A 57,671-nucleotide genomic window follows, 5' to 3' on the forward strand; every position below is an offset into this window, starting at 1 on the left:
TATATTGGACAATATCGTAATCGTAATGATGATTCTATATGGTGGAAAAATATACCTAATAATTTAAAAGAATCTTATTTTGTTTATGTATCTAGTTCATTTAAGGGTGATTATAAAAATCAATTAATAAATTTTGAAAAAAGAAATAGTATGGAAGGCGGACTTTTAGAAATAACTAAATTAATACTCTTAGTAGAACTTTTTAAAAATAATAAAATTGATGATAATGAATTAAAAGGATATATTTTAGATAAAAATATTAACTTTAAAAATTATTATAATAAATTAATTTATATTAAATAATTAATATATTGAATAAATAATACTATTAAAAAAATGCTGTCATATAAATTTAGCGATTTTAATTTATCACTATATTCATATGACAGCATTTTTACTTGAATTTTTTATAAGAAGAAGATATTATAAAGATACAAAGATAGTAAAAATTAAAAAGATATTTATCTTATACAAAGTGAGGACTTAATTATGAAAGATTCAACTCTTAATGATCAAATATATAATTTTATTAGTGATTCTGATATTAAAGGTACAGGTGTTAAGCTCATGGATATTGTGAATCATTTTCCAACTCATTCATCAGATTCTATTCGTGGTTGTGTTAATATGATGACCCAACGCAGCCTATTATCACGGGTATCCCGAGCTACATATTCGGTTACCAATCATAAAAATATTATGCCTAGTGATTTATTGCTAAAAGAATTAAAAAATGATTTTCATAAATATAGTATTGGTATGGATAAATGCCTTTCTTTACCCAGTAATGAACAGGAACGATACAAAAAAATAATGAATGATCTTAAAAAGTTAGTTGATAAGTATGATGAAAAAGGAGGAAATAAACTATGATTAAGTTAAATAAATTCAATTTAAATGAACATGGACTACCTAAAGAAATTCAATTATCATATGTTGTATTATATGTGATGGCCAATCATCATGTTGATGAGAAATTTAGTCGTAAAGATTTAAAGAAATTATGTCCATTTTATTTAGGTTTGCCGAACAATTTAAGGAATAAGAGAAGTAGTAATAAATCTAGACAACCCTTAATCGACACATATGCAGAATTTGAACTTAGTAGCTTATTTAGAACTGGATTAATTTCACGTAGTAAGGTCGATAAGAAATCTCCAAAATATTATATTAATCCATTGGGATGCTACTTAATTAATTTTTATAAGGATGATTTATATGGCTTTATTAAAAAAATTAAGTTATTATATAAAAATAGAAATTTAAAATCTTTTCCATTTATGGTTGATATAATTTTTAATACTGTTAATGATAAATATATTTCATTTAAACTAAATAAATAAATTATATTAAGGATGAATTAAAACTTGGCAAAATACAAAAAGGAAATACTTTTTGAAAATCATTTAAAAGAATACTTAACCCATGTTGGTGGTACTAAGCAATGGAAAAAATTAGATATTAAAACCACTGATGGTTTATGGAATAACTTCAGAAAAATCGTTTATCAACTTAATCAGGATAAATTAGATCAACCACTTAGTAATGATGAATTTAATCAAGTTAAGAAACAATTATTAGTGCAGACTAAAACTCCATATGATGCTGGAGTCTTTTTGTATGGTGTTGGTGGTAAATCACAAATTGATATTGATCGTGATGATGGTAAACATGTTTTTCTAACCATTTTTGTTCAAGATCAAATTGGTGCTGGAAATACAGTTTATCAAGTTGTTAACCAAATTCAACGTCAACATGTATTAACCGGTAAGCATGACCGTCGTTTTGATACAACCCTATTAATTAATGGCCTACCAATAATTCAGATTGAAGAAAAAGCAGATGGTCATAGTGCTAAAGAAGCCTTAAATCAAATGCATCAATATGAATATGAGGACCAATATTCGGGCATTTTTTCTACTGTTCAAATTTTAGTTGCGATGACTCCCCATGATGTCCGTTACATGGCTAATACCAATTCCGATGACTTTAATACTGACTTTGCTTTTCAATGGAAGTTAAATGGTCATAAGAATCCGATTATGGATTGGCGAGAATTTACAGATCATTTTTTATCCATCCCAATGGCCCATAAAATGGCAACTAATTTTATGATTTTGGATAATACGCCTAATCATCAATCGATTAAAGTAATGCGTTATTATCAAGTCTACGCAACTGAAAAAATTATTAATAAACTAGAGTACCATGATTTTAGCGATACTACTGATAGTAATAAAAAAGTAGGATACATATGGCATACAACTGGATCAGGAAAAACCATTAGTTCATTCAAAACGGCATTCTTAGCTTCTAGATTACCCAATGTTGATAAGGTCGTCTTTTTAGTTGATCGCGTTGCTTTAACTGATCAGACATTCGATGAATACCGTGCATATGATCCTAATACCAGTGATAATAATAAGGGTGGCATTGTTGATAGTACTAATAATACTTATGATTTAAAACGTAAATTACGCTCAAAAAAGAAAAATGATATTATTGTCACTTCAACTCAAAAAATGTATCGTTTAATTTATCATAACCGTTTTTCAATGGATCAAAAGAACATTGTCTTCATTGTTGATGAGGCTCATCGATCAACTAGTGGTGATATGCTTGCTCATATTAAAAATGCTTTTAAACATTCTGCGTGGGTTGGCTATACTGGAACACCTAACTTTAATCCTGATAAGGGATTAACAACAGAAGATGTTTTCGGGCCTTGTCTTCATCAGTATGTAATTAGCGATGCGATTGCTGATCATAATGTTTTAGGATTCAAAGTTGATTTTCAGACGACAATTCCTGATAAAGAAGATAAATTAAGTCATGACGATATGGATGATAATATCAAATCAAGTGTTTATGATATGAATCCAGCTCACGTTAAAAGTGTTGTTCATGATGTATTAAAATATTGGGATAATCGTTCGGTCAACGGTAAATATAATGCACTTTTTACTACCCATGTTGGTGGTGGAAAGGCTTCTACACCTATGGCAATGATGTATTACAATGAATTTAAACAACAGATGAAAGATATGGATCGTCCACTTCAAATTGCGGTTACATTTAGCCAAAATACAACTAATAATGATGCCCAGTTGGAAACTAACAAGGCAATTTCAGATGAAATTTTGCCTGATTATAATAAACGATTCCATACCCATTTTGATGATACGCAAATTAGTGAATACTTTAGTGATGTCGTTAGTCGTTTAAATCGGACTGCTTCTGATGGAAGATATTTAGATTTAGTCATTGTTATTAATCAGCTATTAACTGGATTTGATGCTCCATATTTAAATACGTTATATGTCGACCGTACTTTGCAGGGCGCTAATTTAATTCAAGCATATTCAAGAACCAATCGAATTCAAAATATGCAGTATAAACCTTATGGTCATATTGTAAATTATCGTTGGCCTAGTTATAGTGAAAAATTGATGAAGCATGCATTGGCAATTTATTCTAATCCGGCATCTGCTAAAATTCATGCCAAAGCTAAAAAAATTTCTAATAATGTTTTAGCTAAACCATTTAATGAAGTTAAAAATCATATGAAGTTAGTTGTTGGTGATCTATCTGAATTAACTGATAATTTTAAGGGTGAACCTAAGAGTGAAGCAAAACAAGAACAAGCATTTAAGGAATTAAACACTTATAATCATTTAATGTCCCAAATGAAGCAATACGATGAATTCAAGGATAGAGGCACTAATAAAGTAATGCATGAAATTGGTTTAAATGAAGATAATGAAGCTCGATTGACTGGTCCAATTGCTGATCATTTAAAGTCTGATGTTGCTAAACAGCATCATGTTGAACCGATTGATCTTAATTTAAAAATGGAACATGTTAAGGAAGTAACAGTTAATTATGATTATCTTCATCAATTAATTGCAGAATACTTTAATCATGTTCATGATAAAGATTTACAAGCTAAAGAATTATCTCATTTAAAGGATATTATTTATAAATACTTAGAATCGATGGAAACAAAGGATTATAAATATGCTGATCAAATTAAGAAATTATTGAATGATGATTTAACGAATGAAATTAAATATCCACTAAAACCTAATCAAGTTGATCACCTTATAAAACATCATATTCAGAGCTGGAAAATGAATCAAATTAAATCATTTATCCATCAATGGGGTGTCCAAAATAGTCAGGATAAAAACGATCTTAGTAAGTTAATTGAGCAACATCAGCTTGGTAATGATAAGGATTTAGGTAGCTCAAATAAACTAGAGGATATTGTTAAGCACGGTCAAATTGATCATCAAAATGCTAGTGATTCAGATGTTAAGAAATTAAGTCCAATTAAATATCATAATCGTTTCATTGATGCATTAAAGCATTTAGCTGATAAGATTAAGAAACACATTTAGGAGTAATTTTATGTCAGAAAATAGAGCAAAAGATATTACGACACAACTATGGGATATGGCTAATCAATTAAGAAGTAATATGAACCCAGTTGATTTTCAAAGTTATATCTTAGGGTTCATGTTTTATCGTTACCTTTCTACCCACCAAGAACATTTTTTAAAGGATCAAGGCTTCTTTGAAATTAAACCTGATCAAACGATTAATGATGCGTATACTGAAGCTGCTAAAAGGGATGGTGTGGATGATTATTTAAAAGCCATCTCAACAGATTGTGGTTATGCAATTAAGCCAGAAGATACCTGGACAACCATTGTCGACAAAGTCAATAACGGAACCATTGTTCCTGAAGATTTTCAAAATATGTTTTCACATTTTAATGAAAATGCTAATTTAAACCATGAATTTAAGAAAGATTTTCGAAATGTTTTCTCTGATATTCATTTAGGGGATAATCAACTTGGTAATAGTACTAATGAACGTGCTAAGGCCCTAAGTAAAATTGTCAGTTTAGTTGATCAATTTAATTATAATGATAAAAATGGTCATGATATCTTAGGAGATGTTTATGAATATTTAATTGCTAACTTTGCTTCTAATTCAGGAAAAAAAGCGGGCGAATTTTATACCCCGCATCAAGTTTCAGAAGTATTAGCAAAAATTGTGACGTTAAATTTAAAACAAAATGATGATACTTTTACCGTCTATGATCCCGCAATGGGTTCAGGATCGTTACTATTAACGGTCCAAAGTAATGTTCCTAATGGTGATCAAAAAGGGAAAGTCCATTTTTATGGTCAGGAATTAAATACCACTACTTATAATTTAGCTCGAATGAATTTAATGATGCATAATGTTAACTATAAGAATATGGACTTAAGAAATGGTGATACATTAAGCATTGATTGGCCTGATGGTCGTGATCAAAATGGCGTTGATCATCCTCGTTCCGTTGACGCAGTTGTCGAAAATCCGCCGTATTCTGCTCATTGGGATAATAATAGTAAACGCATTAAGGATCCTCGTTTTAGTGAATATGCAATCGCACCAAAAACGAAGGCTGATTATGCTTTTTTATTACATGGTTTATACCATTTAAATAATCAAGGAACGATGGCAATCGTGCTACCACATGGGGTACTATTCCGTGGAGCTAAAGAAGCTAAAATTCGAAAAGCATTGTTAGATAAAAATCAAATTGATGCAGTGATTGGATTGCCACCGAAGTTATTTTATTCAACAAGTATTCCAACTTTAATTATGGTATTGAAGAGGAATCGTAAGAATCGAAATGTTCTCTTTATTGATGCATCCAGGGATTATAAAAAGGGTAAAAATCAAAATCTTTTAACTGCCGATAATATTGATAAAATTGTCCAGACTTATAAGCAACGAAAAAATGTTAAACGGTATGCTCATGTTACTAGTATGGATGAAATTAAAGAAAATGATTACAATTTAAATATTCCTCGATACGTTGATACATTTGTACCTGAACCGGATATTAATATTGATGAAGTTAAAAATAATATTAAAGATATTGATCAAAAAATTACTAAAACTAAAAAAGAATTAAAGTCAATGGAAGCTGATTTGATTTGGACAGATAAAAATAAAGACCAAGGTAATTAATTTACCTTGATCTTTATCATTTCTTATTTGTGTCTTGGCGTAGTTCGCTTGTATCCAGGTTGTTTATGGGATGGGTGAACTATAACCGTTTTTGGACCTCTCTTATGAGGATTAGATGGAAAATGACGATTCTCTTTTGTCATTACTACACCTTCTTTTTAAAAGGATTATATGTTTTTAGCATACAAGAAAATTGTACTTTAATTATTAAAAATATGAAATTAAAGAGTGATTTAATGAATAATAAATTGATTCCTAGGTTAAGATTTAAAGAATTTAGTGGTGGATGGGAAGAAAATAGAATAAAAGATATTTCTAAAATAGTTCGTGGAGCATCTCCAAGACCTATAAAAGATCCTAAGTGGTTTAGTAAGAATTCAAATGTTGGTTGGTTAAGAATTAGCGATGTAACAAGCCAAAATGGAAGAATACATTATATTAAACAAAAAATTTCTAAACTAGGAGAAGAAAAAACTAGAGTAATAAAAACTCCTCATTTGATTTTAAGCATTGCCGCAACGGTTGGAGAACCGGCAATTAATTATGTAAAAACGGGAATTCATGATGGTTTTGTTATTTTTAAAGATCCTGAATTTAATATAGCTTTTATGTTCCAATGGCTAAAGATGTTTAAGCCATTTTGGACAAAGTACGGTCAGTCAGGTAGTCAAGTTAATTTAAATTCAAATATAATAAATAATCAAGAAATAAATATTCCATCATTAAATGAACAACAAAAAATTGGTTCTTTCTTTGCTAAATTAGATCAATTAATTGAGTTACAAAATAAAAAGATCGAACAATTAAAAAAATTAAAACGTGGATATTTGCAAAAAATATTTCCACAAAAAGGTGAAAATGTTCCTAGGTTAAGATTTGATTTTACTGATAATTGGAAAATAAATAAAATTTCCAATTTATATAAAATAACGATGGGGCAATCTCCACATTCCAAAAATTATACTACAGACAATAAATATGAAATATTAATTCAAGGTAATGCTGATATTTTCAATGGTAAAATTAATCCTAGAATATTCACAAAGGAAGTAACTAAAGAATCTTATTATGATGAAATAATTTTAACAGTTAGAGCACCTGTTGGAGAAGTTGCAATTAATCAATATAATAAAGTGGTGATAGGAAGAGGAGTTGCATCTATAAAACCTGGAAATTTATTTTTATATTATTTATTAAATTTATTAAGAAATAATGGCTTCTGGAATAAAATTAGTTCTGGTTCAACATTTCAATCTATTAATTCACATGATATTAATAATGTTATTATAAATATTCCAGAAATTAATGAACAAAATAAAATAGGTGAATTGTTATACAAAGTAGATCGCTTTATTAATTATGAAAATTATAAGTTATATCAATTCAAACAATTAAAAAAAGCTTATCTACAAGAAATGTTTTGTTAAGATATTAAGGAATGTAACAATCTATGCATAATAATCTTAAAGATTATAAACAAAAAGAAATCCAATATTTTATAATAGCAAATTTATTAGTTATTTTTACATTTTCTACAAGAATTGATTCAATTTTATATATAAACAATTATAGATCATTAATAAATTTAGCCCCTTTAATTGGTGGTATGGGGATAATTTATGTATACTTTATTATATTAGATAGCGTTATATCTACTAATATTAAAAATCTTTTAGTTTTTTTAGGTAATTCAAGATTACCAGGTAATACTATTTTTAATAAATTATATTCAAAAAAATATAAGGATTTTAGAATATCAATTGAAAAATTACAATTATTTTATAAAGACACATGGAATGAAATAAATGAAGATGGTAATATTACTCAGAATAATAAATTTTATTCATTTTATAAAAATGTAAAAAATGATGATTTGATTTTTTATTCTAATAAAAATTATTTATTAATGCGTGATATGAATGTTATTTCATTCTTATTTATGATATTTTATCCATTTATTTTTTTATTAATTCATTTTGTTTTTTATAATGGTTGGGTTCAAATGTTTTTTGTAATATTATGGGTAATGACTTTATACGCTTCTCATTCTACTGGATATAAATTTGCTAAAAATGTTTTAATTTCAAATTATTATAATAAGGAGATGGATGATAATTAGTATTGTTAAATTTTTTGATTCTGGTGACGGTGATATGTCTTATATTTACCATAATTCAGATAATTTTTCTATTATAGACTGTAATTTACCTGATGATTATTTTGATAGGAATAAGATATTAGATGAATTAGAAGAAAAAGAAAGCAAAAAACAAATATTTAGATTTATATCTACTCATCCTGATGAAGATCATTTTCATGGATTGAAGGATATAAATAATAAATTAGATATAATTAATTTTTATTGTGTTAAAAATGATGTTAACAAGGAAGACATTACTGATGATTTTAAAGAATATAAAAAATTAAGAAATTCTAGCAGGACTTTTTATATACATAAAAACGCTACTAGAAGATGGATGAACATGTCTACAAATAAAATAGGCAGTGCTGGTATAAACATACTATGGCCTGATGTAAATAATTATTATTTTAAAGAAAAATTTAATGAAATTAATAATAATGATTATGCTAGTCCAAATGATATTTCTCCTATTATAAAATATTCTGTAAAAGATAATGCTAATATTATGTTTATGGGAGATATTGAAACAGATTTTCTTAAAAAAATAAATGATGATGTAGATTGGCCAAGTATAGACGTATTATTAGCTCCCCATCACGGAAGGAAAAGCGGTCATATACCATATGATATTTTAAATAAATTAAATCCTAAGTTAATTATTTTAGGACACGCTCCTTCTAAAGATATGGATTATTATTCAAATTGGAATACTATATTAAAGAATAATAGTGGAGATATAACCCTGGATTGTAGTGGTGATTTTATAAACGTCTGGGTTAAAAATGACGAATATACTTCTAACATTTCATTTAATAATAATGAAAATAAAAATAATTTAAATTTAAATTATTTGGGTAGTATTAAAGTTAATTAGATTAATGATTTTTATAATACACAACAAAACCACCGTCCCACACAGCTTATCCAGCTCTGCGCAACGGTGGTTTTATTTTGTAAACTATTTAGAAATTTTGGGGAAATTTGGAATAAAAATGTGAATTAATTATTTAACGGAAAGGTGCAGGTCGTGCATGCCACTATCGAATGTGACCTTCCAATCACCTTTGGTTAAGTGAGGGGGCAGTAAGAAGGTTCCGGATGATACCATTTGACCAGCCTTCATTTGCATCCCTTGCGTATGCAGCTTCTTAACCAGCCATTGCAGTGATTTCATCGGATTGCCGAGCACTTCTGATGAAGTCCCTTGTGCCACCATTTTACCGTTGTGGTACATCTTGCAATGGACCTTGGCTAGATCATCGTATGAATATGTATTGGTATCTTGTTCGTCACCGTAGACGACATAGCCACCAACGGCCGCGTCTGACATGACTAAGTATTTAGATAAACCAGGGAACCAATCGTAGAATCTAGAGTCTGGTACTTCGACCCCGGGAGCAACGGTGGTCTTCTTCATTAAGTCGTCCAATGAATCTTCAGGGGATAAGTCTTCTTTGGCGCGGAATTCTAATTCGACTTCAGCCAGTGGACTCATTAATTGTTTCCCGGATGTTAAATGAACAGGGCTTTTGACGAAGTGAGATTTCACTTGAGCACCATATAATGGTTCGTCTGAATCGAACATGTGTTGGGTTTGTTTGCTAGTTAAACTAACTTTGTAGCCACCCAGTGGTTGATTCTTTAATTCCATTAATTTCTTTTGAACGCGATACGCAGAGTCATCATTGGTAACCAGTGGTTCATAATCACTCATTGGTAGTGGTTTCAAAGTCTTGTAAGCATTGTATAAATCTTTAGCAACTCTAGCTTCTGTTTTGGTTAAGTTTTCTACTTGTGTATTTTCTGACATTTTAATGATCTCCTTATATTTTACTAGCCGCCATTGAAATCGGCGGAATTTAATTTCCTATCTACAACTAAAATCTGAATCTGACCTTTATCATCGGAACTACTAATCACTGATTTCAATTTAACCACCTCCTTAAAATGATATTGATGAAAATATGTGATATGTGATGAAACTATGTGAAGATTATGTGAAAAAATATGTGATTAAAAATGATCCTATGTGATGAAGCTATGTCTATGTATCAAAAAAGACGTCCTAACAATCCACATGAAGTGAATATGAAAGGACGTCTAAAAAACGTGTTACCACCTTAATTTACTAAAACGAAAATCGTTTTAGCCTCTGCGTACGGCAAATGCGATACGTTGGCAAGATAACGGCTGCTACCGTGGAGACTTACTTGGTTCAGTTCCTAAAACTAAAGAATGATAACTTGTTAATTCTCATACATCGTTTCACCTAACCGATGCTCTCTAGGCTGATGAATTAATTTGTTTTTTCTTATGATTGTTTTATGTTTTTATAATTCTAATTTATTTGTAATCAATTTCTAATTGATTATTTATAGTATATCTCAAATTTTTAAAATGTCAACATATGTTTTAAAAAAATTTTAAAAATTATTTTGATAATCGTGGCCTGCTCTTGACCCGATTTCGAAATAACCTTGGTCGTTCGGGACGAATCCTTGGCCTTGGTTCAGCCATGTTCTCAACGGTAACATCTAATAATTGAACGCCACCGTGATATTTACGATTGGATAAATCTTTAACTTTCACACCTACCATTTCAACGTTCGGTGCTACTTGTTTGTCCCGGGTCTTCTTTTGAGCAGCCATGTTCGTTACTACGTTTACTAATGCTTTCATTTCCTTACTAGTCATTTTAATCGCTCCTTTGATTGGAACGCAGCCACAACTAGTTGATCACTAGGAGTGGTTTACGTAATGGGTAATTTAAATTGATGCTACTAATCTGAACTTCGCTTGAGTTGTTACTTAACACTAATTGCGTTGGAATCACTCCCTTAAAAATTTTCAAATGAGAATAAATTTAATTAAATTTAATTGATTTATAATCATTTGATTGTGTACAATATACACCGGTTAAAAATTATTGCAAGGGTTTTAAATCAATTTTTTAAGTATTAATTTCATAAATGCGATGAGGACAGTGCTTTTCAGAGATGAATTTTTTAAAAAGAATTTTTCAAGAATGGCGTAAGCAACGTTTACGGCGTGAAATTGAAAAAATGGATCGATTGGACGGCTACCAATTTGAGGATTACGTTGCTAAAATTTTGAAGAAGAACGGATTTGAAAACGTTAGACAAACTTCGAAGATCCACGACAATGGCTTGGATGTAATTGCCGAACGTGATGGTAAAGTATATGGATTTCAGTGTAAGCACTATGTGAAACGAACGGTCGGCATGAAGGCGGTCCGTCAGACATTTGTTGGTGGGAATGCTTACCAAGTCGACTCAGCAATTTTACTTGTGAATCGTGATTTTGATCAGAAGGCGATTACGTTAGCCAAGCAGCTGGAAGTGAAGTTGTGGGGCAGGGAAAAGTTGATTGAGTTGATGAAATGAAAAATATATTCTAAAAATAGGGGGGTATACCTTAAATTTGCTCCCTTATTTCATTTGAGATGATATAATTATTTTGTCGTGCTTATTTAAGCTCGATAAGGTGGTGAGCAACCATGCTTAATTTATTAAATACCTTATTTGTTAATGCTTTCAACTTAATTTTTTGTCCTTTAGTAGTTTACTACTTTGAACATAAAAATAAGCATTAAATAAATAAAGAGTCAGTGTTTTTGCGGGACACTGGCTCTTTTTTGTGGTTATCACAACCATGCAATAACATTTATTAAATACCAACTTCAATATATAACAACTGGATATAATATTCAATTGTTTTTCTTAACTTGAGTGCTATTTAGGAAATAATATAAAAATAATATAAGTAATGAAAATGAAAATTAAATTCTAATTTTAACCACAAAAAAGAGCATCCACACAATGTGAATGCTCTCCTTCAGGACTATATTATATTATTAAAGAAAATTCAATCGTTAATTTGAGAAAGTAGCTCAGTTGGTATTATTATTTCATAGAATGGGGAGATATATTGATCTAAAGGCTAGGCCTTGATTTCACCCCAATGGAGACAGTCGCTGTTGGACGGCCTCCGCGAAGAACCATTACAGCGCTTGCTACTTTACTAGCTACAGCGTTCTTGGCTCTTTCACTTGCTTCTAATAATACAGCGTTTTCTTGATTAAGTGCTACCCTTAATACTTTCAGTTTCAAAGCATTGTTCTTGTATACGTCAGTCATAGCAATCGCCCCTTTGTAAGGTGCTCCACAACTAATTAGTAATTCATTAGGAGTGGTTCACCATTTACATAAACAAAACTTGTTGCATTTTTAATCGCATAATTTGATTGCGTTGGAACCATCTCCTAATTTAATTATCAAATGATGTTTAATCAGCTGATTGATATTCATTTGATTGTGTATAATATACACCTATTTGGAATTAAAACAAGTGTTTAGGTAGATTTTTTGAAATTAAATTTTAAAATTAGTGTGAAAATGCGATATATGGGCATTTATAAGATGATAATAAAACTCCAATCATTAAATTTGATTGGAGTTTTATTTGTTATTTAAGTTTTTTAATTTCTTTAATTAATCTTTTTCTTTGATTGATTAATTTATGATGTCTTCTTTTGCTGATATGTTTTCTCTTAAGTTGTCTGTTAATTTTGTTGAAAGCTTTCCTCTTGGAATCCAATAATTTCCAATTAATTTTCTTAGTGTGTTTCTTTGATTTATCAGCCTTGCTTGTTAATTCTTTTTTCAATTTAGATATTTGATTTTGAAGATTTTGAATTTCACTATCTGAAATTTTCTTTTGATTGTCTAAACTAGTTTGTAAATTTTGGATTTTATTGTTAATATCATTAATTTGGGCAGTATTATTATTGTTAATAGGAATGTATACATAATTATTACTAGATGATTTATCTAAATTATTTTGCGATTGTGATTTTGAAGTTATATTTTTCAACGTATTTGATACATTATTTAATTCTTTATCATAGTTGTTAATCTTAATTTGCGATTGATTTAATTCCTCAATTTCTATCTTGTTGCTTGGACCGTCAAGACCATATTCAATCATTTTTGTAATATCAGAATTCTCAATAAAATCTATATCTGAATAGGCATTATTTATATCATTAATAACATTATTTGATATTTTATCGTTATTTGTTAGTTGATTTGATTTTTCATTGTAATTTTTAGATTCGTTCAAAGCTTTAATTGAATAATTTTTATATGTGTTAGTATCCATTGATGTAAAATCATAAAAATCTACTTTTCCAAATATTTCTGCCTCATCATTTTGAATTTCTTGTATAGAAGATTTTAAATTTTTACCATCATTATCTCCTGAAATATAGGAATTGATATAACTTACTGCTTGATCATAAGAATAAGTATATGATATCTCAAGCTTAGATTCCTTGGTTCTATTTAATAATTCTAATAGATTGTTTTTATTTGTTTCATTTACATTAAAATTCTTAAAATATGATAATTTATCATTATTTCTTTTTATTCTATTTTGTACTTTTGGCTGAAATGTATTATTAAAATAATCAATTGCTAAATTTAGATAATCATATAATTGTTTCTCTGAATCACTGGCTAAATTTTCTAAATCCTTATCACTATATTTAGCTATGAAATCCTTATTTTGTTGATCTTGTTGATTATTTTGAACCTGTTGAGACCAGCTAACATCGTCAGCTTTTGCAGAATATGTATTTAATGAACCTCCTAATAACAAAATTGCTAATGGGGTAATGAATAATGATGACTTTACACTAATTTTTTTCAAATGGAAAACTCCTAAAATAGATTTGTGACACAATTTACTATTTTATCATGTAATCCAGCATTTACATATTAAAATTTTGAATTAATTTGAATATTAAGGATAAGACATCCCCATTAAAACAAGAATATCTATTTTTATGTAAAACAAAAGTCCATCTACAATCGTGTTTTTAATCATCATATAATTAAAACTGTTGAAAATATATATTTAAAAAAGGGGATTAATTATATGATTAAAAATACATTGAAGTATTCAGCTGCTGCATTATTAGCATTGGGTCTACTTGGTGGGGCTTTAGCAACTCCAACTAATGCCAGTGCTAAACGCCATGTCCGTGTAAGCAGAAAGGCTCATCGTCATTCTCATAAACGTCGTGCTAGAAGACATGTCAGTCGTAAGCATAATACTCGTAGGGTAGCTCGTAGACGTCATCGTTCTCATAATCCAAAGTATAATACTGCTGAACAGGATGTAAATGCTTATAACCATATGGTATTGATTGCAGATTCAGGCGGTCCAGTAGCGAATTTAAGTGCTAATACTAATTCACGACAAGATATTAGTGATGATTTAATAGAACAAGCTAATAGCCTTGATAGTAGTGGTGGAGCTACCGTAGAAGATGGACAAATGTCAACTAATGAAGAATTATTTACAAGCTTAAACAATTTGTTTAAAGGTCGTTTTAATTCTCATACTAATTCTCAATTAAACAATGAATATAATCAAATTAAAAATAGTGATACTACAAATATTAATGCAAATGTCTCTACATACATGAGAACATTAGGAAATGCTATTAATAACAAGTGGCACTAAAAAAATAAAAAATAGATCAACATCCCCATTAATTTAGGAATGCTGATTTTTTTGTAAATTAAAAGTCCATCTACAACAGCGTTTTTAGAAAGAATATAATAATAATTGTCAAAAATATATGAAAAGGAGATTGATTTACAATGCAAAATAAATATAAGTATGCAGTTGCGACGCTATTAGCATTAGGTGTTTTAGGTGGTAGTACTATTACTGCACAAAATGCTAGTGCTAAGCGTCACGTTCGAGTTACTAGGAAAGTACATAAACATGCTAGAAGACATCGTGCAAAAAGACATTTTTATAGTAAAAGACTATCTAAAAAAGAAATTTCTAAAAAAATGATTGCTTATCTGGATGACGATGATGGTAACGGTGATTTAGATTCAAGTGGCTTAACTAATACAGTTGCAGATGATGATTATCCGGATGGCATCGATGGTGTTTATGAATATTTATTAAATCAAACTGATATGGAACGTATTTCATATACTAATCATAAAGAGGCTAATGATGATGCTTTTTGTTTATATACAGGCGGTTGGGCTAATTCATTACCTATTGCGAAAAAATATATTAGATTATTAAACAATATTTTTATTAATAACGTAAAAAGTAAGTATAAAAAGAATCTTAATAGTAAATTAAAGGACGTTGAACATAGTAATACTCATAATGCTAATAAGAATCTTTATAAGTACTACAATGAGTTAACTAAAGCTGTAAAAGATACATGGAATGCAAGAATTTATGATAATATAGCTGATTAAAAAGGAGATTAAATTGAATAAATCATATTTAAAATATTTAACATTAGTTTTATTAGCATTTGGCACATTAGGTGGTTATGTAATTACTAATCAAAACGCTAATGCTAAGCATATAGTTATAATACAAGGAAATAAAAAAGTAAGAAAACATGTTAAAAGAAGGCATCTAAACAAGAAATTAAATCAGCGCCGATTAAAGTTGCAATTATTTAAGCAATTTAATAGTTATATGACAACTGATAATAATAATATATCATATTCATGTCTTTTAGGGCCTAGTAATACTTTAATGAGTGATGATCTTGATAGTGTAACATTAGGCACTTCATCTCACGATGCTTCTAAGAAAATGAATACTATTTATAATATTTTAGAAAACATGGTTAAAGATCAGCATACTGATTATGCCGATTTTTTTAACGAAAATGCAGTTAGAGCAGATAAATCAACATTAAAACCAACAAGAAGAGCAACTAAACATTTAGCAAATATGTTTGTTAAATACTATAGTCGTAAAGATAAATATAATGTAAACAAAACATTGAAAGCGGTTCAACATAGTGGTGTTCATGGACTTAACAAGAAATGTTATTATTTCCTTCAGTCATTAGCTAAAGGATTTAAAGATACTTGGCATACTAGTGAATATTAATATTTAAGGAGAACAGAATAATGCTTAAAAATACATTAAAATATTCAACCGCTGCTTTACTAGCACTGGGCTTACTTGGTGGATCAATAATTAGTTCAACAAATGCTAGTGCTAAACGAAAAGTTCGAGTTACCAGAAAAACATATAAACACCATGCTAAAAAACGAGCAGTTCATCATGTTTCCGAGGCTGAAAAAAATATTGTTGATCAGTTTAATAAAATTATCGGGGATGATGTTCCAAACTCAACCCTTGCTAATACTGGTTTTAAGAGCAACGCTAAATCTTATCAACAATTAGGTAACAATTTAAGTCAGTATAATTCCAATGATAAATTGGATTATTCGGATCCAAGCAATGATCAAGGAACCCATAAATTATTTAATGATTTGAGTCAATTGTTCAACCATCGTTTTGGTATTAATGATAATAATTCCCTGATTAGTGATAATGACAATATTCAACGGGATGGCAATCAAGATGATGATCATTCATTGAATACTGATGCATTCCAATACCTTGAAGACTTACAGAGTGCAATGCAAAATAGCCATTTATATTACAACAAGGCTGAAGCAGAAAATGATAAGGCTTTTGATAAAGCCAACGCTGAATTCATGCATCATTCAACTAAAAAACACGTTAGTTATCGCTTAAATGGTAAAGTTTATCGTTCTAAGCATTTGAAACACCGTGTTTACATTAAACATAATGCTAAATTAAACATTTTAAAACGTTCCCATATAAAATTAAGACATCGTAAGGTAAACGTTGATTATATTAAGGCTAATGGTAAAAAAGGCTGGATTAAAGCAAGTCAAGTTAAAAAAGTTGTTTCTAAATCTAAGAAACAATCCAATCATAAAAGCGTTACTAAACCTAAAATTGATATGGAATTAGTTAACACAATGAAGTATAACAACTTACTTGATAAAGAATTAAAGAATACAATGTTTGCAGATTCAGGAATGGATGATCAAACTAGACAAAATTCTGACATTGCTGATAATCTAAATACAGTTGTTGTTAATGATGATCCTAATAATGGAACCAATTTAACCACAGATAATATTCAAAATTCTAAGCAATTTATTAATGATTTGAACAACATTTTTAAAGGCCAATTTAATACAGACAAAAATAATGAATTAAATGCTGAAAACAGCAGAGTCCAAAATGATGACATTAATTCACTTACTAAGGATGCTGTTAATTATTTCAATACTTTAAGTCATGATATTTATAGCATCAGTAATAATTAATTTATTTATCCTACATCACAAAACACCCAATTTCATTTTGGGTGTTTTTCTTTTGCCCTAATTTAAACTTTTTTGAAATTATTTTAAACCCCATCGATTGAATTTATTATTTTTATAAATCCTATCGCATCAATGTTTCATAAAAAAGTGTAAACGATAATTACAATTGAAACTATCGTTTCCTTTCCGCTATGATAGGGATTGTTAAGAAAAAATGGGAGTGATCAATGGATGAAATACTTTTTTAAAAACAATCTGGCTAAGATTCTGGATGAGCGCGACTTAAGCGTCAACAAAGCATCCAAGCTAACTGGATTAACTAGGCAGACAATCGATCATATTAAAAAAGATAAGTTAAAGCGCTTAAACAGCATTACTGAAGGTACCATCAAAAAGAATTTACATATTAGCGACCAGGAATTTGGCTACTTCATCCCCGAAGACGTCTATAATTATCATTTACTTCAAATGGACCATAAGGATGCGGTTAATAAACGAAAACATATCCAACAACGATTGCGAAAGAATTTAAACCAGCAACATCAACTTTTCGAAGTGAGCTCAAAAGCCCAGCACCGTTTAATGACCAATATTAAAACCATCCCCAGTGTGAAAAATTTCAAGGTGAGTGTTTCATTTAAATTGGTTCCAGTTGAAAAACGAATTGAATTACTCGTCAGTAATTTTGATTTACATGTGTTTAACGACCAAATGAGTGATGAACTTTGCTTAATGATTAATCGGATTCTAGATTCAATAGAAACGTATGCAAAAGAATTGAAGCTACAATCTGTGAAGTACGCTTTGTTTAATTCTAAAAATGATGCGGATGATCATTATTTAAATCCAACTAAGTTAATAAAAATTATGAATGATCATCAAAGATGTACCCACCACATTAATGAAATTTTATTGACGTTATTGATGGATCATGGATATAACAAGATTGGTCGGCTGCCGAATGACAAAGATGATGAAAGAATTAAAAATAAAGATCAATTTGTCGTGAAGAACTGGGATCCAAGTTTACACGGCGAGAACTTTTTTTTAAAGAATGATTTTGACCAAAAGTCATAACTTGAATCCAGTTTTAAAGTCGTTAAGATGGACTTTGAAAATTCGTAATTATGAAAACTGGTGATTATTATGAAAACATGTCCATTTTCTAGGAAAAGCTTACCCAGCAAATTTTTTCACGACTACATCTGGGGTGTGCCGAAGACTGATGAACGTCAGCTTTTCGAACTATTAACATTGGAGACTTTCCAAGCCGGCTTGACATGGCAGATGATTTTGAAAAAACGGCATTATTTTGAAGTTGATTTTAAACACTTTGACTGGCTCAAGATCGGTCACATGAGCAACCATCAAATCAAACAAATTTTAGGTGACGACCGAATTATTCGCAATCACCAAAAAATTATGGCAACGGTTAATAACGCTAGAGCCCTAATTCAAATGCATAAGCACCACCAATCACTGTCTAAAATTACTTGGCAACCGGTGAAATATCATCCGGTAACCCACAAGAAGCATAAAAATTATGCGTTACCAACCAAGCACTGGGTTCATTTATATTTACCAATTTTTAAAAAGTACCACTTTAAATTTGTGGGACCTAAAATTCTGTATTCATATTTGCAGGGTGCCGGAGTGATTAATGACCACGTGACTTCTTGCTATCGCTATCGAGAAATTATCAAGGAAGATAAACAATTTGCGCACGCGCATTTAAAATTTAATCATAACTAGAAATGAAAAAAGCTGACAAATCTGCCAGCTTTTTATTTTTATTAATATGGCATCGAAGAAGTAACGGAATTGATAAATGATCCATCTAAAAATAAGGTAACGACAATCATTAAGACGAAGGCACTTAGCGTTAACCAAATTTTTCTAGTCATTTGATCATGCCGCAGTAATCGCCAAAAGATGGTCAATATAATGATCCCGGTTCCTAAAATTCCAAGGATGTAGAAGCATAACCCAATTATTAATCCCAATTTTATCATCTCGAATGAATTTATCGTGCTTGAAGCAGTGCTCTTAAAACCATTATAATAGCAGTAATTATAATTTTAAACAACGATTAAGAGAGGAGTCACCCATGCGCTTTTTACATACTGCCGATTGGCACATTGGCCGGCGTCTGCACGGTTTTGACCTATCAGAAGAACAGAAGGATGCTTTCCAACAAATTGAAACCGCCGCTAAAAAATATCAAGTTGACGGGATTATCATTGCCGGTGATATTTACGACCGCAAGTTACCGGCCGAAAAATCTGTTCAAATGCTGAATCATATGCTGCGGCAACTTAATTTAAAGGACCATTTTCCCATTTACGCTATTTCGGGAAATCATGATAGTGCAACCCGGTTATCGACTGGTGCCCCGTGGTACCGTGACACTAATTTTTACATGCACACCAGTGTTGCCCAGTCGTTTCAGCCGGTTGAACTACCTGATGTCCAGTTATTTTTATTACCATATTTTGAACCGTTTGAAGTTCAACAATATTTTCAAGATAGCTCCCTTAAAAATGTGAGCCTGGCATTTGACGCCATCGTTTCTAAAATGAAAACATTATTTGATCCGCATAAAAAACATATTTTGGTCTCCCATTTCTTTGCCAGTGGGAGCTCACAGACAGATTCGGAAACGCAATTAAAAGTTGGTGGTCTAGCCGCAGTTCCCGTTGATTTATTATCAGCATTTGATTACGTTGCCCTTGGCCATCTCCACGGTAAGGATGCCATTCATGATCCTAAAATTCAATATAGCGGGTCACCAATTAAATTTTCAATGTCTGAAGCCCACCAGAAAAAAGGCTTTTTCATTGTTGATACTGATCATATTCAGGACCGCACATTTGTGCCATTGAAACCGAAACGGGACGTTCAACAGATTTCCGCTAGTTTTGAAAAATTAACCGACCCGAAATTTTATCAACAGTTAAACTGCGATAATTATTTTGGCTTTTTATTAAAAAATCAAAAACCGATTCCGAACGTGATGCAGCGTTTAAGAAAAATTTATCCACACATCGCGTCTTTGAGTCGTGCTGCTGGTTACGAAATCAACGTTGATTACGATGGCGAAAATGGTGCCAAACTGAAAAAAGCCAATCCGATGGAAGTTTTAAACCAATTCTATCAGAAAGTTGCCAACGAACCGTTGTCGGATCAACAGAAACAGTGGGCTGAAGATGCACTTCAAAATGCGCATGACGGGAGGAAAAAACCATGAGGCCAATTTGTTTAACGTTAAAAAATTTAGGACCGTATGAAGACCAGACGATTCATTTTGATCGGCTAGAACATGCGAAAACATTTTTGATTGCCGGACCGACTGGTAGCGGAAAAACGACCATTTTTGATGCAATTACTTTTGCCCTGTATGGCAGTGGTGCCAGTGATGATCGGGATGTCGAAAGCATGCGGTCAGATTTTGCCGACCCGAACGAACCGACCGAAGTTGACTTTACATTTGAACATCAGGGTCTTGTCTACCATATTATCAGAAAGCCAAAGCAGACGTTGAATAAGAAGCGTGGCAGCGGCCAAAAGGAATATGGCAGCGAAGGCGTTTTGGACATTTATAAACACGATCAAAAAATCGATGAGATTAAACGGTTGCGAGAAATTAACTTGAAGATTGAATCGGTTTTACAAATCAACCGTGAGCAGTTTGTCCAAGTTATTTTACTGCCCCAGGGTGATTTTCAACATTTTCTCCTAGCACCCAGTTCTGAAAAGGAAAGCGTTTTGCGGAAAATTTTCAAGACCCAATTATACCAACGCTGGGCGGACTTTCTGAATGATATGAAGAAGCAGCAGGGCAAGCAGTATTTAGATTGGCAAAATGATATTCAGAAGTCACTTGATAATGTGCAATGGTTATCTGATTTTAAACCGGGTGCCAAAACCATCGATGACCAACAAATTAAATTGTTAAAGCACCAGCAAAAACATGTGCAAAATCAATTAGCCCATAAGAAAAAGCAGCTGCAGACAATGCGTGACCAAGCTGCCCGGGCCAAGCAACGATTAGAACATGATCAGCAAATTAACCAACAAATCGATGATTTAAATCAATCTAAGCAAAAGTTACAGTCGTTAAATCATCAATCAAAAGATTATGATCAGTTATCAAATCAAATTCAAAATTTGAAATGGGCACAACAATTGAAGCCTAGTTATGAACGAAACGAAGATTTAAAGCGACAATTAAAACAACATCAATCTCAATTAAATCAGACTGACCAGGATTTATCAGATGCTCAAAAAAATCAAAAGGACGTTCAAACGAAGGCTGATCAGCTTGAAAAACAAAAAACTAACCAAGAAAAATTGCAAAATGAACGGGCAGTTTTAACCAAGGAGCGACCATCCTTTGAGCAGATGGACCAATTAAAACAGCAAGTTAAAAATGCTGATGAGTCGTTAGCTCAGTCACAATCTAAAGTTAAGATGTTGCGGACTAATTTAGATGATTTAACGACGGAAGATCAAAAATTAACCGATGCAATCAAACAGCAACCGCAGATTCAGACTGACTTGTACCTTGCCCAACAAAAGCAGCGTGATTTGGAACGGTCGAAAAAGGATTTAAAGCATTTATTCGATCTTCAATCTCAACTTGATGATTTAAATCAACGAATTAAAATCAATCAATCAGATTTGAAACGGGTTCAAAAGTTAGTTTCAAGCCGGAAAAAGCGTGCGGATGAATTACACCAGCAACAGTTGCAAGGCCAAATTGTGAATTTAGTTCAGCAGCTGAAGCCTGGAACGCCGTGTCCCATTTGTGGTAGTAAGCAGCATCCCTTACCGGCTCACGTTCAACAAATTGAACCGGTTGCTGATAAAGCTGTGAAAGCTGCTGATCAAAATTTATCGAATGCACATGATCAGCAATCCCAATTAACAACCCAGATTAAAGAACGCCAGGAACAGCAAAAACAATTAACCAACCAGTTATCAGATGGGTTGAATGCATTACTGACCGCAATGAAAAATCTTCAAATCAAACCTGATTCAAGAGAATTGGTTTCAATTCAATCAGATTTACGGAAAGCATCCGAAACTAACGATAAAAGTTTAAAACATGTTCAATCGAAATTAAACCAAATTAAGCAACAGCAAACCCAGCATGAAAATGATCAACATCATATAACTGAGCAAAAAGAAACGTTGGATCAAGCTCAAAAACAGTTGCAATCTGCACAAAATGAAGCCCAAAAATATCAAGTTCGATTGAGTGATGTGAAGCATAATTTGCCCAATGGATTTCCTGATATTCAAGCTTTAGATCATCGTTTAGCTGATTTGAACCAACAGATTGACGATTATCAACAAGCAGTCGATGCTAATCATCAAAAATTACATCAAATCGAGACAACGATTGCCAGTTTAGCAGCAACTAAAACGAGTTTGGAAGAACAAATTAAAAATAGTCATGATGAGCAGCAAAATGTTTCAAATCAATTAAAACAAGCGGTTCATGATCACCAATCAATTGATCAAATCGGTACTTTAATTGATTTAATTCATCAAGTAGACCAGTTGGATCGTAAAGAAAAACAGTTAGAAGAATACCAAAATCAAGTGCAAAAACTACAAGCAGAAATTAAAGCCCAAGCGAACGCGATTGGCGCTCATGATAAAATTGATTTAAAACATGATCAGAAGCAAATTGATCATTTATCTGAACAACTAAACCAATTTGAAAATGATTATGACCAGCAAAATCAACGGTTTACTTTGAACGATGCCACTTCAAAACAGATTCAAAATGATTTATCTCAGATTAACAAGCACGCTGATAAAATTCATCAACTTGATTTGTTAGTCACAACGGTAACTGGTAATAACGATGTGAAGCTTGGTTTGGAACGGTACGTTTTACGGGCAGAATTAATTCGGATCCTAGCTGCTGCTAACCACCATTTTAAATCCTTGAGTTCTGGTCGGTATGTCTTTGCCTTACATTCATCATCAGGTGCTTACCAGAAGAACACCGGTTTAGAAGTCGATGTATACGATGATGACGTTGGCAAACGACGCAGTGTCCATACTTTATCTGGTGGTGAAAAATTTATTGCCTCGTTGAGTTTAGCACTCGCATTAGGTGAAGTGATCCAAGAAGAATCTGGTGGGATTAACATCGATACTTTGTTTATCGATGAAGGATTCGGATCTTTAGACCGTGAATCGCTGGACGTTGCGATGAATACCCTTGACCGTTTGAACGGCGAACACCAAATGATTGGGATTATTAGCCATGTCGAAAGCCTGCAGAGTCGAATTCCTTATCAGATTCGGGTTCATAAGCAGATTGACGGCAAGAGTACGGCTAAGATTGTGACACCAGAAACGGCGCATTAGTTTGAGATAATTGATTTTTTTAAACGACGCTTTTAATATGAAAGAAAAAGTTGAAGGGATGATACCATGCATAATCAAAAAATTATTGCTGATAATAATAACGCTAAAATTGGCTGGAAGATGCGGACTTTAATTGCCCAAAGTCCCAAAGAGGCTAAAGATATTCAAGACATTCAAGATCATTACATGTTGATGCCGAAGCCAGATTCTAAGGATAGCGTTGATTTCTGGAAACAAGTTCTAAAACAGTATGAAAAATAATTAAAAAGTATAAATTAAAAGCGTTGGGCACTTTTGCTCAACGCTTTTCTATTTTTAACTTAACAGGATATAAAAAATAAACGTATTAATAATCACAACGGATACGCAAACAATGAAGGCAGAAAAGCCATTTCGGTTATATGATTTCATTTTCTGAAATGCGTGCCGGGTTAAGAAAGTATATGCTTGTGAGCCAATCGTAATCGTTAAAGCCATAGTTAAAATCGTGATTAGCGCATCAGTAATAAATTAGCCTCCTCTAAATATAATTAATTCACCTGATTTAATTTTATTGCGGTTGAAAATTATTTTCAAATTAAGAAAATAAGCATTTAATAATTAGATGAAATGCACAAAAGATTAGTTTAATTAAAAAAATATATCAAAAAATAAAATTATAATTAAATTCAAAAGACGTCAATTTGATATTGACGCCTTTTTTTAATGGTTTCATAAAATTAAATTAAACCACAACATATTGCATATAAAATGCATGTGAAATACAATATATAGTGCTTCAAAGAATAATTGTTTTTGATTGAAAGGGTGCTCATCATGAAACGTCGAATTAGAAAACCAAATAATCCTGCTCCAAAAGAATGGCAAGCAAAGGATGTTAGTCAACAGTATGTTGCTGATTACAAACCATTTAATTTTGTCGATGGTGAAGGCATTAGATGCAGCTTATACGTCAGTGGCTGCTTATTTAACTGTCCGGGCTGCTATAACGTTGCCGCCCAGAATTTTCACTATGGACAGCCATATACCAAGGGATTAGAAGATCAAATCATTGATGATATGAGTAAGAGTTACGTTCAAGGATTAACGCTACTGGGTGGTGAACCATTCTTAAATACTCAGGTCTGCCTTAAAATTTGTGAACGGGTCAGAAAAGAATTTGGTCACAAAAAAGATATCTGGTCATGGAGTGGCTACACTTGGGAAGAATTGATGAATGAATCCTACGATAAGTTGAAATTATTATCCATGCTGGATATTTTAATCGACGGCCGTTTCTTGGAAGATAAAAAGGATTTAACACTCCAATTCCGGGGTAGTTCGAACCAACGGATTATCGATGTTCCACAGTCTTTACAACAGAACAAAGTTGTCATTTGGGATAAATTAGTTCACTAATCAAGGAGGAATCGCGTTGAGTTTAGTCATTAACAATTTACATGTCAAAATTAAAGAAAATAACCGTGAAGTATTGAAGGGCGTTAATTTGAATATCCCGGATGGTGAAATCCATGCCATTATGGGACCGAACGGAACCGGTAAATCAACACTTGTTCAAACTTTAATGGGTTCCAATAAATATCAGATTACCGATGGTGAAATCATTTTTAATGGTACCAAGTTAAACAATTTAGCCGTTGATGAACGCGCCCGGCTAGGTTTGTTTTTAGGGATGCAGTATCCGACTGAAATTACCGGGGTTAAAAACTCCGATTTCATTAAAGCTGCGATGGAAGCCACCCATCCCAACCACCATTTAACCGTTTTACAGTTCTTACAACGCTTTGAACACTGTATGAATTTCCTAGACATTGACCATCATTATGCCGATCGTTACTTGAACGAAGGCTTTTCTGGTGGTGAAAAAAAGCGAAACGAAATCCTACAAATGATGATGTTGAAGCCCCGTTTGGCAATGCTGGACGAAATTGATTCTGGTCTGGATATTGATGCTCTAAAAGTTGTCTCTAATGGAATCAACCACATGCGGGCAAAAGATTTTAGTGCGTTGATCATTACCCACTACGATCGAATCTTGCACTACGTTACTCCGGATGTTGTTCACGTCATGATGGATGGCCGCGTCGTCACCAGTGGTGGTCCTGATTTAGCATCAAAACTAGAAAAAGAAGGTTATGCCAAATTGCGTGATCAGCTTGGTTTAAAAATTAAGTTGGTGGATGATGAATAAAATGACAATCTTAGATCAAATCGAACGGTATTCTAAAGCCAATCATGAACCACAATGGCTGTATGAGAAACGCCGGGTGGCCTGGCAAATTCAGAAGGATTTGAAGCAGCCCCGTTTGAATAATGTGAGACCGGTGGATTGGAATTTGAACCACGAACAAATTCATTGGCACCACCAAGTTGATTTTAAAAATTATGCTTCGGATGAAGAACAAAAGCAGGGAATCGTCAAAATGGATTTACTGGCGGCAGCTAGTCAGTATTCCAATTTGATGCAGGAAAATTTGATGGAAAAAGGCGTCATGTGGAATCAATATCGATTTGCCGCCCAGCATCTAGCATGTTTACAATCTGGCGTGTTCCTGTTTATTCCTTCTAATACGGTGTGTTCAAAACCAATTGACCTGTCGGATATTCTATCCCACGGCGATTTAGAAAAACACATCCTAGTGATTGTCGGTGCAAATTCTGAAGCCACTTTAGAATTTAAAGACCGAGCAACTGCCAAGGAACACGGTCATCTAATGGTAGAAATATTGCTGGGTGATAATGCCCACGTCAAATATTATGATGCTGCTAAATCACAGAATCGTAAGAGCCACCGCATGTTGTATGCCTATTTAGCTCAGAATGCATCTTTAAAGACTTACGTTGCACTTTTGAATTACCATGATGCTCTCTATAATAGCCAGATTAATTTAGATGGCGATGGATCGGAAGCAGAAATTCACATTATAAATTTAGGTACCAACGTTCAGCATCAATCAATCTGTACCCACATTATTAACCGTGGCTCCAATACCCGCGGCTTAATTAAGGAACGGGGCGTCGTTGATGGCCATGCTAGGACCCATTGTTATACGAATGGCGAGATTGTGAAGGGTGCCAAGGATACTTCTTCTGATCAAATTAGCCGGCTACTTACTTTATCAAAACAGAGCCGTGGTGAAATCGATCCAATTTTACTGATCAAAGATAACGACATCGTTGCGAGTCATGCCGCTAGTATTGGGAAATTGGATCCTAATCAACTTTACTATTTAAAGAGCCGTGGCTTGGATGATCAAACTGCCGATTCCATTTTAATTCGTGGCTTTTTAGAACCACTTTTGACTCATTTTCCCGACCGTAAAATGCGTCAATCAATGGTTGATTTATTAGAGGAGCGATTGGATGAACGTTGAACGAATTAGAAAAGATTTTCCAATCTTACAAAACCGGTGGATGGCATATTTAGATAACGCTGCCACGTCACAGAAACCACGGTTGGTAATTGATGCCATCAACCATTTTTATCAGTACCAAAATTTTAACGTCCACCGCAGTGTTTACACACCGGCACAGCAGACGACCGATGCTTACGAAAATGTGCGGCAAAAAGTCGCTGATTTTATTCATGCTGATCGTGCGCAAGACATTATCTTCACCCGTGGAACGACTGAAAGTTTGAACATGGTCGCTAGTGATTTTGCGATGCAGCATGTTCATCATGGTGATGAAATAGTAGTCTCAATTACCGAACACCACAGCAATTTATTGCCGTGGATGCGGGTTGCTAAAGCTAACGGTGCTAAATTAAAGTACATCCCAATTTTAGACGATGGGTGTTTAGATCTTGATGCCGCTAAAAAATTAATCACTAGTAAAACTAAAATTGTTGCTTTGACCGCCGTTTCCAACGTTTTAGGCACCATTAATCCAATTGAAATCATTGGTAAACTTGCCCATCAAAATGGTGCCATGTACGTTGTTGATGCTGCTCAAGCCGCACCTTCAATCCCACTCGATGTTCAAAAATTTCATCCTGATTTCATGGCGTTTTCCGGTCATAAAATGCTGGGTCCGACCGGGATTGGCGTTCTTTACGGCACCCAGCATGCTTTAAAGCAGATGCAGTTACCCGAATTAGGTGGAGAAATGATCGAAGACGTCAGTACAACTGATTTTTCAACCAAACCGATCCCGTGGTGCTTTGAAGCCGGCACGCCTAACATTGCTGGTGTGATCGGCTTAGGGGCTGCCATTGATTATTTGAACCAGATTGGCATGGATCAAATTGAAAAATATTGCCGAAATCTAGCCCAGTATTTAGCTGATCAATTGCGAAAAGATAAGCACGTGATTGTTTATGGGCCCAAACGAAGGCAGAGCGGCATCGTATCCTTTAACATTAGGGGACTACATGCCCATGACGCCGCCACGTTTTTGGATTTACAACATATTTACGTCAGAGCTGGACACCATTGTGCTGAACCACTGGTGCACTGTTTAGGGACCGAAGCCACTTTACGGGCGAGTCTGTACTTTTATAACAACCGGAATGAATGTGATCGTTTAATTAGCAGTGTTAAAAAAATGGAGATGTTTTTCTGCCATGGACATTAGAAGTTTATACCAGGATATTATTTTAGATAACGCATCCCATCCCCAATTTCAAAAACGTTTGTCAGGAACTCGAATTCAAAAAGTATTAGTGAATAATCCGACCTGTGGGGATCGCTTAGTCATTAACGGAATTTATCAGCATCATAAATTGGAAGCCATTTATTTCCATATTAATGGCTGCATTATTTCAAAAGCTTCCACTAATATGATGGCGCATCTGGTCATTCATCATTCGATAAAGCAAATTGATGATTTGGTATTATCGTTTTCTAAACTGATGACGAATGAGGATTTTGCTAATAAAGATAAATTAGGGGATGCGCTTTCACTATCATCGGTAGCCAAGTTACCGGTGCGGATTAAATGTGCCATGCTGCCTTGGAAGGGCATTTATCAACTATTGCATCGGGAGGTTCATCATGAAAACTGATTTAAATCAAATTGATCAAAAATACCAATACGGTTTTAAGGATAAAATTAAACCGGTTTATACAACCGGTGCGGGATTAAATGAAAATGTGGTCAGAAAGATTTCTGCTGAGAAGCATGAACCCCAATGGATGTTAGCAATCCGGTTGCGCGCTTTTCATATTTATCAGCGGATGCCGATGCCTAATTTTGGACCGGATTTATCACATTTGAATTTAAACAAGATTCATTATTTCCAGCGTGATAGTGATCACGTTTCGAGAAGCTGGGATGATGTCCCAGATACGATCAAGAATACCTTTCAAAAAATTGGCGTTCCACAAGCTGAACGAAAGTATTTAGCCGGAGCTGAAGCTCAATATGAATCGGAAGCTGTCTACACCAATTTAAAAAGTGATTTGAAAAAAATGGGCATCATTTTTATGGATACCGATAGTGCCTTAAAAAAACATCCCGATTTAGTAAAACAGTATTTTGGTAAATTAGTTGGGGCGGCAACGAATAAGTTTACCGCTTTAAATACGGCTGTCTGGTCTGGCGGCACGTTTATCTACGTTCCGAAGGGCGTTCACGCGACCGTTCCATTACAGAGCTTCTTTCGAATTAACGCCGGTAATACCGGCCAATTTGAGCGGACGTTAATTATCGTTGATGAAGGCGCTAGCATCAATTACGTGGAAGGCTGTACCGCACCAACGTATTCTGAAGACAGTCTTCATGCGGCCGTGGTTGAAGTTTTCGTTAAGAAGGATGCCTTCTGCCGTTATACGACGATTCAAAATTGGTCCCACAATGTTTATAGTTTAGAGACCAAACGGGCGGTCGCTGACGCCCATGCCCGGATGGAATGGATCGATGGTAACTTAGGCTCTAAAATTACGATGAAGTATCCCAGTGTCGATTTGAACGGTCCCTATGCATCCGGTTCGATGCTATCGATTGCGTTTGCCAAGCACGGTGTCTATCAAGATACCGGTGCCATTATGCGCCACCATGCACCGTATACTTCATCGAACGTCATTTCTAAATCCATTTGTAAGGATGGGGGTGTCTGCAACTACCGGGGAAAGGAAAAAATTGAACCGAATAGCAAACACTCTAAATCACACGTTGAATGTGACACCATTATTATGGATGATCAATCAACGACGGATACGATTCCGGCTAACATTGTCAGAAATGGTGATAGCACGATGGAACATGAAGCCCGGGTCTCTAAGATTTCAGAAAACGACTTGTATTATTTAATGAGCCGTGGTTTATCCGAAAAACAAGCAACTAAAATGATTATCATGGGATTTATCGAACCATTTTCAAAACAACTACCGATGGAATACGCCGTTGAATTAAACAAACTAATTGATCTTCAAATGTAAAACGGGGGACTAAAAAATGAATGCACAAGTTGTATTTGCAACCGTAACCGGTAATAATGAAAAAATTGCCGATATAATATGTAGGAAACTTAAAAAATTAGGCGTTAACGTGAAAGAAATTGAAATGTTTCAAGCCGATGCAGACGAGTTTCAGCATGCAGATATTGGGGTGATTTGCTCCTATACCGACGAAGGCTATTTACCCGATGAAGGTGCCGATTTCTGTGATGATTTAGAACGGCTTGATTTATCCGGATTAGTTTTTGGGGTTGCTGGTTCCGGGGATCCCGTTTACCGTGAACACTACAATTCAGTTGTTGACGATTTATCTGAAATGCTTAACCACGCTCATGCTACTCAGGGTTCCGATAACGTTAAAATTAAATTGACACCTAACCACCAAGACGCGGAAACTTTGAATCAATTTGCTAGTCAATTAGTCAAAGTTGCCAATAAAATCAAGCAAAATTAAAGCATTTATAAAAAATAAAGTTAAAAATGGACTTAAATTGGAAAATTTAAGCCCATTTTTGATAATATTCGATGTTGATGTCATGCTGTTTAACGACACATTTTTTCATGAATGTTACATATATAACATATTCCCCGATTTATTTAATATTCTGGTTATGGCTGTGTAATTTCTATCGTGTAGTATACAAACTGTTGATTGATAAGAAGTCAACAAATATCTGAGAAAATCGTTTTGAAACACGTATGAATTTAACAGGAGGCTATTTTTAATATGTCATTAAGTCATCGAATTAAAAAAATGTTAATTACTACTACTGCTATGGCCGGAATTTTAGTAGCCGGCGCTGGTGCAGCTAGTGCTGCTACAGTTTCTGTTCACTCCGGTGATACTTTATCAAGTATCTCTAGACAAAATAACGTTTCATTATCTTCATTAGAACAAGTTAACAACTTAAGCAATGATTCTATTTTACAAGTTGGCCAACAATTAACTTTACCTGGCACAACTAATGGTCAAACTGCTTCTGCACAAACTACTCAAAGTACTAATTACACTGCACAAGCTCAACAACCACAAACACAAACTACTAGCACTCAAACCCAAGCTCAACCACAAACTCAAACACCACAAGCAAATACTGCTTCTAATAGCGGTGGTTCTGCTTCATCTTGGATTGCATCCCATGAATCTGGTGGTTCATATACCGCTCAAAACGGCCAATACTATGGTAAATACCAATTAGATAAGTCATACTTAAATGGTGATTACTCAGCAGCTAACCAAGAAAGAGTTGCTACCCAATACGCTCAATCACGTTACGGTTCATGGAGTAATGCCCAAGCATTCTGGCAAAGCCACGGCTGGTGGTAGAATCCAGTTATTCATTTATGAATAATAATTAAATCTCAATATACAATTAAAGCTCCCTAAGGCATTAAATGCTTTAGGGAGCTTTTTTATATGAATTAGTAACGATATTATTTGTATGTTACAATTTTAGTTATTGTGCATTATAAATTATTGAAAGGGATGTTGATTTATTAATAAAAAATGGTTAACGGGAATTTCCGTAGCTTTAATGGGTGTATCTTTAGCAGCATGTGGATCTAATAAGCCCATTGCAACTACCAATGGAGGTAAAATAACCCAAAGTGAGTATTATAGTAAAGTTAATAAATCGTCTGCAGGAAAACAAATATTGCAACAAATGATTTTAAATAAAGTTTTAAATAAGGAATATGGCAATAAAGTTACATCTGCAGATATTAATACTAAGTATAATCAATATAAAGCTCAATATGGTGGTTCAGAATCCACATTAAATATGGCATTGCAACAAAGTGGCATGACGAAGGAATCATTAAAGAGTGAAATTAAATCTCAATTGCTTATTCAAGCTGCTGTGAAAGATAATTTGGATTATACAACCAATGATTTAAAAAACCAGTTCAAATCATATCAACCTAAAGTTACAGTTGGTGAAATTTTAGTTACTAATAAACAAGATGCTAATAAAGTTATTAATAAATTAAAATCTGGGGCTAAATTTTCTGATTTAGCTAAACAGTATTCTAAAGATGTTTCAAATAAAAATGATGGCGGGAAATTAGCTCCATTTGATAATACTAATACTGATATGGATCAATCTTTTGTAAAAGCTGCTTATACATTATCTAATAGCAAATATACTGAAAAACCAGTAAAAACAAAAGCTGGGTATCAAGTTATTAAAATGATTAATCACCCTAAAAAGGGTAAATATGAAGATCATATTAATGATTTAAAGGATCAAATTGCTAATAATGTTGTAAATACAGCTTCTAGTAATCCGGAAAGTAGCGCTAAAATCAAGAAAATCATTTCTAAAGTTCTAAAGCGCGGTGGAGTAGAAATTGAAGATAAGAATTTTCAAAATGTCTTATCTGGTTATTTAACGAATAGTACTAAATAATTTTAATGCCTTTTATAAATCAAAAAATTATATTACCGTTCTAAAATATTTATTAGTTTAGAGGATATGATCAGCTATTTTCGTAATATTATCATTATTATCATTACTATTTTTAATTGCTTTTATCATTATTATTACTAATTACTTTAAATTTATTTTAAAATTAAAAGAAAAACAAAAGGAATCTAAACTGAATAATAAAAGAAAAATTTTAAAATATATATTAATTATGATGTTTTTTCTGGGTATTTTTTTGGGTTTATTAATAAATTATTTGATTTTAGTTCAAAATTATTCTTTAGTTGTTATTAATATATTATTGTTATTTATTTTATTAACATTTTTGATCTTTTTTAAATTTATATTTATTTATATAAATAAATTTGATGACCAATATAAAACTGATAAATCGTTATATATGAAAAAAATATTAAAGTATTCTTTAATTCTTATTATTTTAGTATTTTTAATATTTAATTGCTTAATTTTAATGATGAAATTAGTTTAAAATTATGTGTTCTAAAATAGAAATTATAATATTATAGAGTCTTGCAATTATTATATTGTAAGGCTTTTTTATATCAAAAAGGATGTTTCCAATTCATGAATTGAAAACATCCTTTAATCATCTAATCTATACCCTTTGTGTATCGGATTGACGTTTCCGTTCAAAATTAGCAACGTTTGAAATCATACCCGTCGACATGTTCTTCTTTCTTGAAGCAATTTCTAAGTGACGACCGTGAACCATCGGACGTGCTTGTGGATTACCGAGGTATCCACAAACCCGTTTAACAACGTCACAATATTTTGGATCATGATTACCACACTGCGGGCAGACAAAACCTAGTTTGGTTGCTTTAAATTCACCTTTGAAACCACATTTGAAGCACTGATCAATTGAGGTATTGGTTCCAAGATAGCCAACGTGATCGTAGGCCCAATCCCAAACGGCTTCCAATGCCTTTGGATTTTGTTTCAAATTCGGGTATTCACAGTAATGGATAAAGCCGGCACTGGCATAGTGTGGATATGCCTCTTCAAATTCAAGTTTTTGAAATGGAGAAGGCTTTTTTCTGACGTCGTAATGGAAACTATTGGTATAGTATTCTTTATCGGTAATATCTTTAACTTTACCAAATTTCTTAATATCATCTTGGCAGAAAGTATCGGTTAGGGATTCAGCGGGTGTGGAATATAAACTATAGTGATAACCACTTTCCTTACACCATTTTTGGCAGAATTCATTCATTCGTTTAACGATCGAAACGGTGAAAGCGTGGGCCTTAGGATTATGTTCCCAATTAGGACCATAAAAGGTAGTGCCGACTTCGTACAGACCAATGTAGCCTAATGAAACGGTGGCTCGTTCGTGGTTAAATAGTTGGTCGACAGAATCATTTGGCTTTAAGCGTTTGCCGAATGCGCCGTATTCATATAATAATGGAGCCATTTCCGGCTTGGCCTGCTTCGTTCTTTCAATTCGGTAAGCTAATGCCCGGTGACAAGTGCCCATTCGTTCGTCAAAAATTTGCCAGAATAATTTTTGATTGCCGTGGGCTAAGAGGGCAATCCGTGGCAAATTAACGGTAACAACCCCTAGGTTTAAACGACCATCGTTAATAGCCTTGCCATCCTTGTTGACCCATTTAGGTAGAAATGAACGGCAGCCCATGGGGGTCTTGAAATCACCGGTAATTTCCTTGATTTTATCGTACATCAAAATATCAGGATACATTCGATGGGCTGAACATTTAATGGCCAATTGTTTAACGTCATAATTCGGGTCGCTTGGGTTTAGATTCAATCCCCGTTTAATCGTGAAGGTTAACTTAGGGAAAATGGCAGTCCGGTGTTCTTTACCTAGTCCCTTAATTCTGATTTTTAGCATATCCTTTTGGATTTCTTTTTCAAACCAATTGGTACCTAAACCAAAATTAACGGTTGTAAATGGGGTTTGACCCTGTGAAGAATATAGCGTATTGATTTCATATTCTAATGACTGCATCGCATCGTAAATATCCTTTTTAGTTTCAGATTTAGCGTAGTCATGCTGCTTATCTTTAGGAACCCATTTTTGAGCCCGCTTTAAATGCTTTTGATAGTTTAATTTGGCGAATGGAGCGAGAACTTGATCGGCTCGGTTAAATGACAATCCACCATACTGCAAAGATGCAACATTGGCAATGATTTGTGCCACTTGAGCGACCGCCACGTTGATTGATTTGGGCGGTTCCACTTGTGCATTCCCAATTTTAAAACCATGGTTCAACATGTTCTTGAAATCAATCAAAGAACAATTGGTTTCGGGCATTGCTGGTGAATAATCCAGATCGTGCCAGTGAATGTCACCACGTAAATGGGCTTTCGCAACGATGTCAGGTAGCATTTGAAGACCAATTGCACGGCATGCAGCCCCGGCCTGTAAATCCCGTTGGGTGTTGAAGACTTTACTGTTCTTATTAGCATTTTCATGAACAACCCTTGGATCATGATTAAATAATTTGGCAATTCGGTACGGAACACTAGCCGATTTTTTGAAACTTGCTTGCTCATCTTGGAAGTGTTGTTCGTATGCTTTGGCATCGTTTGTTAAATGATGAGCTTTAAAAAATTGATGAAAAGCCGTTCTAATTTTAGTTGTTGGAATGAGCTTTTTATTTTGAAAATTTTTAAATAACTGCCATTTGAATTCAGTTTGTAGATCGCTAGGGACGTTTAGTCGATTTAAAACAAAATCGATTTTGTATTGGTAAAAATTAGTATAATCTCCACCACGTTTGACAATTTTTCCCTTCAATAATTGATTCAAATTAACACTGTTAGCAGTTGCCATTAAAATCGCCGTTCCTTTCATAATTTACTCATGTACACTATATATTGTGCCTAAATTTAGAATAGCACATACATATTGTGGATTAAAGGGTTGTTTTTTTAATTTTTTTGGGCTAGAATTGAAATTCCATTATCAAATTTGAAGTCAAAAAGAGGTCAAGATTAAATTAATTATGTTAAAAAGAACGGTTGCTTTTTTTAAAGTTTTAGGTCCAGGTTTAATGGTCATGTTAGCAGATACAGATGCTGGATGTCTGATTACAGCTGCGCAGTCTGGTGGGATATACAATGATTCTGCCCCAGATTGTGTTAATGCCAATTTTATTTATGGCACAGGAGATGACTGTTCGGCTAGGCATCGTAACTAAAAAGGGTCATGGCCAATTAATCAGGGAGTATTTTGGAATGGGTTGGGCAATCATCGCTGCGGTTACTTTGTTATTATCCGTTGTGGGCGCCCAGTTGACAGAATTAATTGAAATTGCTGGGGTTGGCGAATTGTTCGGCATCTCGCGTTGGATTACCATTCCAATTACGGTGATTGCTTTGATTGCCATGGGCTTTGTCGGTAGTTACCATCGATTCGAACATATTGGTGAGATTGTTGGTTTATTTGAATTAACATTTATTATTGCACTGGTAATGGTTCATCCTAATTTATCCGAAATGGTTCCTAAAATGGGTTCAATCCCGTTTCACAATTCATCTTACATATACTTGGTTGCTGCTAACGTTGGTGCCGTCATCATGCCATGGATGATTTTTTACCAACAAGGAGCGGTAATTGATAAAAAATTAAAACCGAAAATGATTCATAAGGAACAATTGGATACAGCGATTGGGACGGTCATTACGCAGGGAATCATGATTGGATTTATTATTCTATTTGCAGCCACGGTCGGGAAAACCAATTCCCATGCCATATTGAATACGGTTAGTCAATTAGCAACGAGTTTGTCTCCATTCATCGGAAGCACCAGTGCTAAATTGATGATGGGATTAAGCATATTAGGTGGTTCGTTAGTAGCTGCGTTAGTAATTGCTGTTTCTGGAACCTGGGGGATGACCGAAGTTTTAAATTGGCACCATAGTTTGAACGAACCTTTAAATCGCAATAGCCTGGGCTTTTATAGTTTATATGCATTGATTTTTATTGCTGCCGCCATGATGGTTTTAATGAACGTTAATCTTGTTTCACTAGCAATTGGAATTGAAGTAATGAACACTTGGCTTTTGCCAATTGCACTTGGCTTTTTGATTATTTTAGAGGCTGGGGCACTTCCAGATAGGTACCGAATGCACGGTTGGTATCGCTGGTTAACAACGGGATCATGTTTAATCGTGATTCTTTTTGGATTCTATATGTTAGATTCCACTTTAAATTGGTGGTAGTTAATTAAGACAAAATAAAAACTGCATCCAATTTTTGGATGCAGTTTTAATGATTTAATTTTAATTTAAATTTTAAAGATTTGCCCAGACATCGCTTGCAATTGATGGGAAGAGGTAAATCATGCGTTCAACTTGAGCTGGACTTAATTTATATTCTGCAGCTGGTAAGAGTGAATCAATCGTATCGTCAGCTTTATCACTAACTTCAGTCGCACCAACCAGGTGTTTGTCTTGATCAAAAATCAAAGTTAAGTGGGCTGGTTGTTCTTTATCAATTTGTCGATACCAATCACCAGTTAAATTCTTACTGACAACTTTGTATCCCTTTTGTTTAGCTTCATCAACTGAAACACCAAATTTAGCTAGGCGTGGGGATGAGAAGACAACGGTCGGAATGACTGGATAATCAATGGCATCCTTAGTATCACCTGAGAATAGGTGCATTAGGTACTTGGATTGAAATTGAGCAGTCGGTGTTAATTTTGGTTCGTCGGTATCGGCAACATCACCAGAAGCATAGATGCTATCGACACTGGTTCTTAGATGATCGTCAACTTTAATTCCATTAGCATCATATTTAACGCCAACTTTGTCTAACCCGATATTCTTAACGTTAGGATTTCTGCCGGTGGCATCTAAGATCCAGTCGGTTTTAACTTTGTCATCATTATACTTAACGGTTAATTGTGAACCATCTTTTTCAAATGACTTTGGAGTAGCATTCTTAATGAATTTAACACCACGTTGTGATAGGGCATCGAGGGTCTTTTCAACGTATGGTTGGTAGAACTGTCTCAATGCTTTATCATGGTGCATTAAAACGGTGACGTTGGCACCAGATGCATTAGCGATGTCAGCAAATTCAATACTAATGTATCCAGAACCAATGATGGTAAGATTCTTAGGCATATGATCCAGTGCTAAGAAATCTTTACTATCGTGAGCTAAATCACTTCCGGGAATATCCAAATGATTGGAATGAAGGCCGGTGGCAATGACGATGTTCTTAGCGGATTTGGTTTTACCATTTACCTCAACGGTGTGGCCGTCGACTAAAGAACCACGTCCCTTGATAACGTCAATCTTGAAGTGTTTTAATAAACCTTCAATGGCGTTTGGTAAACCATCAATGATTTTATGCTTATGTTGCATGTTCTTATACCAATCAATTGATAAGTCACCATTTAAAATTCCATTCAAACGTTGCTTTTCATGTAACGTTCTAACGGGAGCATCTAAAGCAATTTTGGCATTACAACCCCAATTTGGGCATGTCCCACCAATTTTATCAGCTTCGATGACTCCTAAATGGTAACCTTTGCTAGCTAAAGGAATCGCACCATCAAAAGTACCATGGCCGGCACCTAAATATAAAACATCATAATCATATTGCTTACTCAAAAAAATCCCTCCTAAAGTTAAATGCTGCTTACATCATAAAGACAATTGGAGGTTAGTTCAATTATTTAACATCTAAGAATTTTTTGGTTTCTTTGATTGCTTGGTCATAGCCATTTTCATGGAAACCATGGTCACCATTGTGAATTGGAACCATCTTGGCGTTTTTGTAAATTGAATATGCCTTTTCGCTGTATCCAATATCAACTAAATGATCGTGGGTGCCATGGCAAATTAGGACCGGTCGTTTGAATTCCATAATATGGTAATAAACGTTTAGATTCATTGCAGCTTGAATATATGCTTTGCCAATGTAAATTCCATCAACTCTTAATCGATCCGGAAGATGATTGACATTAAATTTAACATCTTTAATATGACCGTTACGGGCGTCATTTGGAATTGAAAATGCTGGGTAGTATAAAATTAGTTTTGCAATTGCCCGTGGCATTTGATTAGCGACCAATGCTGATACTAATCCACCTTGGGATAATCCCATTAAAATAATTTTTTGCTTATCAATATCTGGTTGTTCCCTGACAAATTGAATGACCTGCTTTAAATCTGCTTCTTCAGTTTTAACACTATTGTTAATTGAATCGCCATCGCTTTGACATTGGGAATTGCCGGAACCACAAAAGTCATATGTAAAAACGGTATAGCCTAATTCAGCTAACGGTTCAGCATATCGAATTGAACCAATGGCACTGGATCCGAATCCATGGCTGATAATAACGGCATGATGGTTGTTAGAATCATCTTGATAGTATTTTCTACCTCTGATTGTTAATTGATTTCTTTTAGTTTCGAAACTTTTGATTTTCATAAAAATCCTCCCATCATGCTTCATTATAACAATAATTTGAAATTAAAACCGGAAGTGAGAAATTAATCCGTTTTTTTACGTACATATATTATGTGTGCCGTTCAAATCAATTCCGTGAAAATCGAAAAATTCATTGAATAATGTAGATTTAAATGCTATTATAAATGATTGTGAGTATAGTTATATACTCTCCTTACTCTTTTAAATTTCACTAAAAGGGTCTGAAGTCCATAAGGAGGTGTAATCATGGAAGAACATAAATATGAAGTTACTTACATCATTCGTCCTGATTTAAACGATGCCGACAAGAAGAAGTTGGTTGACCGTTTTGACAAGATTTTAACTGACAATGGTGCTAAGTTAATTGATTCAAAGGATTGGCAAAAGCGTCGTTTTGCTTACGAAATTGGTAATTATAACGAAGGTATTTACCACGTTATCAATATGACTACTGATCAAAAAGCAGCTTTAGACGAATTTGACCGTCTTGCTAAATATGATGACAATATTTTACGTCATATGATCGTTAGAAGATAATTTTTAATTAAAATTATCGCGGAAAGGAGCATTCAATAATGATTAATCGTACTATTTTAACCGGTAGATTAACACGCGATGTTGATTTACGGTACACACCAAGTGGTACTGCGGTTGGTAACTTCACCTTAGCTTGTGACCGTCAGTTTACCAATCGTGATGGCCAGCGTGATGCTGATTTTATCAATTGTGTAATTTGGCGAAAGTCTGCTGAAAACTTTGCTAATTTTACCCACAAGGGTGCTTTAGTAGGAATTGATGGTCGAATTCAGACCAGAAATTATGAAAATAAGCAGGGGCAACGTGTTTACGTTACTGAAGTTGTCGTTGAAAACTTTGCTTTGCTAGAATCTAGAAATTCACAAAATTCTCAAGGTAACGTTAGCCGTGGCCAATCACAAGGCAATATTAGTACTGGTAATAATGCTCCTCAAGGTAATAACGCTCCTAATCCATTTGATTCATCAAACAATGGTGGATCTAATGGTGGCGGAAATAGTCATCCAACAAATCATAACAATAATAAGGGTAATAATCACAAAGGAGATAACAGCAAAGATCCATTCGCTAATTCTGGTGATAAGATCGATATTTCTGATGATGATTTACCATTTTAACGTTAAAAAAATTTAAATTGCGAGGAGGAATTATTAATGCAACGTAGAGGTCGTCGCCGTAAGGTTGATTACATCGCTGCTAATCATATCGACTACATCGATTATAAAGATGTTAAGTTATTAAGTCGATTTGTATCAGAACGAGGTAAGATTTTACCACGTCGTGTTACTGGCACAAGTGCTAAGAACCAACGTAAACTTACATTAGCAATTAAACGTTCACGTATCATGGGTTTAATGCCATTTGTTACTGAAGACTAATTAATAATCAAACTGGGACTTATTGTTCCAGTTTTTTTATTTTCAAATATATCTGACAAGTCTATTAATGATAAACAGCATTTGAAGTGATAAAATGGTGATAAGCTAATGACTTTAAGAGGAGATATTATGAAAAAGAAATTCTCAAGAAATAATTTGCCACCATTTTTACGAAATTCGACGATGCGTTGGATCATGCTGATTATTTTCGCACTATCGATTTATGGAATTGTGATTTCATTTCTAAGTAATGCGATTTTAGGAATCATTGTCGCAATTATTATTTGCGCTGAAATGGCATATTCGATTAATCGAATGAATGAAATGAGCTTAAAGACCACTAATTACATTTCTGATTTATCGTACCGAATTAAGCGGGGGGAAGAAGAAACCACGCTTGAAATGCCGGTCGGTGTTTTAATTTTAAATGCTTCCGGGGTGATTGAGTGGGTCAATCCATTCTTGCAACCATATTTTGGTGATAAAAATGTTTTAGGTGAAAATATTAGTGACGCTGCTCCCGGTCTGAAATCATTAATCGAACAGTACTGGAATTCTAAGACACCCCAACAAATTAGTTGGAATCACCATCAATTTTCGATGCTAGTTGAAAAAGAATACCGTTCTGTTTATATGATTGATATTACCAGGTACACTAACATTGAAAAGCGTTATGATGATGAAAAAGTAGCATTGGGGCAAATTTTCTTGGATAATTATGATGAAATTACCCAGTCAATGTCCGACCAAGAAATTTCTAATTTGACTAACTACGTCACAAATGAATTAACTTCTTGGGCACGCAGTTTTGGAATTTATTTGAAACAAATTGATGATGACCATTTCTTAATGCTTTTATACCAAAAATCATTAGAAGATGTTGAACGTGATAAATTCCAGATTCTTGATAGCATTCGAGAGCGAACGTCCAAACGGAACTTACCATTGACTTTGAGTATTGGAATTGCTTATGGTGAAACTGATTTAAATGAATTAGCTAATCAAGCTCAAAACGATTTGAACCTTGCCTTAGGACGTGGCGGTGATCAAGTGGTTGTCAAAGCGCTTGACCATAGTGCCAGATTTTACGGTGGTAAAACGAATCCAATGGAAAAAAGAACCCGGGTTCGTGCTCGAATGACTTCTCAAGCTCTCCAAGGATTGATGAAGGAATCAGATCAAATTTTTGTTCAAGGACATCAGCAACCTGATATGGATGCCTTGGGTGCTTGTATGGGAATTAGACGAATTTCTGAAATGAACAAGAAGAAGTGCTGGATTGTCGTTGACGAAAAGAACCTTCATTCTGATGTCCAACGATTATTAAAAGCAGCTCAAGATTATCCAGAAATTAGGGATTCAATTATCTCACCAGAAGAAGCGGTTAAGATTGCAACCGATAGTAGTATTATGATTATGGTTGACCATTCAAGACCATCTATGAATATTTCTTCTGCTTTGTATGATCGATTATCTAACCGTGTCATCGTAATCGATCATCACAGACGAAGCGAAGAATTTCCAAAGGATCCATTGTTGGTTTACATTGAACCGTATGCTTCCTCAACCTGTGAATTGATTACCGAAATGTTTGAATATCAATCCAAGAATGCTGAACCAATCAATAAATTGGAGGCAACCGCAATGCTTGCCGGAATCTTTATTGATACCCAATCATTTTCATCAAGAACGGGGACCAGGACGTTTGATGCCGCCAGTTACCTTCGTTCTGCTGGTGCTGATGCTGAAGAGATGCAGCATTTCATGCGTGAAAATGTTGATGATTACATGAATCGAACCCACTTAATATCAAGTGTTAAATTAATGGGTGATAACCATGAATTAGCGGTTGTAACTGGTGAACAAGATAAAGTTTATGATCCAGTGGTTGCTGCTCAAGCGGCCGATTCATTACTTAAAATGTCTGGAATTGAAGCTTCATTTGTTATTTCCAATCGACCTGATAAACGGGTTGGCATATCTGCCCGTAGTTTAGGCAACGTCAACGTTCAATTAATTATGGAACGGCTTGGCGGTGGTGGTCACTTATCTAGTGGGGCTGCCCAGATTAGTGATAAGAAACCTGAGGACGTTCAAAAGATGTTATTAGATGCCATCAAAGAAGTTAAGAAACAAGAAATTCCTGATGATGACGATGATTCAAAGCAAGACAAATAAATGAAAGGGGGGATTTCCAGTTGACTGGGAATCCTCTTTTCATTTTTAATGGTTATGATATAATAATCACTAGTTAAACAAATGAAATTACTAACCCGTTTTCACTAAATAGTTTTTGATTGAAAATTAATCATTTTGGTGTTAAATTTTGTTAGTAATTAAGGAGTTGAATTAAGATGAAAGTTATTTTCCTACAAGATGTTAAAGGAAAAGGTAAGCGCGGCGAAGTTAAAGAAGTTGCTGATGGGTATGCCCAAAACTTCTTGATTCGTCTTGGCAAAGCCCGTGCAGCTTCTAAGGGTGCCATGAGTAAGTTAAATGCTGAAAAGCGTGCTGATTCTGAAGAAGAACAAGCTGAATTAGACCGTGCTAAGAATCTTAAGACAAAGCTTGAAGATGACAAGACAGTCGTTCAATTATCTGCCAAGTCTGGTAAAGATGGCAGATTATTTGGCTCCATTACTAGTAAACAAATTGTTCAAAGTTTAAAGAAACAATTTAATATTCAAGTTAATAAGAAAAAAGTTGAATTAAGTTCACCAATTAGATCATTGGGCTACACTAATGTTCCCGTTAAACTACATCATCAAGTTACTGCCAATATTAGAGTCCATGTTGCTGAAAAATAAATTTCGACTGTTAATGATATAAAAGGGGCTGGAATATTTTTCAGCTCTTTTTGATTGAATTTAAAGTAGAGGAATAGTATGAGTAATCAAATTTTGAACAGTCAAACCCCGCCACAAAATGTTGATGCAGAGAAGGCCGTTTTAGGTGCGATCTTTTTGAATCAGGATGCATTAGGGGATGCGATGGCAATTGTTCAACCGGATGACTTTTATAAACATGCCCACCGAATTATTTTCGGTGCAATGGTTCACCTGTTTAATAAAGATGAAGCAATTGATGCGGTCACAATGTCTAACTACTTAAAGTCACAGAAAAACATTGAAGATGCTGGTGGAATTCAATACATTGCTGAATTGGCCGATTCCGTTCCAACCGCGTCTAATGTGACTTACTATGCTAAAATTGTTAGAGAAAAATCAATTTCTAGAAATTTAATTAAAACAGCGACTAACATTGTTTCCAAAAGTTATTCCCAAAAAGAAGACGTTAACGATTTATTAGATGATGCTGAACGAGATATTTTAAACGTTGCATCTGATCGTAATAACAGTGGTTTTAAGTCAATCGAAGACGTTTTAAGCAATGCTTTAAATGATGTTGATAAATTATCTAAGAATAATAGTGACGTGACCGGTTTATCGACTGGCTATCCGGCCTTAGATAAATTAACTACCGGTCTGCATGACGATGAACTAGTGATTATTGCCGCAAGGCCGGCCGTTGGTAAAACGGCATTTGCCTTGAACATTGCTCAAAATGTTGGGACTAAAACTGACAAGAACGTTGCCATTTTTAGTCTAGAAATGAGTGCAGAATCACTAGTTAATCGTATGATTTGTGCTGAGGGTAGTATTGACGCTAATCATTTAAGGACGGGGCAACTGACCCCTGAAGACTGGCATAATATGATCGTTGCCATTGGCAGTCTATCCAATGCGAATATTTTTATTGATGATACTGCTGGCATTAACATTGCTGACATTCGAGCTAAAAGTCGCCGTTTAGCAAAAGAAAATGGTGGTTTAGGTTTAATTATCGTCGATTACTTACAGTTGATCGAAGGAACCGATAAAGAAAACAGACAGCAGGAAGTTTCTGGCATTTCAAGGCAATTAAAGAAATTGTCAAAAGAACTTCATGTCCCCATCATTGCATTATCACAATTATCACGTGGCGTTGAACAACGTCAGGATAAACGACCGGTTTTATCAGATATCAGAGAATCTGGTTCAATTGAGCAGGATGCGGATATCGTATCTTTCTTATACCGAAAAGATTATTATGAACATGACGATGATGACGACGATAGTAATAAAAAAGGTAACGCTGATGACAATGACGTCAGTGAAGTTGAAGTGATTGTCGAAAAGAATCGTTCGGGTCCGCGTGGAACCGTTAAATTAGCGTTTATTAAATCACATAATAAATTCTCTTCAATTGCATATTCACAGCAGGGTCCAGGGATCCCTGGAAATTAATTTAATTCCTAGTTTTTAACTAGGAATTTTTTTATAGATTGGACGATGTAGATGAAAGAAATTAAATTATTCTGGCTTGTAATCGGTTCGCTGATTAACAACATTGCAATTAGTTGTGTCTGGCCCCTTACTAGTATTTATATGCATAATGCACTTGGTAAGTCTTTAACTGAAGTGGGTGTTGTGCTTCTTTTGTATTCTGGAAGTAACGTTTTAGGAAGCTATATTACTGGTAAACTATTCGATTACGTTAATGATTACCGGTTAACAATTTATGGAATCATACTTTCGATTTTAATTTCAATTAGTTTGGTAATGTTTCACGGTTGGCCGGCATACCCAATTGGTTTAATTGGCTTCGGCTTTACAACCGGCTGGACATATACAATGATTAATTCCTTAGGAACGACAATTCATCATAAATCTGGCAACTATGTCTATAACATGATTTATATGGGTCAGAACTTAGGAGTAGTCATCGGAACTAGTGTGGTTGGTTTTCTTTATAACACCGGTGTGGGAGCAATTTTTATTTTTAATACTGTTGTAATTACCATCTTTTTGGCAATTGCGATTTTGTTCTACCAAACGCCAAAAGTAAATGTTAAAAAGAAAAAAGCGGCCATTCAAAATGTTAAAATGCCACACGTTAATTGGATTGTAGTCATGACGTTATTTGTTAGTTTAGCAGCCGCTTGGGTTGTTTATGAACAATGGGTCAGTAATTTATCTGTCTACATGCTTAGTTTAGGAATTCCAATGAGGGATTATAGTTATTTATGGACGATTAATGCTGCTTTAATTGTTATTTTCCAAATGATTATTACGAGATTTAGTAAGTATTTTCATAACTTGTACCATCAAGTTTATTTTGGCTATCTATTTATTGGCTTTTCTTTCTTAATTTTAATTTTTGCCAGGCATTATGGAATGTTCTTGCTTGCAATGGTTGTATTGACCTTAGGCGAATCCACTGCATTTCCAGCCATTCCAGCAATTATTAACAATTTAACCCCACTTCCAATTAAAGGAAAGTATCAGGGATTAAACAATGCCTGGGCTTCAGCCGGAAAAGCGTTAGGTCCGTTGATTGGTGGCATTATTATTGATAATATTTCATACATCAGTTTATTTGCGGTTTCATTTGTTACATGTTTAATTATGACCATTTTATCAATTTTATTAATTCATCCACATTTGAAACAATTAAACCAAAAATAGCGTCCGTTCAAATTAATGAACGAACGCTATTTTGATATTTTTAAACAATGACTATGCTTGCAAAACCTTGTTTAAGAATGTTTTTAACCTTGGATTAGTGGGATGATTAAACATATGGTCAGGGGTGCCTTCCTCTAAGATTTTACCATCGTCAACGAAGACGATACGGTCGGCAACTTCCTTGGCAAATCCCATTTCATGGGTAACAACCACCATGGTCATACCTTCCTTTGCCAATTTCTTCATGACATCTAAGACATCAGCTACCATTTCTGGATCCAATGCACTGGTTGGTTCATCAAAAAGCATTAGTTTAGGGTTCATAGCAAGTGCTCTAGCAATGGCGATTCGTTGTTGTTGACCACCAGATAGTTGTGGAATTTTGTAGTTAAATTTATCATCAAGGCCAACTAATTTTAAGAGGCGGTGAGCATTTGCTTCCGCTTCTTTTTTGGTTTGTTTTTTTAATTCAACCGGTGCCAGCATAATATTTTGGGCGACGGTTAAATTATTAAAGAGGTTAAAATGCTGGAATACCATTCCAACGTTTTCCCTTACTTTATTAATGTTAACGTCTTTTTTAGCAATGTCTAACCCATTAATGATAACTGAACCTGAAGTAGGGGCATCTAGACGGTTTAAGGCCCTTAATAACGTACTTTTACCAGCACCAGATGGCCCAATAATAACGACAACTTCATTATTATTAACGTGAAAATCAATATCTTTCAGGATATGGTGCTTACCATAATTTTTGTATAGGTGGGATACTTTAATTAATTGACTCATAGTTTGTAGCTCCTTTTAATCCAGTTAGAAATCCATGTTAAGACGGTAATAATGATTAAATACATAATCGCAACGATGGTCCAAACTTTGAAACCTTGTAGATTTCTAGCAATGATAATCTTACCAGTTTGGGTTAGTTCTAAGATTCCAATAACTGAAAGGATCGATGTATCCTTTAATGTGATGATTAGTTGGTTAACAAACGATGGAATAATTAATCTAATTCCCTGCGGTAAGATAATCTTTCGCATTGCTTTACCAAACGGGAGGCCAAGGCTTCTGGCCGCTTCCATTTGACCTGTATCAACGGATTGAATACCACCCTTAGTGAACGCAGCAATGTATGCACCTTCATTGAACATCAATGTAATTACACCGGCAACGAATGCAGGAACCTTGGTTCCAGTTAAACTCGGGATTCCAGTGTAAATAAAGAGTGCTAATACTAGTAATGGTAAACCTCTAAAAATGTAGATAACGGTTGTTGATACACCCTGGCAGAATTTGTTTGGTAAGACACCTAAAAGCCCGAAGATTAAGCCAAAGAGGGTTGCAAAGAAGATTGAAACAATGGTTAGCCAAAGGGTCTCCATTAAACCATTGAATAGGACGGTCTTATTTTGTTTGATTAAGCCAAAAAAGCTATTATCTTCACCCATCGGCGTGCCGCCTTTACCATTCAAGTATTTATCGACGATTTTTTGGTATTCACCGGTTTTTTTGATGTGAGCTAAACCATTGTTGAATTTAGTAAGCAAAACTTTATTTTTACCCTTATCAACGGCAAATCCATATGGTCCACTCATGGCAGGTTTAGTGATGATTTTTAATTTTAATCCCTGTTTGATGCCATATTGCATGACGGGACTATCATCAAAACATGCTGCTGAATTACCAGTCATTACATCTTGATACATGTCATTGGATTGATCAAATGTGGTCACTTTAAAACCATATTTATTTTTAATTTTATCAGCATATTCGGCGCCTTCAGTTCCAGTTTTAACAGCAACTTTTTTACCACGGAGTTGATTTAAACTCTTAATGTCACTCCCTGGTTTAACGGCGGTGACGACACCAGATTCAAAGTATGGCTTTGAAAAATCAAAGGTGGCTTTTCTTTGGGGAGTAATTGACATTCCGGCAATCATCCCATCAAGTTGTCCTGATTGAGTCGCCTGAATGGCACCATTGAAACTAGTTGGCTTAATATTGACTTTAAAACCCTGATCCTTAGCAATAGCATTTAAAATATCAATATCAATCCCAACGTATTTGTTTTGGCTATTAGCAAATTCAAATGGCGGGAAGGTAACATCAGTCCCAATTTGATATGTCGGCTCGCCAGCAGCCTTAACTGAATTCTGATTACCCATTAAAGACAGACAGCTAAAACTAATGATGGCAATTAAACTACCTAACGCCCATTTCCAAAAACGCTTTTTCATATCTTCTCATTCCTCACATGTTATTAAATATTACATATACTTGTTAATTAATATGATATCAAATTAATTATTAATTGTATATTAAATTTTCTTATCTGTCTTTTAAATTAAATGTTATTAATAATTACATTTAGCTGGTGTCATCGCATTTATCAACTAAAACGGCCGCAATAAAAAAACATGGAATTAATTTCTAATTCCATGTTCTAACGGTAATGTTTAAGCTTTGGTAATTTGACCATCAATGATTTGATAATGTTGATCGGCAAATTGAGTTAATCTTAAATCGTGAGTAACAACGATAATTAGTTTATTGTCTTTTTGGGCGAGTTGTTTGAACATCTTCATAACTTTAAATGCACGGGCTGAATCTAATGAAGCCGTGGGTTCATCAGCTAAAATGATTTGCGGGTTAGTGTATAAAGCCCTAGCAATTGCAACCCGCTGCTTTTGACCACCTGATAATTCGTCTGGATATTGTTGATTTAATTTTTGGATGCCTAATTCATCGACAATCCATTTCCAGAGTTTAGGTCCAACATTATTATCCTTTTTAACTTTATGAACCAACTGAAATTGTTCTTCAACTTTTAAATAGGGCAATAAATTGTATGATTGAAGAATAAATCCTAAAGTATTTAAACGAAATTTTTCCTTTTCCTTTTTATTTAAATTTTGGTATGAATGATGATTGATCAATAGTTTCCCAGATGTTGGGGTTAAAAGTCCACCAATGATTTCCAAAAAAGTGCTTTTACCAGCACCTGATGGTCCGGTAATTGTAATGAAATTACCATTATCGGCCTTAAATTGAATGTCTTTTAATGCGTAGGTTTTAGTCGTTCCATTTTGGTAAATTTTGCTGATATTTTTCATTTCAATTGTTGACATTTTAATTTCCTCCAATTGCTTTAGCTGGATCAATTTTCATGATGGATCTCGTTGGAATAATGGATCCGATGATTGACATTAAAATGATTAATCCAGCGGCACCAAAAATTAGTGGATAGTTAAAAATAATTGGGACTGCAGATGGGATAATCATGGCTGTTAAACCGGTTAAAATTCCACTGATTATAATTCCTAAAATTGTAATTAATAATGATTGGCCGATGACATTTTTCACTAAATACTTAGTAGCAATTCCCTGAACTTTTAAAACGGCAAAGTATGGGATCTTTTGCATTGTTAGGATGTATAGGAAAATAGCGATAATAATAACGGTAATTAATAGTAGGAAGCCAATCATGAAAATAAAGGTGCTATTTTGAGCACTGTATCCAGGAATTTTCTGAATCATTTGCTGAATTGATATTTTTTCTAATCCGTTGATTTTACCTTGCTTTAGATTATGCTTCATGATGACTGCACTGATGTTATTGACGTTTCTTGAACCGAACTTAACTTTTCTAAAATCACCCATGGATGAGTAGATGACGGGAGCAACGTTTAATTTTGCATTTTTAGTAATCCCAACGATTTTGAAAGTCGGGGAATTATTGCTTACTTTGAAATGATCGCCCAAATGGTAGCCGTTATTTTGCACCATGCTTTGGTCAACGATGACTTCATTTTGATGCTTGAATTTTCGTCCTTGAATGATATTAACGTTTTGATAAATAAATTGATTACTATTAATGCCGACCATGCTGGCTGAAGTTTTTTGGTTCTTCTTTTGAGCGTTAACGCTGATTTGGCCGATTTGAGCTTGACCAGGTTGAGATTTGATTTGCTTGGCTTGATTAGAAGTAATGGTTGATTGTTGTAAGGCACCATCAGCGTCACTGTTTAAAACAACTTGATTAGCATTCCATGAATCAATTGCCTGGCGGTTTGATTCTGCTAAACCGTATGCCAAACCGGTTAAAACAAAGATTAGGTATGCAATTAAAACGATAACTGTAATGATTAAACCATATCTAAATTTTGAATGCTTCATTTCTTTGATTGCTAAAAACATTTTTAATCATTCCTTTCATTAATTAAGCCTTTTTTGACCGTAGATATTATAATCTTTAATTGTTTTAGTGATTGATTAATATTTTGACCCATTAGGATTTGTTTAGTGGTTTCATGACTAGCAAGGGTAATAAATTTAATTACTGCTGAAACTACTTCGGAATCTTTAATTTGTTTTTGATTGACAATTAATTTTTCATACGCTTGGTTTTATGAATTGATCCTGAAAGATAATACTGGTTGTATTTAAGGTAAAGTTTATAAAAATCTTTATACTTTGAATGGTTTAATTCTTTTGCAAACTTTTTTGTATACTGGTAAAAAGAATTTAATGTGTCTTTTGGTGAACTAGAAATTTCTTGATAAAGGTCGGCATGCACTGTTTGCATGACGCAATCGAAAGTATAGCGATAGCTATCTTCTAGATTATCAAAGTACTTGTAGAAGGATCCGCGAGCAATATTAGCTGAAACGATGATCCGCGATACTTTCGCTTTTGAAACCGGGAATTTGGAAAATTCTTTTAATAGTGAGTTAAAAATATGGTCTTGCTTTTCTGAATTTAGATTCTTAAAAGTTATTTTAGGCATTGATAATCACACTCCATTTAATTTTAGTGACACTATGTCATTATAAAGTCAAAAAATAAAAATGACACAGTGTCATTTAAAGATTAACTGTAGTATATCAATTTGGTGACATAGTGTCAACATAATATACTTCTTCTTTTCTATTGATTTATTTAATTTATTAAGTTGATTTTACAAATAAAAAAAGCAATCACTAAAAAGTGATTGCTTACCGAATTTATGTGATGGGCTGTCAGGGGCTCGAACCCTGGACCCACGGATTAAGAGTCCGTTGCTCTACCAACTGAGCTAACAGCCCATAAATTTGCATCGCCATCAGACGACATATATTATAATATCACGTGGACATTATATTTGCAACCATTCATTTAAATTTTTTTCAAATTGATTTGTACTTAAATGAACATCAACTGGCTACGTGCTATAATTATTAATTGGATGACAGTATTATGCTATCCATTAAATTATGAACATAAAACAAAATTTAAAATAAAAAATAAATTTAATCAAAAGAAAACGAAAAACCCTTTAAAGGAGAATGTATATGGCTAAGAAAAAAATACTAGTTGTTGATGATGAAAAACCCATCACCGATATCGAAAAATTTAATTTGAAAAAAGAAGGCTATGACGTTGTCGTTGCATACGATGGTGAAGAAGCCTTGAAAAAAGTTAAGGATGATAATCCAGATTTGATTATCTTAGATTTGATGTTACCTAAAATTGATGGCTTAGATGTTGCAAGGGAAGTTCGAAAGACCCATGACATGCCAATCATTATGGTAACTGCCAAGGATTCTGAACTTGATAAGGTTTTAGGATTGGAATTAGGTGCTGATGATTATGTTACTAAACCATTTTCAAACCGTGAATTGGTAGCACGGGTTAAAGCTAATCTAAGACGTCAAACCACAAATGAAAATAACAGTCAAAGTCCTGATAAGAAAAATCAGGATATTAAAATTGGCGATTTAGTCATTCATCCCGAAGCATATTCAGTGACTAAAAGGGGTAAAAACATTGATTTAACCCACCGTGAATTTGAATTACTTCATTATCTAGCTGAACATATGGGCCAAGTAATGACCAGGGAACACCTACTCCAAACCGTTTGGGGCTATGATTATTTCGGTGATGTTAGAACCGTTGATGTTACCGTTCGTCGTTTGAGAGAAAAAGTTGAAGATAACCCTAGTCATCCAATTTGGTTAATTACTAGACGTGGAGTAGGGTATTATTTAAGAAATACTGATAATACTAAATGATTGTCTACATTAATTAAGGAGTAATTTTGAAGTTGAATAATAAACTTAGATTTTTTAGATCCATTCACTTTAAAATTGCACTGGTTTTTGCTCTAATGTTGTTAATGACTTTAGAAATCGTTGGTGCAGTTTTTGTTAATCAACTTGAACAAAATAATTTGTCTAATTTCAAAAGTAGTATTCAACCCAAACAGTACTTATCGAATTCTTTGGCTCAAAAATTAACGATGAAGAATACTAAAAAGGCTAACGATGAAATTAATTCACTATTAACTGATTATAATAATGGCAATTCAACCGTTATTTATGTAACGGACGCTAATAATACGATTCGTGGTAGTAATAGTGATCAATTCAAGATTAACCAAAAGGGGCCATATAGCGAAGTCAAAAGTGTTTTAGCTGGTGGTCACTTTGTAAAGAAATCAACGATTGATGGTAGTGATAATAATCGCTATTACACTATTATTTCACCATTAACCCGGAACCAAAATAACCAACCAGTTGGTGCGATTTTTATTCGTGGAAATCTAACCCCAATCTATAATGATATTACTGGGGTTACTAAAATTTACTTGGCAGCCGCAGTGATTGCAATCATGTTAGGAATCATTATTGCAATTGTTATTTCGCGTGCAATTACAAGACCAATTGATGAAATGAAGAAGCAAACTCAACAGATTGCCCGTGGTGATTATTCTGGGCATGTTGATATTTATGGTGATGATGAATTAGGTGATTTGGCTGATTCCATTAATACGCTATCCTATAAGATTGAAGAATCACAGGAATCAACTGAGTCTGAACGAAGACGACTAGACTCTGTTTTGACTAACATGACCGATGGGGTCTTAGCGACAGATCGTCGTGGCAATATCATCATTGCGAATGACAAAGCCTATGATTTCTTGAATCAAAATGAAGAAAATGTGATTGGACATTCCATTTTAAGTACGCTTGGCATTCAAAAGAAATATACATTAAGACAGTTATTGGAAAATCCAAAGGAAATTACGTTGAACTTCTCTAACAGTAGCCGTGATTTGATTTTGCATACCCAATTTTCTTTAATTCGACATGAATCTGGTTTTATCAGTGGATTAGTATGTGTCCTTCATGATATTACCGAACAACAGAAAATCGATGCTGATCGTAAACAGTTCGTATCCAACGTTTCACATGAACTTAGAACGCCACTGACAAGTGTTCATTCCTATTTAGAAACATTAATGGAAGGCGCTTGGAAAGATAAAGAATTTGCACCTCATTTTATTGGTGTGGCTCAGAATGAAACCAATCGAATGATTAGAATGGTTCGTGATTTACTAACTTTGTCCAGAATTGATTCCAATACACAGAAGCTCAATATGGAAATGGTTAATATCAATGAATTGTTTAATTACATTTTGAAACAATTTGATATGATCATTAAGAATAAAAAAACCAAGGGTTCATATAAAATTAAAAAAGAGATTACTAAGGATGATCTCTGGGTAGAATTAGATACCGACCGCTTTACCCAGGTTATTGATAACATTATGAATAATGCAATGAAATATTCACCAGACGGCGGAACCATTACTTGTCGGTTATATGAAAATAATAACCATGTCATGCTAAGTATTTCAGATCAAGGAATGGGAATTCCAAAGCAAGCATTGCCACATATCTTTGAACGATTTTATCGTGTTGATAAGGCCCGTTCTAGAAAGCAGGGTGGCAGTGGCTTAGGGTTAGCCATTTCGAAAGAAGTCATTAATTCATTAGGCGGTAAGATATGGGTTGAAAGTAAGGAACATCATGGGTCAACCTTCTATATTTCACTTCCTTATGAACCAATGAAGGAGGATTTGTGGGATGAAGATTAAAGATTACTTATTAACATTCCTACTAGCAGGAACCATTATTGTTAGTATCGTTTTGTCGACCATCCTTTGGTACAATCCTGCTTATTATCAAAAGAACCGTTCTAGTGAAGTTAATAATTCCAAAGTGTCGATTACAACCCATTCCTTGTCTTATATTTATGCACCGTCCCAGGTGATTAAAACTAATTCGGATGGCAAACAGAATATGTTGACTAATCGATCGGTTAACTTGGTTGATGGCATCTTAAATCAATTGAATGACTACCACCAAGCTAAATTTTCTAATGATCAACAAAAATCGAAAAGTAATTATTTTAAAATCTTAAACCGGCCGAATTCGCTGATGCTGAATTATTCTAGTTCAATTAATACTAAAATTTTTAGTAAAATCATGGATAATTCTAAAATTCATAATCAATTGAGTAATTTTCCTGATCATTCGATTAACAGAATCGTTATTCCAACTGATGATGCTGATAATATTTATTTACTATCCGATCATAATTTTACAATTTACAGAATTACTGTTAATCACCATCCCTTGAAGAAACTTAACAAGGAACTGAGCGGTAATAGTATTAAACGGATTCCAATTCAGATGACAGATCGTAATAATATTCCGTTTATTCAATTTACAAAGGATATTTCAATGCCACAATATGGTTATATTATTAATAAGCAGAATATTAGTTACTATGCAAGCTATTTAAACTTCTCGTCTAATTCTAAGACCAATCGTAACCGAACTGTATATGACAGTAATTCTAGACAGTTAGAAGCAAACGATAAAAGTTCGCAAGTGATTTATTCGACTGCCCAGGATAATATGCAGACTGATAGTACCGATGAATTTTTAAGAAATGCCTATCATAATATTATTCAATTGGGATTAAATTTAGATAATGTCCATTTTTATAGTTATAATCATAGCAAGAAATCAATTGATTATAGATACTTTGTTGAAGGTTTCCCCATTCTAGGAAATGAACCATGGGGTGTTATTAAGGTTGAAGCTCAATACAACAATGACGTTCGATATTACTTCTCTTTGAATGATTTAGAGGTTCCGGTTCCAACGGGACGTGCCAACATTGTGTTACCTTCGACTGATAAAGTCTTTAATAATTTGAGAGCTGCTGGATATGATCCTAACCGTGTTTCTGATGTTGAGATTGGTTATAATTCCGGTCCAAATACGCATCAAAATTCAAATATTTTGATTAATTTAAAACCTAGTTTATATATAAAATATAATGGAAAATGGATGACTTATAATCATATGCTATACCACAATTAAAGGAGTTGGTTTCGAGTGGATTTTAAAAGAATCGAGTGGATTTTTTTAATTACCTTTGCCGTCATTGATTTTTTCCTGTTTGCAATCGTCAGGCAGAACCGTAATATTCAAAATGAAAGCATCAATCAAGATAGTTCGACCGCAACGATTATTAAGGATATGCGGGATGATCAAATTTCGGTTGGTAACGTTTCAGATAAAACTCCTTATGGTTACTATATTTCGGCAACCCAAAATAATTCACTCAAATCAGCTTTACGTTCGAATCAGCTCTATAATCAAACCGTTAGTTTTAATGGCAACAAGTTACACAGTAGCTTTAAACGTCAATACGTGATTACTGATAAAAAGCATCCTGAAAATACCGCCAATAAAATTTTAACTAATACTAAGTTAATTCAATTTGGCAAAAATTATTCATATAATGCTAACCTTTCAACCAATAATGAGATTGTTTATACTGAAAATGCTGAAAATCGTTACCTATATTCCAAGGAAGCCCAAATTAAATTTAAAGTTAATAAGGGCGTTTTAACTGGTTATTCTCAAACGTATTTGAACATGGTTAATCCTTTGCGTGAAGGTACGAAAGCACTGTCTGGTAGAAAGGCTTTGGCAATTTTATACCAAAATAATAACATTCCAAGTAATTCTAAAATTGAATGGATTGATTTAGCATATACTAAATTATTAACCATGAAGAACAATATTATTTTTGTTCCAACTTGGATCGTTGTTTATAAGACGAATAATTCTGAAACATTGCAAATGAATGAAGTCAATGCTTTTAACGGAACCGTGTTGAAGAATGAAAATACAAGTACAGTTTCTAATTAGTAGGGAGTTATGATAATGGGAAAAGAATTGGATCCGCTGCGCTGTTGTGTGTTATCAAGTGGTAGTGGCGGTAATTGTGAATATATTCAAACGAATCAGCACCAGATTTTATTAGATGCTGGATTGAGCGGTATTAAGATTGAAAGACTATTAAAAGCTATTCATCGTGATATTCACAATATTGATACTTTACTCGTTAGTCATGAACATACCGATCATTGCAAGGGTGTCGGCGTTTTAGCCCGCCGTTATCCTAATATCAATGTCTATGCCAATGAAAAAACATGGCAGGCAATGAACCATAAAGTGGGTCATATTGCCGATGAACAGAAAAATATTTTCCCGAAGAATACGACTTTATCATTTGGGGATGTTGATATTGAAAGCTTTGGCGTTTCACACGATGCTGCCGACGCCCAATTTTATAAGTTCAATTCTAATAATAAGAGTTTCGTTGTCATTACTGATACCGGCTATGTTTCAGACCATGTTAGAGGCATCATCCAGGGAGCCTCTGCTTACCTATTTGAATGTAATCATGATCCTGAAATGCTAATTGATGGACCATATTCATGGCCATTAAAACAAAGAATTTTAAGTGATGAGGGTCATTTATCAAATGAAAGTAGTGCTCACGCCATTTTAAATTCAATTAATTATCATACAAAATATATTTTCTTAGCCCACCGCAGTCATAATAATAATATGAAGACGTTAGCCCATTTAACGGTTGCTTCGATGCTGACTAATCATGATTGGGCGGTTGAACATGATTTTAAATTGCTTGATACCGATGTTGAACAACCGTCATCAATGATTACTTTGTAATTCTTTACATTTTTAAAATTTAGTTTATGATTAAAATTAAAAAGATTTCATTTTACGAGGAGGTAAGTGGCTTAATTGCCAGTCTTCTATGAAAAGACAAAATGGTTTATTAAAAATTGCGTTAGTTGCATTAATTGCCGGACTGATTGGCGGTGGCGGTGCTTATTATGGAATATCATACTTCCAGAATAATGACATCATTAACCAAGCAACCGCAATCCCATCTGGATCAAATAATGGTGGGACTGCGAAAGTCAGTAATGTTAAAGTCAATGTTCAGAATCAATCTGAAAAAGCATTTCAATCCGTTAAGGATTCAGTGGTTTCAGTCATTAATTTAAAACGTGATAGTTCATCTGAAAATCCATTTGCTAGTCTATTCGGTGGCAGTAGTAGCCCTTCTAAAAAGGGAACTTTAGAGGCTAATAGTGAAGGCTCCGGAGTCATTTATAAGACTTCTGGCAACGCTGCTTATATTGTTACTAATAATCACGTTGTTGCAGGGTCCTCTGCACTGGAAGTCATCATGAGTAATGGTAAACGAGCTGAAGCACAATTAGTTGGTCGCGATACAATGACCGACTTAGCAGTCTTGAAGATCAATTCAAGCATGGTCAATAAAATTGCGACATTCGGAAACTCTGATAATATTAAAGTTGGTGAGACCGCATTAGCAATTGGTTCACCATTAGGCTCAAGTTATGCTTCATCTTTGACGCAAGGGATTATTTCTGCTAAACACCGTGAAGTTCAGGTACCTTCAAATGGCAGTTCAGCTGGTAACATTGCGAATGTTATTCAAACTGATGCGGCTATTAACCC

Annotated in this window: 53 protein-coding genes, 1 tRNA gene and 1 pseudogene (2 of these 55 only partly in view); 41 read left to right on the forward strand and 14 right to left on the reverse strand. The window is 34.0% G+C overall.

Going from position 1 to position 57,671, the window contains the following annotated elements:
- The 8 genes from WR164_RS00885 to WR164_RS00920 all read left to right on the forward strand — a co-directional run.
- Nucleotides 1–303, forward strand: partial view of a restriction endonuclease FokI C-terminal domain-containing protein gene (locus WR164_RS00885; RefSeq protein WP_286135657.1) — the 3' portion only. It extends 1,524 nt beyond the left edge of the window; the window shows 303 of its 1,827 coding nt (coding positions 1,525–1,827); its start codon lies off the left edge, out of view; the stop codon is at nt 301–303.
- Nucleotides 304–489: 186 nt separating this feature from the next.
- Nucleotides 490–873 carry a hypothetical protein gene (locus WR164_RS00890; RefSeq protein ID WP_286135658.1) on the forward strand — a complete coding sequence of 128 codons (384 nt, stop codon included), beginning with the start codon at nt 490–492 and terminating at the stop codon, nt 871–873.
- On the forward strand, nt 870–1,343 hold the full coding sequence (locus WR164_RS00895; protein ID WP_286135659.1) for a hypothetical protein: 474 nt from the start codon (nt 870–872) through the stop codon (nt 1,341–1,343). Before WR164_RS00890 ends, WR164_RS00895 begins: the two co-directional genes overlap by 4 nt.
- A gap of 24 nt (nt 1,344–1,367) precedes the next feature.
- A complete protein-coding gene (locus tag WR164_RS00900) occupies nt 1,368–4,400 on the forward strand; it encodes a type I restriction endonuclease subunit R (protein ID WP_286135660.1) in 3,033 nt (1,010 codons plus the stop codon).
- A gap of 10 nt (nt 4,401–4,410) precedes the next feature.
- Nucleotides 4,411–6,030, forward strand: a complete 1,620-nt coding sequence (locus WR164_RS00905) for a type I restriction-modification system subunit M (protein ID WP_286135661.1) — start codon at nt 4,411–4,413, stop codon at nt 6,028–6,030.
- Between the two features lie 236 nt (nt 6,031–6,266).
- Nucleotides 6,267–7,457 carry a restriction endonuclease subunit S gene (locus WR164_RS00910; RefSeq protein WP_286135662.1) on the forward strand — a complete coding sequence of 397 codons (1,191 nt, stop codon included), beginning with the start codon at nt 6,267–6,269 and terminating at the stop codon, nt 7,455–7,457.
- 23 nt (nt 7,458–7,480) lie between these two features.
- On the forward strand, nt 7,481–8,149 hold the full coding sequence (locus WR164_RS00915) for a hypothetical protein (protein WP_286135663.1): 669 nt from the start codon (nt 7,481–7,483) through the stop codon (nt 8,147–8,149).
- Entirely contained in the window at nt 8,139–9,047 is a 909-nt protein-coding gene (locus WR164_RS00920; protein ID WP_286135664.1) for a ComEC/Rec2 family competence protein, read from the forward strand. The genes WR164_RS00915 and WR164_RS00920 overlap by 11 nt, the downstream gene beginning before the upstream one ends.
- A 129-nt stretch (nt 9,048–9,176) precedes the next feature.
- Here WR164_RS00920 and WR164_RS00925 read toward each other — a convergent pair whose 3' ends face one another.
- Nucleotides 9,177–9,983, reverse strand: coding sequence for a 2-keto-4-pentenoate hydratase (locus WR164_RS00925; RefSeq protein WP_286135665.1), 807 nt, complete (start codon nt 9,981–9,983; stop codon nt 9,177–9,179).
- A gap of 620 nt (nt 9,984–10,603) precedes the next feature.
- Complete coding sequence (locus WR164_RS00930; RefSeq protein WP_286135666.1) at nt 10,604–10,867, reverse strand: hypothetical protein; 264 nt, start codon at nt 10,865–10,867, stop codon at nt 10,604–10,606.
- A 302-nt stretch (nt 10,868–11,169) separates the two neighbouring features.
- Between WR164_RS00930 and WR164_RS00935 the strand changes: the two genes are divergently transcribed.
- Nucleotides 11,170–11,577, forward strand: coding sequence for a restriction endonuclease (locus WR164_RS00935; RefSeq protein ID WP_286135667.1), 408 nt, complete (start codon nt 11,170–11,172; stop codon nt 11,575–11,577).
- Between the two features lie 549 nt (nt 11,578–12,126).
- Here WR164_RS00935 and WR164_RS00940 read toward each other — a convergent pair.
- Together WR164_RS00940 and WR164_RS00945 are read right to left on the reverse strand one after the other, a co-directional pair.
- Nucleotides 12,127–12,330 carry a hypothetical protein gene (locus WR164_RS00940; RefSeq protein WP_286135668.1) on the reverse strand — a complete coding sequence of 68 codons (204 nt, stop codon included), beginning with the start codon at nt 12,328–12,330 and terminating at the stop codon, nt 12,127–12,129.
- A 328-nt stretch (nt 12,331–12,658) separates the two neighbouring features.
- Nucleotides 12,659–13,903 (reverse strand): hypothetical protein, encoded by a 1,245-nt coding sequence (locus WR164_RS00945; RefSeq protein WP_286135669.1) that lies wholly within the window; start codon nt 13,901–13,903, stop codon nt 12,659–12,661.
- A gap of 228 nt (nt 13,904–14,131) precedes the next feature.
- Here WR164_RS00945 and WR164_RS00950 point away from each other — a divergent pair, with 228 nt between their 5' ends.
- The 6 genes from WR164_RS00950 to WR164_RS00975 all read left to right on the forward strand — a co-directional run bounded on the left by WR164_RS00950 (nt 14,132) and on the right by WR164_RS00975 (nt 19,155).
- The gene (locus WR164_RS00950) at nt 14,132–14,722 is read left to right on the forward strand and encodes a hypothetical protein (protein WP_286135670.1); all 591 of its coding nucleotides are present in this window, start codon (nt 14,132–14,134) and stop codon (nt 14,720–14,722) included.
- Nucleotides 14,723–14,862: 140 nt separating this feature from the next.
- Nucleotides 14,863–15,489 (forward strand): hypothetical protein, encoded by a 627-nt coding sequence (locus WR164_RS00955; RefSeq protein WP_286135671.1) that lies wholly within the window; start codon nt 14,863–14,865, stop codon nt 15,487–15,489.
- 13 nt (nt 15,490–15,502) lie between these two features.
- Nucleotides 15,503–16,141, forward strand: a complete 639-nt coding sequence (locus WR164_RS00960; protein WP_286135672.1) for a hypothetical protein — start codon at nt 15,503–15,505, stop codon at nt 16,139–16,141.
- A gap of 20 nt (nt 16,142–16,161) precedes the next feature.
- On the forward strand, nt 16,162–17,403 hold the full coding sequence (locus tag WR164_RS00965) for a hypothetical protein (protein WP_286135673.1): 1,242 nt from the start codon (nt 16,162–16,164) through the stop codon (nt 17,401–17,403).
- A gap of 231 nt (nt 17,404–17,634) precedes the next feature.
- The gene (locus tag WR164_RS00970; RefSeq protein ID WP_286135674.1) at nt 17,635–18,480 is read left to right on the forward strand and encodes a helix-turn-helix domain-containing protein; all 846 of its coding nucleotides are present in this window, start codon (nt 17,635–17,637) and stop codon (nt 18,478–18,480) included.
- Between the two features lie 69 nt (nt 18,481–18,549).
- Complete coding sequence (locus tag WR164_RS00975; RefSeq protein WP_286135675.1) at nt 18,550–19,155, forward strand: DNA-3-methyladenine glycosylase I; 606 nt, start codon at nt 18,550–18,552, stop codon at nt 19,153–19,155.
- A 41-nt stretch (nt 19,156–19,196) separates the two neighbouring features.
- Here WR164_RS00975 and WR164_RS00980 read toward each other — a convergent pair whose 3' ends face one another.
- Complete coding sequence (locus WR164_RS00980) at nt 19,197–19,406, reverse strand: hypothetical protein (RefSeq protein WP_286135676.1); 210 nt, start codon at nt 19,404–19,406, stop codon at nt 19,197–19,199.
- Between the two features lie 104 nt (nt 19,407–19,510).
- Between WR164_RS00980 and WR164_RS00985 the strand changes: the two genes are divergently transcribed.
- The 12 genes from WR164_RS00985 (at nt 19,511) to WR164_RS01040 (ending at nt 32,596) form a co-directional block, all read left to right on the forward strand.
- On the forward strand, nt 19,511–20,650 hold the full coding sequence (locus WR164_RS00985) for an exonuclease SbcCD subunit D (RefSeq protein WP_286135677.1): 1,140 nt from the start codon (nt 19,511–19,513) through the stop codon (nt 20,648–20,650).
- A complete protein-coding gene (locus WR164_RS00990; RefSeq protein WP_286135678.1) occupies nt 20,647–23,790 on the forward strand; it encodes an AAA family ATPase in 3,144 nt (1,047 codons plus the stop codon). The genes WR164_RS00985 and WR164_RS00990 overlap by 4 nt, the downstream gene beginning before the upstream one ends.
- Before the next feature lie 66 nt (nt 23,791–23,856).
- Nucleotides 23,857–24,051, forward strand: a complete 195-nt coding sequence (locus WR164_RS00995; RefSeq protein WP_286135679.1) for a hypothetical protein — start codon at nt 23,857–23,859, stop codon at nt 24,049–24,051.
- 555 nt (nt 24,052–24,606) lie between these two features.
- Nucleotides 24,607–25,188 (forward strand): anaerobic ribonucleoside-triphosphate reductase activating protein, encoded by a 582-nt coding sequence (nrdG, locus tag WR164_RS01000; protein ID WP_286135680.1) that lies wholly within the window; start codon nt 24,607–24,609, stop codon nt 25,186–25,188.
- Nucleotides 25,189–25,204: 16 nt separating this feature from the next.
- The gene (gene sufC / locus WR164_RS01005) at nt 25,205–25,981 is read left to right on the forward strand and encodes a Fe-S cluster assembly ATPase SufC (RefSeq protein ID WP_286135681.1); all 777 of its coding nucleotides are present in this window, start codon (nt 25,205–25,207) and stop codon (nt 25,979–25,981) included.
- Between the two features lies 1 nt (nt 25,982).
- The gene (locus WR164_RS01010; RefSeq protein WP_286135682.1) at nt 25,983–27,164 is read left to right on the forward strand and encodes a SufD family Fe-S cluster assembly protein; all 1,182 of its coding nucleotides are present in this window, start codon (nt 25,983–25,985) and stop codon (nt 27,162–27,164) included.
- Nucleotides 27,154–28,365 (forward strand): aminotransferase class V-fold PLP-dependent enzyme, encoded by a 1,212-nt coding sequence (locus tag WR164_RS01015; RefSeq protein WP_286135684.1) that lies wholly within the window; start codon nt 27,154–27,156, stop codon nt 28,363–28,365. Before WR164_RS01010 ends, WR164_RS01015 begins: the two co-directional genes overlap by 11 nt.
- Nucleotides 28,355–28,795: a Fe-S cluster assembly sulfur transfer protein SufU gene (gene sufU, locus WR164_RS01020; RefSeq protein ID WP_286135685.1), complete on the forward strand. Its 441-nt coding sequence runs from the start codon at nt 28,355–28,357 to the stop codon at nt 28,793–28,795. Before WR164_RS01015 ends, sufU begins: the two co-directional genes overlap by 11 nt.
- Nucleotides 28,785–30,170, forward strand: a complete 1,386-nt coding sequence (sufB, locus tag WR164_RS01025; protein ID WP_286135686.1) for a Fe-S cluster assembly protein SufB — start codon at nt 28,785–28,787, stop codon at nt 30,168–30,170. Before sufU ends, sufB begins: the two co-directional genes overlap by 11 nt.
- A 16-nt stretch (nt 30,171–30,186) precedes the next feature.
- Nucleotides 30,187–30,642 carry a flavodoxin domain-containing protein gene (locus tag WR164_RS01030; RefSeq protein ID WP_286135687.1) on the forward strand — a complete coding sequence of 152 codons (456 nt, stop codon included), beginning with the start codon at nt 30,187–30,189 and terminating at the stop codon, nt 30,640–30,642.
- 273 nt (nt 30,643–30,915) lie between these two features.
- Entirely contained in the window at nt 30,916–31,515 is a 600-nt protein-coding gene (apf, locus tag WR164_RS01035; RefSeq protein ID WP_286135688.1) for an aggregation-promoting factor, read from the forward strand.
- A 208-nt stretch (nt 31,516–31,723) separates the two neighbouring features.
- Entirely contained in the window at nt 31,724–32,596 is an 873-nt protein-coding gene (locus WR164_RS01040; protein ID WP_286135689.1) for a peptidylprolyl isomerase, read from the forward strand.
- A gap of 634 nt (nt 32,597–33,230) precedes the next feature.
- Here the strand turns inward: WR164_RS01040 and nrdD are convergent.
- Entirely contained in the window at nt 33,231–35,453 is a 2,223-nt protein-coding gene (gene nrdD / locus WR164_RS01045; RefSeq protein WP_373876891.1) for an anaerobic ribonucleoside-triphosphate reductase, read from the reverse strand.
- Nucleotides 35,454–35,604: 151 nt separating this feature from the next.
- Here nrdD and WR164_RS01050 point away from each other — a divergent pair.
- A pseudogene (locus tag WR164_RS01050) lies at nt 35,605–36,823 on the forward strand (NRAMP family divalent metal transporter).
- A 72-nt stretch (nt 36,824–36,895) separates the two neighbouring features.
- Here the strand turns inward: WR164_RS01050 and WR164_RS01055 are convergent.
- Nucleotides 36,896–38,224 carry a dihydrolipoyl dehydrogenase family protein gene (locus tag WR164_RS01055; protein WP_286135691.1) on the reverse strand — a complete coding sequence of 443 codons (1,329 nt, stop codon included), beginning with the start codon at nt 38,222–38,224 and terminating at the stop codon, nt 36,896–36,898.
- A 61-nt stretch (nt 38,225–38,285) separates the two neighbouring features.
- Nucleotides 38,286–39,047 (reverse strand): alpha/beta hydrolase family protein, encoded by a 762-nt coding sequence (locus WR164_RS01060; protein ID WP_286135692.1) that lies wholly within the window; start codon nt 39,045–39,047, stop codon nt 38,286–38,288.
- Nucleotides 39,048–39,293: 246 nt separating this feature from the next.
- Here WR164_RS01060 and rpsF point away from each other — a divergent pair, with 246 nt between their 5' ends.
- The 7 genes from rpsF to WR164_RS01095 all read left to right on the forward strand — a co-directional run bounded on the left by rpsF (nt 39,294) and on the right by WR164_RS01095 (nt 45,969).
- Nucleotides 39,294–39,584 (forward strand): 30S ribosomal protein S6, encoded by a 291-nt coding sequence (rpsF, locus tag WR164_RS01065; RefSeq protein WP_286135693.1) that lies wholly within the window; start codon nt 39,294–39,296, stop codon nt 39,582–39,584.
- Between the two features lie 38 nt (nt 39,585–39,622).
- On the forward strand, nt 39,623–40,201 hold the full coding sequence (gene ssb / locus WR164_RS01070; RefSeq protein ID WP_286135694.1) for a single-stranded DNA-binding protein: 579 nt from the start codon (nt 39,623–39,625) through the stop codon (nt 40,199–40,201).
- Between the two features lie 36 nt (nt 40,202–40,237).
- Nucleotides 40,238–40,462 (forward strand): 30S ribosomal protein S18, encoded by a 225-nt coding sequence (gene rpsR / locus WR164_RS01075; protein WP_286135695.1) that lies wholly within the window; start codon nt 40,238–40,240, stop codon nt 40,460–40,462.
- Nucleotides 40,463–40,591: 129 nt separating this feature from the next.
- On the forward strand, nt 40,592–42,640 hold the full coding sequence (locus WR164_RS01080) for a DHH family phosphoesterase (protein WP_286135696.1): 2,049 nt from the start codon (nt 40,592–40,594) through the stop codon (nt 42,638–42,640).
- A gap of 176 nt (nt 42,641–42,816) precedes the next feature.
- Nucleotides 42,817–43,269: a 50S ribosomal protein L9 gene (rplI, locus tag WR164_RS01085; protein ID WP_286135697.1), complete on the forward strand. Its 453-nt coding sequence runs from the start codon at nt 42,817–42,819 to the stop codon at nt 43,267–43,269.
- 78 nt (nt 43,270–43,347) lie between these two features.
- Nucleotides 43,348–44,748 (forward strand): replicative DNA helicase, encoded by a 1,401-nt coding sequence (dnaB, locus tag WR164_RS01090; RefSeq protein ID WP_286135698.1) that lies wholly within the window; start codon nt 43,348–43,350, stop codon nt 44,746–44,748.
- A gap of 51 nt (nt 44,749–44,799) precedes the next feature.
- Complete coding sequence (locus WR164_RS01095) at nt 44,800–45,969, forward strand: MFS transporter (protein WP_286135699.1); 1,170 nt, start codon at nt 44,800–44,802, stop codon at nt 45,967–45,969.
- Nucleotides 45,970–46,020: 51 nt separating this feature from the next.
- Here the strand turns inward: WR164_RS01095 and WR164_RS01100 are convergent, their stop codons facing one another.
- From WR164_RS01100 to WR164_RS01125, 6 genes are all read right to left on the reverse strand, one after another.
- Complete coding sequence (locus WR164_RS01100; protein WP_286135700.1) at nt 46,021–46,758, reverse strand: amino acid ABC transporter ATP-binding protein; 738 nt, start codon at nt 46,756–46,758, stop codon at nt 46,021–46,023.
- Entirely contained in the window at nt 46,755–48,206 is a 1,452-nt protein-coding gene (locus WR164_RS01105) for an amino acid ABC transporter substrate-binding protein/permease (protein ID WP_286135701.1), read from the reverse strand. Before WR164_RS01105 ends, WR164_RS01100 begins: the two co-directional genes overlap by 4 nt.
- A gap of 219 nt (nt 48,207–48,425) precedes the next feature.
- Nucleotides 48,426–49,097 (reverse strand): ABC transporter ATP-binding protein, encoded by a 672-nt coding sequence (locus tag WR164_RS01110; RefSeq protein WP_286135702.1) that lies wholly within the window; start codon nt 49,095–49,097, stop codon nt 48,426–48,428.
- Between the two features lies 1 nt (nt 49,098).
- Nucleotides 49,099–50,166 (reverse strand): ABC transporter permease, encoded by a 1,068-nt coding sequence (locus WR164_RS01115; protein ID WP_286135703.1) that lies wholly within the window; start codon nt 50,164–50,166, stop codon nt 49,099–49,101.
- 187 nt (nt 50,167–50,353) lie between these two features.
- Complete coding sequence (locus tag WR164_RS01120; RefSeq protein WP_286135704.1) at nt 50,354–50,755, reverse strand: TetR/AcrR family transcriptional regulator; 402 nt, start codon at nt 50,753–50,755, stop codon at nt 50,354–50,356.
- 225 nt (nt 50,756–50,980) lie between these two features.
- Nucleotides 50,981–51,053 (reverse strand) — tRNA-Lys (locus tag WR164_RS01125).
- A 246-nt stretch (nt 51,054–51,299) separates the two neighbouring features.
- On the opposite strand from WR164_RS01125, the gene yycF reads away from it, so the two are divergent.
- The 6 genes from yycF to WR164_RS01155 all read left to right on the forward strand — a co-directional run.
- Nucleotides 51,300–52,019, forward strand: a complete 720-nt coding sequence (gene yycF, locus WR164_RS01130; RefSeq protein WP_286135705.1) for a response regulator YycF — start codon at nt 51,300–51,302, stop codon at nt 52,017–52,019.
- A gap of 32 nt (nt 52,020–52,051) precedes the next feature.
- Complete coding sequence (gene walK, locus WR164_RS01135; protein ID WP_286135706.1) at nt 52,052–53,887, forward strand: cell wall metabolism sensor histidine kinase WalK; 1,836 nt, start codon at nt 52,052–52,054, stop codon at nt 53,885–53,887.
- On the forward strand, nt 53,877–55,184 hold the full coding sequence (locus tag WR164_RS01140) for a YycH family regulatory protein (RefSeq protein ID WP_286135707.1): 1,308 nt from the start codon (nt 53,877–53,879) through the stop codon (nt 55,182–55,184). The genes walK and WR164_RS01140 overlap by 11 nt, the downstream gene beginning before the upstream one ends.
- Before the next feature lie 15 nt (nt 55,185–55,199).
- Nucleotides 55,200–56,021: a two-component system regulatory protein YycI gene (locus WR164_RS01145; protein ID WP_286135709.1), complete on the forward strand. Its 822-nt coding sequence runs from the start codon at nt 55,200–55,202 to the stop codon at nt 56,019–56,021.
- A 9-nt stretch (nt 56,022–56,030) separates the two neighbouring features.
- A complete protein-coding gene (locus WR164_RS01150; protein WP_286135711.1) occupies nt 56,031–56,849 on the forward strand; it encodes an MBL fold metallo-hydrolase in 819 nt (272 codons plus the stop codon).
- 88 nt (nt 56,850–56,937) lie between these two features.
- Nucleotides 56,938–57,671 carry the 5' portion of a S1C family serine protease gene (locus WR164_RS01155; protein WP_286135712.1) on the forward strand. 502 nt of this gene lie beyond the right edge of the window, so only the first 734 of its 1,236 coding nucleotides appear in the window; the start codon lies at nt 56,938–56,940; its stop codon lies off the right edge, out of view.

This window comes from Philodulcilactobacillus myokonensis, from assembly GCF_027923585.1.
Classification (GTDB): Bacteria; Bacillota; Bacilli; order Lactobacillales; family Lactobacillaceae; genus Philodulcilactobacillus; species Philodulcilactobacillus myokonensis.

Excerpts from the sequence above, each read along its gene's own strand:
- rplI (WP_286135697.1), top strand. The coding sequence starts at position 42,817 with ATGAAAGTTATTTTCCTACAAGATGTTAAAGGAAAAGGTAAGCGCGGC.
- WR164_RS00950 (WP_286135670.1), top strand. The coding sequence starts at position 14,132 with ATGATTAAAAATACATTGAAGTATTCAGCTGCTGCATTATTAGCATTG.
- WR164_RS00990 (WP_286135678.1), top strand. The coding sequence starts at position 20,647 with ATGAGGCCAATTTGTTTAACGTTAAAAAATTTAGGACCGTATGAAGAC.
- WR164_RS00975 (WP_286135675.1), top strand. The coding sequence starts at position 18,550 with ATGAAAACATGTCCATTTTCTAGGAAAAGCTTACCCAGCAAATTTTTT.
- WR164_RS01010 (WP_286135682.1), top strand. The coding sequence starts at position 25,983 with ATGACAATCTTAGATCAAATCGAACGGTATTCTAAAGCCAATCATGAA.
- WR164_RS00970 (WP_286135674.1), top strand. The coding sequence starts at position 17,635 with ATGAAATACTTTTTTAAAAACAATCTGGCTAAGATTCTGGATGAGCGC.
- apf (WP_286135688.1), top strand. The coding sequence starts at position 30,916 with ATGTCATTAAGTCATCGAATTAAAAAAATGTTAATTACTACTACTGCT.
- yycF (WP_286135705.1), top strand. The coding sequence starts at position 51,300 with ATGGCTAAGAAAAAAATACTAGTTGTTGATGATGAAAAACCCATCACC.
- WR164_RS00890 (WP_286135658.1), top strand. The coding sequence starts at position 490 with ATGAAAGATTCAACTCTTAATGATCAAATATATAATTTTATTAGTGAT.
- WR164_RS00965 (WP_286135673.1), top strand. The coding sequence starts at position 16,162 with ATGCTTAAAAATACATTAAAATATTCAACCGCTGCTTTACTAGCACTG.
- WR164_RS00955 (WP_286135671.1), top strand. The coding sequence starts at position 14,863 with ATGCAAAATAAATATAAGTATGCAGTTGCGACGCTATTAGCATTAGGT.
- WR164_RS00920 (WP_286135664.1), top strand. The coding sequence starts at position 8,139 with ATGATAATTAGTATTGTTAAATTTTTTGATTCTGGTGACGGTGATATG.
- WR164_RS01030 (WP_286135687.1), top strand. The coding sequence starts at position 30,187 with ATGAATGCACAAGTTGTATTTGCAACCGTAACCGGTAATAATGAAAAA.
- nrdD (WP_373876891.1), bottom strand. The coding sequence starts at position 35,453 with ATGAAAGGAACGGCGATTTTAATGGCAACTGCTAACAGTGTTAATTTG.
- WR164_RS01015 (WP_286135684.1), top strand. The coding sequence starts at position 27,154 with ATGAACGTTGAACGAATTAGAAAAGATTTTCCAATCTTACAAAACCGG.
- nrdG (WP_286135680.1), top strand. The coding sequence starts at position 24,607 with ATGAAACGTCGAATTAGAAAACCAAATAATCCTGCTCCAAAAGAATGG.
- WR164_RS01100 (WP_286135700.1), bottom strand. The coding sequence starts at position 46,758 with ATGAGTCAATTAATTAAAGTATCCCACCTATACAAAAATTATGGTAAG.
- WR164_RS00925 (WP_286135665.1), bottom strand. The coding sequence starts at position 9,983 with ATGTCAGAAAATACACAAGTAGAAAACTTAACCAAAACAGAAGCTAGA.
- WR164_RS00895 (WP_286135659.1), top strand. The coding sequence starts at position 870 with ATGATTAAGTTAAATAAATTCAATTTAAATGAACATGGACTACCTAAA.
- WR164_RS00910 (WP_286135662.1), top strand. The coding sequence starts at position 6,267 with ATGAATAATAAATTGATTCCTAGGTTAAGATTTAAAGAATTTAGTGGT.
- WR164_RS01080 (WP_286135696.1), top strand. The coding sequence starts at position 40,592 with ATGAAAAAGAAATTCTCAAGAAATAATTTGCCACCATTTTTACGAAAT.
- dnaB (WP_286135698.1), top strand. The coding sequence starts at position 43,348 with ATGAGTAATCAAATTTTGAACAGTCAAACCCCGCCACAAAATGTTGAT.
- rpsR (WP_286135695.1), top strand. The coding sequence starts at position 40,238 with ATGCAACGTAGAGGTCGTCGCCGTAAGGTTGATTACATCGCTGCTAAT.
- WR164_RS01040 (WP_286135689.1), top strand. The coding sequence starts at position 31,724 with ATGGGTGTATCTTTAGCAGCATGTGGATCTAATAAGCCCATTGCAACT.
- WR164_RS01120 (WP_286135704.1), bottom strand. The coding sequence starts at position 50,755 with ATGCCTAAAATAACTTTTAAGAATCTAAATTCAGAAAAGCAAGACCAT.
- WR164_RS00995 (WP_286135679.1), top strand. The coding sequence starts at position 23,857 with ATGCATAATCAAAAAATTATTGCTGATAATAATAACGCTAAAATTGGC.
- WR164_RS01150 (WP_286135711.1), top strand. The coding sequence starts at position 56,031 with ATGATAATGGGAAAAGAATTGGATCCGCTGCGCTGTTGTGTGTTATCA.
- WR164_RS00930 (WP_286135666.1), bottom strand. The coding sequence starts at position 10,867 with ATGACTAGTAAGGAAATGAAAGCATTAGTAAACGTAGTAACGAACATG.
- rpsF (WP_286135693.1), top strand. The coding sequence starts at position 39,294 with ATGGAAGAACATAAATATGAAGTTACTTACATCATTCGTCCTGATTTA.
- sufU (WP_286135685.1), top strand. The coding sequence starts at position 28,355 with ATGGACATTAGAAGTTTATACCAGGATATTATTTTAGATAACGCATCC.
- WR164_RS01115 (WP_286135703.1), bottom strand. The coding sequence starts at position 50,166 with ATGTTTTTAGCAATCAAAGAAATGAAGCATTCAAAATTTAGATATGGT.
- WR164_RS01095 (WP_286135699.1), top strand. The coding sequence starts at position 44,800 with ATGAAAGAAATTAAATTATTCTGGCTTGTAATCGGTTCGCTGATTAAC.
- ssb (WP_286135694.1), top strand. The coding sequence starts at position 39,623 with ATGATTAATCGTACTATTTTAACCGGTAGATTAACACGCGATGTTGAT.
- WR164_RS00915 (WP_286135663.1), top strand. The coding sequence starts at position 7,481 with ATGCATAATAATCTTAAAGATTATAAACAAAAAGAAATCCAATATTTT.
- WR164_RS00935 (WP_286135667.1), top strand. The coding sequence starts at position 11,170 with ATGAATTTTTTAAAAAGAATTTTTCAAGAATGGCGTAAGCAACGTTTA.
- WR164_RS00905 (WP_286135661.1), top strand. The coding sequence starts at position 4,411 with ATGTCAGAAAATAGAGCAAAAGATATTACGACACAACTATGGGATATG.
- WR164_RS01110 (WP_286135702.1), bottom strand. The coding sequence starts at position 49,097 with ATGTCAACAATTGAAATGAAAAATATCAGCAAAATTTACCAAAATGGA.
- WR164_RS01105 (WP_286135701.1), bottom strand. The coding sequence starts at position 48,206 with ATGAAAAAGCGTTTTTGGAAATGGGCGTTAGGTAGTTTAATTGCCATC.
- WR164_RS00940 (WP_286135668.1), bottom strand. The coding sequence starts at position 12,330 with ATGACTGACGTATACAAGAACAATGCTTTGAAACTGAAAGTATTAAGG.
- sufB (WP_286135686.1), top strand. The coding sequence starts at position 28,785 with ATGAAAACTGATTTAAATCAAATTGATCAAAAATACCAATACGGTTTT.
- WR164_RS01140 (WP_286135707.1), top strand. The coding sequence starts at position 53,877 with ATGAAGATTAAAGATTACTTATTAACATTCCTACTAGCAGGAACCATT.
- WR164_RS01060 (WP_286135692.1), bottom strand. The coding sequence starts at position 39,047 with ATGAAAATCAAAAGTTTCGAAACTAAAAGAAATCAATTAACAATCAGA.
- WR164_RS00985 (WP_286135677.1), top strand. The coding sequence starts at position 19,511 with ATGCGCTTTTTACATACTGCCGATTGGCACATTGGCCGGCGTCTGCAC.